This window comes from Agromyces sp. NPDC055520 (assembly GCF_053619715.1).
Genome location: NZ_JBSHJY010000028.1, coordinates 1 through 41875, shown reverse-complemented (window position 1 = coordinate 41875; position 41875 = coordinate 1). Strand labels below are relative to the sequence as shown.

The 41875-nt window shown below is 70.1% G+C and carries 42 protein-coding genes and 1 pseudogene; 27 read left to right on the top strand and 16 right to left on the bottom strand.

Translation table 11 applies throughout. From position 1 onward, the window contains the following. Positions 1-171: 171 nt before the first annotated feature. Positions 172-1650 carry an aspartate ammonia-lyase gene (locus ACWGST_RS12045; RefSeq protein ID WP_452046901.1) on the top strand — a complete coding sequence of 493 codons (1479 nt, stop codon included), beginning with the start codon at positions 172-174 and terminating at the stop codon, positions 1648-1650. A gap of 105 nt (positions 1651-1755) precedes the next feature. Here ACWGST_RS12045 and ACWGST_RS12040 read toward each other — a convergent pair whose 3' ends face one another. The 3 genes from ACWGST_RS12040 to ACWGST_RS12030 all read right to left on the bottom strand — a co-directional run bounded on the left by ACWGST_RS12040 (position 1756) and on the right by ACWGST_RS12030 (position 4379). Then, positions 1756-2631, bottom strand: a complete 876-nt coding sequence (locus ACWGST_RS12040) for a fumarylacetoacetate hydrolase family protein (protein WP_452046900.1) — start codon at positions 2629-2631, stop codon at positions 1756-1758. 122 nt (positions 2632-2753) lie between these two features. Next, the gene (locus ACWGST_RS12035; protein ID WP_452046899.1) at positions 2754-3512 is read right to left on the bottom strand and encodes an SDR family NAD(P)-dependent oxidoreductase; all 759 of its coding nucleotides are present in this window, start codon (positions 3510-3512) and stop codon (positions 2754-2756) included. 18 nt (positions 3513-3530) lie between these two features. Beyond that, complete coding sequence (locus ACWGST_RS12030) at positions 3531-4379, bottom strand: fumarylacetoacetate hydrolase family protein (RefSeq protein WP_452046898.1); 849 nt, start codon at positions 4377-4379, stop codon at positions 3531-3533. 145 nt (positions 4380-4524) lie between these two features. Here ACWGST_RS12030 and ACWGST_RS12025 point away from each other — a divergent pair, with 145 nt between their 5' ends. The 6 genes from ACWGST_RS12025 to ACWGST_RS12000 all read left to right on the top strand — a co-directional run bounded on the left by ACWGST_RS12025 (position 4525) and on the right by ACWGST_RS12000 (position 11043). After that, positions 4525-5832 carry an L-fuconate dehydratase gene (locus tag ACWGST_RS12025; RefSeq protein WP_452046897.1) on the top strand — a complete coding sequence of 436 codons (1308 nt, stop codon included), beginning with the start codon at positions 4525-4527 and terminating at the stop codon, positions 5830-5832. Next, positions 5829-6824 carry an aldo/keto reductase gene (locus ACWGST_RS12020; RefSeq protein ID WP_452046896.1) on the top strand — a complete coding sequence of 332 codons (996 nt, stop codon included), beginning with the start codon at positions 5829-5831 and terminating at the stop codon, positions 6822-6824. The genes ACWGST_RS12025 and ACWGST_RS12020 overlap by 4 nt, the downstream gene beginning before the upstream one ends. Positions 6825-6935: 111 nt before the next feature. Beyond that, on the top strand, positions 6936-7376 hold the full coding sequence (locus ACWGST_RS12015) for an RbsD/FucU family protein (protein WP_452046895.1): 441 nt from the start codon (positions 6936-6938) through the stop codon (positions 7374-7376). Further along, positions 7373-8908 (top strand): sugar ABC transporter ATP-binding protein, encoded by a 1536-nt coding sequence (locus ACWGST_RS12010; protein ID WP_452046894.1) that lies wholly within the window; start codon positions 7373-7375, stop codon positions 8906-8908. Before ACWGST_RS12015 ends, ACWGST_RS12010 begins: the two co-directional genes overlap by 4 nt. Further along, positions 8905-9933 (top strand): ABC transporter permease, encoded by a 1029-nt coding sequence (locus ACWGST_RS12005; protein ID WP_452046893.1) that lies wholly within the window; start codon positions 8905-8907, stop codon positions 9931-9933. Before ACWGST_RS12010 ends, ACWGST_RS12005 begins: the two co-directional genes overlap by 4 nt. A gap of 123 nt (positions 9934-10056) precedes the next feature. After that, on the top strand, positions 10057-11043 hold the full coding sequence (locus ACWGST_RS12000) for a substrate-binding domain-containing protein (protein ID WP_452046892.1): 987 nt from the start codon (positions 10057-10059) through the stop codon (positions 11041-11043). 164 nt (positions 11044-11207) lie between these two features. Here the strand turns inward: ACWGST_RS12000 and ACWGST_RS11995 are convergent, their stop codons facing one another. From ACWGST_RS11995 to ACWGST_RS11985, 3 genes are read right to left on the bottom strand one after another with little or no spacing between them, the layout of a single operon-like run. After that, positions 11208-11879 carry a FadR/GntR family transcriptional regulator gene (locus tag ACWGST_RS11995; protein WP_452046891.1) on the bottom strand — a complete coding sequence of 224 codons (672 nt, stop codon included), beginning with the start codon at positions 11877-11879 and terminating at the stop codon, positions 11208-11210. A 31-nt stretch (positions 11880-11910) separates the two neighbouring features. After that, a complete protein-coding gene (locus ACWGST_RS11990) occupies positions 11911-13524 on the bottom strand; it encodes an AlkA N-terminal domain-containing protein (protein ID WP_452046890.1) in 1614 nt (537 codons plus the stop codon). Positions 13525-13582: 58 nt separating this feature from the next. Continuing rightward, positions 13583-14449 carry an amidohydrolase family protein gene (locus ACWGST_RS11985; protein ID WP_452046889.1) on the bottom strand — a complete coding sequence of 289 codons (867 nt, stop codon included), beginning with the start codon at positions 14447-14449 and terminating at the stop codon, positions 13583-13585. Positions 14450-14511: 62 nt separating this feature from the next. Between ACWGST_RS11985 and ACWGST_RS11980 the strand changes: the two genes are divergently transcribed. The 7 genes from ACWGST_RS11980 (at position 14512) to ACWGST_RS11950 (ending at position 22109) form a co-directional block, all read left to right on the top strand. Next, positions 14512-15951 (top strand): FAD-binding oxidoreductase, encoded by a 1440-nt coding sequence (locus tag ACWGST_RS11980; RefSeq protein WP_452046888.1) that lies wholly within the window; start codon positions 14512-14514, stop codon positions 15949-15951. Positions 15952-15960: 9 nt separating this feature from the next. Further along, the gene (locus tag ACWGST_RS11975; protein ID WP_452046887.1) at positions 15961-17130 is read left to right on the top strand and encodes a PrsW family intramembrane metalloprotease; all 1170 of its coding nucleotides are present in this window, start codon (positions 15961-15963) and stop codon (positions 17128-17130) included. A gap of 97 nt (positions 17131-17227) precedes the next feature. Next, entirely contained in the window at positions 17228-18517 is a 1290-nt protein-coding gene (locus tag ACWGST_RS11970) for a GAF domain-containing protein (protein WP_452046886.1), read from the top strand. A 155-nt stretch (positions 18518-18672) separates the two neighbouring features. Beyond that, complete coding sequence (gene exaC / locus ACWGST_RS11965) at positions 18673-20196, top strand: acetaldehyde dehydrogenase ExaC (RefSeq protein ID WP_452046885.1); 1524 nt, start codon at positions 18673-18675, stop codon at positions 20194-20196. 13 nt (positions 20197-20209) lie between these two features. Beyond that, positions 20210-20614, top strand: coding sequence for a DUF779 domain-containing protein (locus ACWGST_RS11960; RefSeq protein ID WP_452046884.1), 405 nt, complete (start codon positions 20210-20212; stop codon positions 20612-20614). A 258-nt stretch (positions 20615-20872) separates the two neighbouring features. Continuing rightward, a complete protein-coding gene (locus ACWGST_RS11955) occupies positions 20873-21244 on the top strand; it encodes an FKBP-type peptidyl-prolyl cis-trans isomerase (protein WP_056658140.1) in 372 nt (123 codons plus the stop codon). A gap of 109 nt (positions 21245-21353) precedes the next feature. Next, positions 21354-22109, top strand: coding sequence for a lysoplasmalogenase (locus tag ACWGST_RS11950; protein WP_452046883.1), 756 nt, complete (start codon positions 21354-21356; stop codon positions 22107-22109). A 22-nt stretch (positions 22110-22131) separates the two neighbouring features. Here the strand turns inward: ACWGST_RS11950 and ACWGST_RS11945 are convergent. Continuing rightward, a pseudogene (locus ACWGST_RS11945) lies at positions 22132-22281 on the bottom strand (protealysin inhibitor emfourin); the annotation flags it as partial. Between the two features lie 77 nt (positions 22282-22358). Then, on the bottom strand, positions 22359-23402 hold the full coding sequence (locus ACWGST_RS11940) for a M4 family metallopeptidase (RefSeq protein ID WP_452046882.1): 1044 nt from the start codon (positions 23400-23402) through the stop codon (positions 22359-22361). A 143-nt stretch (positions 23403-23545) separates the two neighbouring features. Between ACWGST_RS11940 and ACWGST_RS11935 the strand changes: the two genes are divergently transcribed. Further along, positions 23546-24436 carry a hypothetical protein gene (locus ACWGST_RS11935; RefSeq protein WP_452046881.1) on the top strand — a complete coding sequence of 297 codons (891 nt, stop codon included), beginning with the start codon at positions 23546-23548 and terminating at the stop codon, positions 24434-24436. A 40-nt stretch (positions 24437-24476) separates the two neighbouring features. Further along, entirely contained in the window at positions 24477-25343 is an 867-nt protein-coding gene (locus tag ACWGST_RS11930; protein ID WP_452046903.1) for a CPBP family intramembrane glutamic endopeptidase, read from the top strand. 7 nt (positions 25344-25350) lie between these two features. Here ACWGST_RS11930 and ACWGST_RS11925 read toward each other — a convergent pair whose 3' ends face one another. The 3 genes from ACWGST_RS11925 to ACWGST_RS11915 all read right to left on the bottom strand — a co-directional run bounded on the left by ACWGST_RS11925 (position 25351) and on the right by ACWGST_RS11915 (position 26555). After that, the gene (locus ACWGST_RS11925; protein WP_452046880.1) at positions 25351-25806 is read right to left on the bottom strand and encodes a CHRD domain-containing protein; all 456 of its coding nucleotides are present in this window, start codon (positions 25804-25806) and stop codon (positions 25351-25353) included. Between the two features lie 132 nt (positions 25807-25938). After that, positions 25939-26292: a DUF488 domain-containing protein gene (locus tag ACWGST_RS11920; protein ID WP_452046879.1), complete on the bottom strand. Its 354-nt coding sequence runs from the start codon at positions 26290-26292 to the stop codon at positions 25939-25941. Positions 26293-26360: 68 nt separating this feature from the next. Then, the gene (locus ACWGST_RS11915; protein WP_452046878.1) at positions 26361-26555 is read right to left on the bottom strand and encodes a hypothetical protein; all 195 of its coding nucleotides are present in this window, start codon (positions 26553-26555) and stop codon (positions 26361-26363) included. Between the two features lie 45 nt (positions 26556-26600). Between ACWGST_RS11915 and ACWGST_RS11910 the strand changes: the two genes are divergently transcribed. Both ACWGST_RS11910 and rpsO read left to right on the top strand, forming a co-directional pair. Beyond that, positions 26601-27593, top strand: a complete 993-nt coding sequence (locus tag ACWGST_RS11910; RefSeq protein ID WP_452046877.1) for an NAD(P)-dependent alcohol dehydrogenase — start codon at positions 26601-26603, stop codon at positions 27591-27593. 131 nt (positions 27594-27724) lie between these two features. Beyond that, positions 27725-27994 carry a 30S ribosomal protein S15 gene (gene rpsO, locus ACWGST_RS11905; RefSeq protein ID WP_344293628.1) on the top strand — a complete coding sequence of 90 codons (270 nt, stop codon included), beginning with the start codon at positions 27725-27727 and terminating at the stop codon, positions 27992-27994. A gap of 93 nt (positions 27995-28087) precedes the next feature. Here rpsO and ACWGST_RS11900 read toward each other — a convergent pair whose 3' ends face one another. Next, positions 28088-28633 carry a CGNR zinc finger domain-containing protein gene (locus tag ACWGST_RS11900; RefSeq protein WP_452046876.1) on the bottom strand — a complete coding sequence of 182 codons (546 nt, stop codon included), beginning with the start codon at positions 28631-28633 and terminating at the stop codon, positions 28088-28090. A gap of 104 nt (positions 28634-28737) precedes the next feature. Here ACWGST_RS11900 and ACWGST_RS11895 point away from each other — a divergent pair, with 104 nt between their 5' ends. Genes ACWGST_RS11895 through ACWGST_RS11880 form a run of 4 tightly spaced genes read left to right on the top strand, consistent with a single transcriptional unit; the run spans position 28738 to position 32572 of the window. Then, the gene (locus tag ACWGST_RS11895) at positions 28738-29751 is read left to right on the top strand and encodes an EamA family transporter (protein WP_452046875.1); all 1014 of its coding nucleotides are present in this window, start codon (positions 28738-28740) and stop codon (positions 29749-29751) included. A 31-nt stretch (positions 29752-29782) separates the two neighbouring features. Next, complete coding sequence (locus tag ACWGST_RS11890; protein ID WP_452046874.1) at positions 29783-30985, top strand: trans-sulfuration enzyme family protein; 1203 nt, start codon at positions 29783-29785, stop codon at positions 30983-30985. A gap of 26 nt (positions 30986-31011) precedes the next feature. After that, positions 31012-31899, top strand: a complete 888-nt coding sequence (locus tag ACWGST_RS11885) for an LLM class flavin-dependent oxidoreductase (RefSeq protein ID WP_452046873.1) — start codon at positions 31012-31014, stop codon at positions 31897-31899. Positions 31900-31957: 58 nt separating this feature from the next. Next, positions 31958-32572, top strand: coding sequence for a hypothetical protein (locus ACWGST_RS11880; protein WP_452046872.1), 615 nt, complete (start codon positions 31958-31960; stop codon positions 32570-32572). Between the two features lie 33 nt (positions 32573-32605). On the opposite strand, the gene ACWGST_RS11875 is transcribed toward ACWGST_RS11880, so the two are convergent. After that, entirely contained in the window at positions 32606-32983 is a 378-nt protein-coding gene (locus ACWGST_RS11875) for a thioredoxin family protein (protein WP_452046871.1), read from the bottom strand. 213 nt (positions 32984-33196) lie between these two features. Between ACWGST_RS11875 and ACWGST_RS11870 the strand changes: the two genes are divergently transcribed. Beyond that, positions 33197-34054 carry an alpha/beta fold hydrolase gene (locus ACWGST_RS11870; RefSeq protein ID WP_452046902.1) on the top strand — a complete coding sequence of 286 codons (858 nt, stop codon included), beginning with the start codon at positions 33197-33199 and terminating at the stop codon, positions 34052-34054. A gap of 25 nt (positions 34055-34079) precedes the next feature. Here ACWGST_RS11870 and ACWGST_RS11865 read toward each other — a convergent pair whose 3' ends face one another. Further along, complete coding sequence (locus ACWGST_RS11865; RefSeq protein ID WP_452046870.1) at positions 34080-34877, bottom strand: glycosyltransferase family 2 protein; 798 nt, start codon at positions 34875-34877, stop codon at positions 34080-34082. Between the two features lie 196 nt (positions 34878-35073). On the opposite strand from ACWGST_RS11865, the gene ACWGST_RS11860 reads away from it, so the two are divergent. From ACWGST_RS11860 to ACWGST_RS11850, 3 genes are all read left to right on the top strand, one after another. After that, positions 35074-36582 carry a M28 family metallopeptidase gene (locus ACWGST_RS11860; RefSeq protein WP_452046869.1) on the top strand — a complete coding sequence of 503 codons (1509 nt, stop codon included), beginning with the start codon at positions 35074-35076 and terminating at the stop codon, positions 36580-36582. A gap of 161 nt (positions 36583-36743) precedes the next feature. After that, positions 36744-37907 carry an LLM class flavin-dependent oxidoreductase gene (locus ACWGST_RS11855; RefSeq protein WP_452046868.1) on the top strand — a complete coding sequence of 388 codons (1164 nt, stop codon included), beginning with the start codon at positions 36744-36746 and terminating at the stop codon, positions 37905-37907. A gap of 1 nt (position 37908) precedes the next feature. After that, entirely contained in the window at positions 37909-38538 is a 630-nt protein-coding gene (locus ACWGST_RS11850; protein WP_452046867.1) for an FMN reductase, read from the top strand. 127 nt (positions 38539-38665) lie between these two features. On the opposite strand, the gene ACWGST_RS11845 is transcribed toward ACWGST_RS11850, so the two are convergent. Beyond that, positions 38666-38872 (bottom strand): dodecin family protein, encoded by a 207-nt coding sequence (locus tag ACWGST_RS11845; protein WP_452046866.1) that lies wholly within the window; start codon positions 38870-38872, stop codon positions 38666-38668. 103 nt (positions 38873-38975) lie between these two features. Further along, on the bottom strand, positions 38976-39167 hold the full coding sequence (locus tag ACWGST_RS11840; RefSeq protein WP_452046865.1) for a DUF5302 domain-containing protein: 192 nt from the start codon (positions 39165-39167) through the stop codon (positions 38976-38978). Positions 39168-39548: 381 nt separating this feature from the next. On the opposite strand from ACWGST_RS11840, the gene ACWGST_RS11835 reads away from it, so the two are divergent. Continuing rightward, positions 39549-41831 (top strand): polyribonucleotide nucleotidyltransferase, encoded by a 2283-nt coding sequence (locus ACWGST_RS11835; protein WP_452046864.1) that lies wholly within the window; start codon positions 39549-39551, stop codon positions 41829-41831. Positions 41832-41875: the final 44 nt, after the last annotated feature.

The window sequence follows — 41875 nt, the reverse complement described above, 5'->3', positions numbered from 1 at the left end:
GCGTTGGGGGCGCCCCGCCGCCGTTCTCGCATTCGTCGCGTGAGCGGCCCGGCGATAGGCTCGATTCGAACACGAGCGCGGCGATCCCGCGCGCAACCCCAGGCGATGGAGCCGGCAGCGGGGCGTCGAGATCCTCGACGTCCACTCGCGCACGACTCCGTGGAGGAAGAGATGCACGAGCCCGAGACCACTGACCGCACCAACGTCGAACCGACCCGAACCGAGACCGACTCGCTCGGCTCCGTCGAGGTGCCGGCCGACGCCTACTGGGGCGTGCACACGATGCGCGCGCTCGAGAACTTCCCGATCTCGAAGCGGCCCATCTCGGTCTATCCCGAACTCATCGTCGCCCTCGCCTCGGTCAAGCAGGCCGCCGCACGGGCCAACCGCGAGGTCGGCGTGCTCACCGAGCAGAAGGTCGAGTGGATCGACGCGGCCTGCCAGCGCATCATCGACGGCGAACACCACGACCAGTTCGTCGTCGGCGTCATCCAGGGCGGGGCGGGCACCTCGACGAACATGAACGCGAACGAGGTCATCGCCAACCTCGCGCTCGAGATCGCGGGCTACCCCAAGGGCCGCTACGACGTGCTGCACCCGATCGACGACGTCAACCGCAGCCAGTCGACGAACGACACGTATCCCACGGCGCTGAAGCTCGCGATGACGTTCTCGCTGACCACCATGCTGCGCGAGCTCGATCTGCTGCGCGTCTCGTTCGGGCGCAAGGGGCACGAGTTCCACGAGGTGTTGAAGGTCGGCCGCACGCAGATGCAGGACGCCGTGCCGATGACGCTCGGGCAGGAGTTCCACAGTTTCGCGACGACGCTCGGCGAAGACCACGAGCGGCTCTCCGAGACCATCAAGCTGCTCTCCGAGGTGAACCTCGGCGCGACCGCGATCGGCACCGGCATCACCGCGGACCCGGGCTATGCGGCCGCCGCGGTGCGCCACTTGAGCGCGATCACCGGGCTGCGCCTCGAGAGCGCTCCCGACCTCATCGAGGCCACGAGCGACACCGGCGTGTTCATGACCTTCTCGAGCGCGCTGAAGCGCAACGCGATGAAGCTCTCGAAGATCTGCAACGATCTGCGACTGCTCTCGTCGGGCCCGCAGGCGGGCTTCGGCGAGATCAACCTGCCGCCCAAGCAGGCCGGATCCTCGATCATGCCGGGCAAGGTGAACCCGGTCATCCCCGAAGCGGTCAGCCAGGTCGCGTACTCGGTCGCCGGCGCCGATGTCACGGTCATGATGGCCGCCGAGAGCGGCCAGTTGCAGCTGAACGCCTTCGAGCCGGTCATCGCCCACTCGCTGCTGCAGTCGATCACGTGGATGCGCCAGGCCTGCTGGACCCTGCGCGTCAACTGCGTCGACGGCATCACGGCGAACGTCGATCGGCTCGAGGCGATGGTGGCCTCGAGTGTGGGCGTCGTCACGGCGCTCATTCCCTTCATCGGGTACACCGAGGCGGCGACGATCGCCAAGCTCGCGCTCAAGACCGGCCGGCCGGTGGCCGACCTCGTCGTCGAGGCCGGGCTCATGAGCCGTGAGGCGGTCATGGCCCAGTTGCAGCCCGCGAAGCTCTCCGGCATCCGCCCGATCACGATGGCCATTCCGCTCATCGACCTGAAGGGCGAGCCGAGCGAGTAGCGCGAGCGGATGCCGCGGGGCCCGCGACTGCGGGGGCCCCGCGACCGCGCGGGACTCGCGTTCATGCAGGCCCGTTTGTGCGGCCGGCGCTCGCGGGGACTCGCGTCAGACGACCCGGCAGTGCGTCGTCAGCGACCCGATGCCCTCGATCGTGACCGTGACGGTCGAGCCGTCGTGCAGGAACACCGGTGGCTTGCGCGAGTAGCCGGCGCCGCCGGGGCTGCCGGTCGAGATGAGCGTGCCCGGGGGGATCGTGGCCGACCGCGAGAGCAGCGAGACGATCTCGGCGACGCTGCGCACCATCTCGTTCGTCGACGCGTCCTGCATGATGTGGCCGTCGAGGTTCGTGGTGAGCCAGAGGTTCTGCGGGTCGGGGATCTCGTCGGCCGTCACCACGACGGGGCCGGTGGGCGTGAAGCCGTCGAACGACTTGCAGCGCGACCACTGCGCTTCACTGAATTGGATGTCGCGTGCGGTGATGTCGTTGACCACGGTGTACCCCCACACGTGGTCGAGGGCGTCGCGCACGTGCACGCCGCGGGCCGGCCGCCCGATGATGACGCCGAGTTCGGCCTCGTAGTCGACCTGTGTGGTGAGGTCTTCGGGCCAGGTCGTCGTCGCGCCGTGCGCGGTGAGCGAGTTGGGCCAGAGCGAGAAGATCGTCATCGCGGTCTCGGCGCGCAGCTTCAGCTCTGAGGCGTGGGCGGCGTAGTTTGCACCGATCGCGATGACCTGGGCGGGCCGCAGCACGGCCGAGGAGTGCCGGAGTGCGGCGACCGGGGTGAGCTCGGCGCCGAGCGAGACCGCCGTGTCGACGACCTCGCGCACCTCGGCGAGGCCGTCGGGGCCGCGCTCGATCAGGTCTTGCAGGTCGCGCGGCGGCTGCTGCATGAACTCGTCGAGGAAGAGCGCGGACTCCGCGATCACCGCCGAGAGTCGAGGGGTCGTCTGGCCTTCGACTCTCAGGTGCGCGAACTTCACCTCTTCAGGCTAGCGGGCGGCGGGGCCGACCGGCTGTGCACGATGTACAACGATCCCGGCCTTCTGCGCCGCGTCGTCGACAATGCAGCCGTCTGCGGATTGAGGAGTGCGCGGGCGAGGGGTCAGCGTACGGCCGGGCGCAGACGCAGCTCTTGCATGCCGCCGTCGACCGCGAGTTCGACGCCCGTCGTCGACCCCGAGGCGGGGCTCGCGAGATAGGCGACGGCGCCCGCGACCTCGTCGGCCGAGACGAGCCGGCCGTGCGGCTGGCGTGCCTCGAGGGCGGCGCGCTCGGCGGCCGGGTCGTCGGCGGAGGCGAGCAGCCGGCCGATCCACGGGGTGTCGGCGGTGCCCGGGTTCACGGCGTTGACCCGGATGCCCTCGCGCAGGTGGTCGGCGGCCATGGCCCGGGTGAGCGCGGCGACCGCGCCCTTGCTCGCGCTGTACAGCGCCCGCTCGGGAAGCCCCGCCGTCGCCGCGATCGAGGCGGTGTTGACGATCGACGCGGCGGGGGAGGTGCGCAGGTGGGGCAGCGCTGCGCGGGCGACGCGCATCATGCCGAGCACGTTGATGTCGAAGACCCGGTGCCACTCCTCATCGGAGTTCGCCTCGATCGTGCCCTGCGCACCGATGCCGGCGTTGTTCACGACGATGTCGATGCGGCCGAACTCGGCGGCGACGCGCTCGACGCCCGCACGCACGCTCTCGTCGTCGGCCACGTCGACGGCGATCGCGAGGTCGGCGTGCGCCGCGGCATCCGGTTGCAGATCGAAGACGGCCACGCGCGCGCCGCCCTGCTGCAGGCGGGCGGCGATCGCGGCGCCGATGCCGGATGCCCCGCCGGTGACGATCGCGACGAGGTTGCTGAATTCCGTGCTCATGTGAAGATCCTCTCGGGGTCAGGCGGAGACGTACTGCTGGCGCTGGGCGCCGAGGCCCTCAATGTCGAGTTCGACGACGTCGCCTGCAGCGAGGTACGGGAAGCGGCCCGAGAGCGCGACGCCCTCGGGGGTGCCGGTGAGCACGAGGTCGCCGGGTTCGAGGGCGAGGTACTGGCTGAGCGTCCAGACGATCGTGCCGATGTCGAAGATGAGGTCGCTCGTGCGCGAGTCCTGACGCGGCTCGCCGTTGACGAAGCTGCGCAGGCGCACGTCGTCGGCGTCGACCTCGTCGCCCGTCACGAGCCACGGGCCGGTCGGGCAGAAGCCCGGAGCACTCTTGCCCTTCGACCACTGGCCGCCCGAGACGGCGATCTGCCAGTCGCGCTCGGAGAGGTCGTTGGCCGTCACGAAGCCGGCGATGCAGGCGCGGGCCGCGGCGGGGGAGTCGAGGTAGCTCGCACGACGACCGATGACGATGCCGAGCTCGACCTCCCAGTCGGTCTTCTCGCTGCCGCGGGGGATCGCGACGTCGTCGAACGGGCCGACGACGGTGTTCGGCGACTTCATGAACATGACGATCTGCTCGGGCGGCTCGGAGCCCGACTCCGCGGCGTGCGCGGCGTAGTTCATGCCGATGCAGTACACGGCCGACGGCCGCGCGATCGGAGCGCCGACACGGAGGCTCGCTGCGTCGGGAAGGTCGGGGAGAACGCCGGCCTCGAGTGCGGCGCGAGCGCGCTCGACACCGTCGCCGCCCAGGAAGGCGCCGTCGATGTCTGCCGTGATCGCGCGCAGGTCGAGCGTGCGGTCGCCGTCGATGACGACGGGGATCTCGGTGCCGACGTTGCCGAGGCGGGCGAATCTCATGCTGGTCCTCTCGATCGTGGCGCTGTGCGAACATCAGAAGTCTGAGTCTCGAGCAGGCCGGTTCTGGGAGATTCTCGCACATCCTGCCGCAGTTGACAGACAAGACATCGGATGTTTATGCTCGGGGTCGCCACGAAAGGACGTCATGAGCACCATCGTCAGTGTTGATACCCGGGACATCCGCTTCCCCACCTCCCTCGAACTCGACGGGTCGGACGCGATGAACCCCGACCCCGACTACTCGGCGGCCTACCTCGTGCTGCGCACGGACGCGGCCGACGGCCTCGAAGGGCACGGCTTCGTCTTCACGATCGGTCGTGGCAACGACGTCGAGGTCGCGGCGCTCGATGCGCTCCGCGGTCACCTGCTCGGGCACGACGTCGAGGCGCTGCTCGACGACATGGGCGCCGCCTGGCGCCTGCTCGCCCATGACTCGCAGCTGCGCTGGCTCGGCCCCGAGAAGGGCGTCATGCACATGGCGATCGGCGCGGTGATCAACGCACTCTGGGATCTCAAGGCCAAGCGCGCCGGCCTGCCGCTGTGGCGCCTGCTCGCCGAACTCGCGCCCGAGCAGCTCGTCGACCTCGTCGACTTCCGCTACCTCAGCGACGCGATCACTCCGGCTGAGGCGCTCGAGCTCTTCCGCGACGCCGCGCCGGGCCGGGCCGAGCGCACCGCGCACCTGCTCGAGGTCGGCTACCCGGCGTACACGACGACGCCCGGCTGGCTCGGCTACTCCGACGAGAAGCTCGACCGCCTCTGCCGCGAAGCCGTCGCCGACGGTTACCCCCAGATCAAGCTCAAGGTCGGCGCCGACCTCGCCGACGACATCCGTCGTCTCGGCATCGCCCGCGCCGCCGTGGGCGAGGGCTTCCCGATCGCGATCGACGCGAACCAGCGCTGGGACGTCGATGCGGCGATCGAATGGGTTCGCGCGCTCGCCGAGTTCGGCATCGAGTGGATCGAGGAGCCGACGAGCCCCGACGACATCCTCGGCCACGCCGCCATCGCGCGCGGCGTCGCACCGATCAAGGTCGCGACGGGCGAGCACGTGCAGAATCGCATCGTCTTCAAGCAACTGCTGCAGGCGCGTGGCATGGACGTCATGCAGATCGACGCCACCCGCGTCGGCGGCGTCAACGAGAACATCGCGAACCTGCTGCTCGCCGCGAAGTTCGGGGTGCCGGTCTGCCCGCACGCCGGTGGCGTGGGCCTCTGCGAGGCAGTGCAGCACCTGTCGATGTTCGACTACGTGGCACTCTCGGGCACGATGGACGGACGCATGATCGAATTCGTCGACCACCTGCACGAGCACTTCGTGACGCCCGCCGTCGTGCGCCGCGGCCGGTACGTCACACCGACCGCGCCGGGTGCGGGCACCGAGATGCACGCGGCATCCGTCGAGGCGTACACCTGGCGCGGCGCCCACGCGATCGACGGGGTGCGTGCATGACCCGTGACGTGACCTCCGCCGCGCGGCTCGGACCCCTCGGCTACGGCGCGGCGTCGATCGGCAACCTCTACCGCGAGGTGAGCGACGACGAGGCGCACGCCGCCCTCGCCGCGGCGTGGGACAGCGGAATCCGCTACTTCGACACCGCCCCGCACTACGGACTGGGCCTCAGCGAACGGCGCCTCGGCGCCTTCCTCGCCACCAAGCCGCGAGACGAGTTCGTGGTCTCGACGAAGGTCGGTCGCGTGCTCGACCCGAACCCCGCGTTCGACGGCGGCGACGACATGGACTTCGACTTCGCCGTGCCGAACGACCTGGTGCGGCGATTCGACCCCACCGAGGCGGGGGTGCGCACGAGCATCGAGCACTCGCTCGAACGTCTCGGCCTCGACCGAATCGACATCGCGTTCCTGCACGACCCCGACGTCTACGACCTCGATCGCGGCATCGACGAAGGCCTGCCGGCACTCGCCGGGCTCCGCGACGAGGGCGTCGTCGCCGCCGTGGGCATCGGCACCAACGACGCGGATGCCGCGGCGCGCGCCGTTGCCGAGGGCGACCTCGACCTCGTGATGATCGCCGGTCGCTACACCCTGCTCGAGCAGCCCGCGCTCGCCGAACTGCTGCCGCTCTGCGTGCACCGCGGTGTCGGCGTGGTCGCCGCGGCCGTCTACAACTCGGGTCTGCTCTCGACATCGACGCCGGGCGCGAGGGCACGCTACAACTACGGGGCGGTGCCGCCGGAGGTGCTCGCCCATGCGATGCGCCTCGCCGAGGTCTGCCGCGAGGTCGGGGTCGAGCTCCCCGTCGCGGCGATGCAGTTCCCGCTCCGGCACCCCGCTGTGCGGTCCGTCGTCGCGGGGTCGGCTCGCCCGGCGGAGATCGCCGAGAATGCCGCCCGCGCGCACGCCGCGATTCCCGATTCGCTGTGGACCCGGCTGCGCGAGGAAGGGCTCATCCCGCACGACACGTCGCCAGATGGCGGCCAGTAATCTGATGTCTATCCCAGTTCGACCGCATGAATGCAACAAATCTGTCTCAGAATCGATGAAACATCGGATGAGTAGTACACTCATCCCAGATCTCAAGGAAGAGAGGCGCACGTGCTGAGTGGTATCCATCCGATCCTCGGGGGCGAGTTGCTCGCCGCGCTCGATCGGCTCGGCCACGGAGACGAGCTCGTCGTCGCCGATGCGAACTTCCCGGCGCATCGCGTCGGTGCGGTCGTCGTCGAAGCGCCCGCACTCTCCGCCGCCGACGTCGTCGGCGCGATCCGCACCGTCGTGCCGCTCGACGGCTACCAGGGCGCCTCGGTGCTGCTCATGGCGGCAGAGGGCGGGCAGCGACTGCCCGTGCAGCACGAACTCGTCGCGGCTGCGGCGACCACGGCCGACCGCGTCGAAGAACTCGAGCGCTTCGCCTTCTACGAGCGCGCCCGCTCGGCGCAACTGATCGTGCGCAGCGGCGAACTCCGGCCGTACGGCAACGTGGTGCTCCGCAAGGGCGTCGTCAACGACTACACGCAGGCAGAGGCGGCACGATGAGCGACGCAGCAGTCACGACCGTTCCGCTCCTCGATCTCGAAGGGGTCAGCAAGGGCTTCCCCGGCGTGCAGGCGCTCGACGACGTGCGACTCGACCTCCGGCACGGCGAGGTGCTCGCCCTCGTCGGCGAGAACGGCGCCGGCAAATCGACGCTCATGAAGCTGCTCGCCGGCATCTACACGCCCGACGCGGGCACGTTCCGGCTGAACGGCGAAGAGCTCACGATCGAGGGCCCGCGCCACGCGCAAGAGCTCGGCATCTCGATCATCCACCAGGAGTTCAACCTGATGCCCGACCTGACGGTCGCGCAGAACATCTTCATCGGTCGCGAGCACCGCTCGGCCGGCCTGTTCCTCGACGAGCGCGCCCTCAACCGCCGCGCACAAGACCTCTTCGACCGGCTCGGGCTCGCGCTCGATCCGGCCGAGCCCGTCGAACGACTGACCGTGGCCCGCCAGCAGATGGTCGAGATCGCCAAGGCGCTCTCGTTCGACGCGAAGGTGCTCATCATGGACGAGCCGACCGCGGCGCTGAACGACACCGAGGTCGACGTGCTGTTCGAGCTCATCGAGCGGTTCCGCACGCCGGAGACCGGCGTGATCTACATCTCGCACCGCATGGAGGAGCTCGCACGCATCTCGGACCGCATCAGCGTGCTGCGCGACGGCCGTTACATCGGCACCCGGGTGACCGCCGAGACCGAGCCGAAAGAGATCATCGCCCTCATGGTGGGCCGTGAGATCGTCGGTGAGCAGCGCCCGCCGGCACTGACGGTGACCGGCGTGCCCGCCCTCTCGGTGCGCGGCCTCACCACCAAGCACCTGCTGCGCGATGTCGGCTTCGACGTGCACGCCGGTGAGATCCTCGGGTTCGCCGGCCTGATGGGCGCAGGGCGCACCGAGGTCGCCAGAGCCATCGTGGGCGCCGATCGCATCGAAGCCGGCGAGCTGCGCCTGCACGGGCGCCCGGTGAAGATCGCGAACCCCGCCGAGGCCGCCCGACTCGGCATCGGCTACCTCTCGGAAGACCGCAAGCAGCTCGGCGTGCTGCTCGAGCGCAGCGTTCGCGAGAACATCGTGCTCGCCTCGCTTCGCGACTACGTCTCGGGGCTCGGGTTCGTGAGCGGTTCGCGCATCGAGGCGACGGGCCGCGAGTACGTCGACAAGCTCCGCATCAAGACCCCCTCGACCGCGCAGCTCGTGAAGAACCTCTCGGGCGGCAACCAGCAGAAGGTCGTCATCGCGAAGTGGCTCGCGAAAGACTGCGAGGTGCTCATCTTCGACGAACCCACGCGCGGCATCGACGTCGGGGCCAAGGAGGAGATCTACGCCCTCTTGCGCCAGCTCGCCGATCAGGGCAAGGCGATCATCATGATCTCCTCCGAGTTGCCCGAGGTGCTCCGGCTCTCCGACCGGATCGCCGTCATGGCCGAGGGCCGCCTCACGGCGGTGCTCGACAACGCCGAGGCCACTCAAGAGAACCTCATGGACTACGCAACCCGATTCAGCAGCGAAGGAACGATCGCACGATGAGCCCGACGACGCAAACGTCAGCACCGACCCCGTCGACGACGGCCTTCGCCGCCGTCGAGAAGGGCGCACCCCGACTCGCGTGGCTGCGCGGTTCGCTGCAGCAGCTGCTCGCCTTCGCGAGCCTCATCGTGATCGTCGCGGTGTTCTCGTTCCTGAGTCCGCACTTCTTCACGGCGAACAACCTCGTGTCGATCCTCACAGCCGCCACGGTCACCGGCATCCTGGCGCTCGGCACGACCTTCGTGATCATCACCGGCGGCATCGACCTCTCGATCGGCACCGGCATGGTGCTCTGCGGGGTCATGGCCGGCGTGTTCCTCACCTACCTCGGCTGGCCGCTCTGGGCGGGCGTCGCGGCGACGATCCTGTTCGGCGGCCTCATCGGCTTCGTCAACGGCTTCAACGTCTCGGTGCTCGGCATCCCGTCGTTCATCGCGACGCTCGGCATGATGCTCATCGCCGCCGGACTCTCGCTCGTGATCTCGGGCACCAAGCCGATCTACTTCAACGACATCCCCGAGTTCCAGTCGATCATGAACCTGTCGCTGATCCCGGGCATGCGCTTCCCGCTCGGCGTCGCGATCTTCATCGTCATGATCGTCATCGCGGCCGTGCTGCTGTCGAAGACGATCGTGGGGCGCTACACCTTCTCGATCGGCTCGAACGAAGCGGCGACGGCACTCTCGGGCGTCAACGTGCGCCGCTGGAAGATCGTCATCTACACGCTCGCGGGGCTCTTCGTGGGTCTCGCCGGCGTCTTGAGCGCGTCGCGCCTCTCGTCGGCGCAGCCGACCGGCGGCATGGGGCTCGAGCTCGAGGCGATCGCGGCGGTGGTGATCGGCGGCACCTCGCTGCAGGGCGGCAAGGGCTCGATCATCGGCACCGTGATCGGTGCGCTCATCATGGCGGTGCTCACCAACGGCCTGCGCATCATCTCGGTGCCGCAGGAATGGCAGTCGGTCGCGGTCGGCATCGTCATCCTCGTCGCCGTGTATCTCGACATGCTGCGACGCCGGCGTTCCTGACCGACCGCATCATGCGCCCTGCCGGCGTGCCGGCGGCATCCAGCACGACCTCGTCCGAACCGCGAAACCGCAGCACCATCTGCACCATCTGCACCAACCAACACCCACACATCAAGGAGTGACATGTTCAAGAAGCGATCGATGGGCGTCATCGTCGGCGCCGTAGCCGCAGCCCTCGTGTTCTCGGGTTGCGCGAGCGACGGCGGCGGCTCCGGCTCCGACGGAGCCGACGGCGCCAAGCCGTACATCGCCCTCGTCTCGAAGGGCTTCCAGCACCAGTTCTGGCAGGCCGTGAAGTCGGGCGCCGAGCAGGCCGCCGAGGAGTTCGACGTCGAGATCACCTTCGAGGGCCCCGACACCGAGGCCGACGTCGACCAGCAGATCCAGCAGCTGCAGACCGCCCTCGACAAGAACCCCGCCGCGATCGGCTTCGCCGCGCTCGACAGCCAGGCTGCCGACCCGCTGCTGCAGCAGGCGAAGGACTCGAACATCCCCGTCATCGCGTTCGACTCCGGCGTCGACAGCGACATCCCGCTGACGACCGCTGCGACCGACAACCTCGCCGCGGCCGGCGAGGCCGCCAAGCACATGGCCGACGCGATCGGCCACGAGGGCAAGGTCGCCCTCGTCGTGCACGACCAGACCTCGGTCACCGGTCAGGAGCGTCGCGACGGCTTCGTCGACTACATGGAGGAGAACGAGCCGAACATCGAGATCGTCGACATCCAGTACGGCGGCGGCGACCAGGCGAAGTCGGCCGACCTCGCCAAGGCGATCATCGCGGCCAACCCCGACCTGAAGGGCATCTACGGCTCGAACGAGGGTTCGGCCATCGGCGTCGTGCAGGCCGTCAAGGAGCTCGGCATCGACCCGGCCACCCTCGCGGTCGTCGGCTTCGACTCGGGCAAGGCCCAGATGGACGCGATCCGCGACGGTCTCATGGTCGGCGCGATCACGCAGAACCCCGTCGGCATCGGCTACGAGACGGTGAAGGCGGCCGTCGAGGCGCTCGCCGGCAAGACCCTGCCGAAGACGATCGACACCGGCTACTACTGGTACGACGTGTCGAACATCGACGACGACGAGATCCAGGCCGTGCTCTACGAGTAAGCCGAGCGGATGTCGCGTGGGGCGCCGGTTTCGACCGGCGCCCCTTCGTCGTGCTCAGGGCGCAGGGCCCATGGCGCAGAGCGCAGGGCGCGGCTGCTCGCGGCGCGCTCGAGGGTGGCGCCCGCGGCGCGGCTTGCGCGCAGTGCGGGCCGCGCGCGGGTCGTTCAGAGTGCCGAGCGCAGCCACTGCTCGACGCCGCTCACGTGCACGACGGTGAGCGCGGCGGCGAGGTCGGGGTCGCCCGCCTCGATCGCGTCGAGGATCGCGTGGTGCTCGGCGAGGGTGCGCTCGACCGCGCTCTCCTGCGTGATGCCGCGCCAGATGCGCGCGCGCACGGTGTGGCTCGACAGCGAGTCGATGAGGCTCGCGAGGTAGGTGTTGCCCGCGGCGTCGGCGATGCCGCGGTGGAATTCGAGGTCGTGCTCGACGAGCGCTTCGACGCCCGCCGCGTGGTCGACGCTCTCGACGATCTCGCGCAGGCGTTCGACGTCGTCGGGATCGGCGTTGCGAGCGGCGAGCGAGGTCGCCGCGGGTTCGAGGATGCGCCGGACGGCGAAGATCTCGAGCACCGACTGGTCGTCGTGCAGGTCGACGACGAACGACATCGCCTCGAGCAGCAGGCGGGGTTCGAGACTCGTGACGTACGTGCCGTCGCCGCGGCGCACATCGAGCACGCGGATGACCTCGAGCGCCTTGACCGCCTCGCGGAGCGAGGAGCGCGAGAGACCGAGCCGTTCGCTCAGTTCCTTCTCGGGGGGCAGCCGGTCTCCGGGGGCGAGTTCGCCCGCGATGATCATTTCTTTGATGCGCAGAATCGCTTCGTCGGTGACGGCCATGCCGTGATCGTACCGCGTGCGAGCCGAGACATCAGATCTTTGCGCCGGCGGCGCGCCAGAGGTGCATCGAGGCATAGCTGCGCCAGGGTGCCCACCGCCGGCCGTAGGCGGCGAGCTCGCGCTCGGTCGCCGGCAGTCCGAGCCGCTCAGCGCCGTTCCGCAGTGCCAGGTCGCCGATGAGCAGCGTGTCGGGCGAGCGGGTCACCCGCATCGCGACGTAGCCCGCCGTCCACGGCCCGATGCCCGGAATCGCGAGGAGGTCGACCTGCAGTTGCCGGCGTTCGCACTCGGAGGCGACGACGAGTTCGCCCGATGCGAGTCGCGCCGCGACATCGACGATCGTGCGGATCCGTGCCGCAGGCCCGCGGAGCACCCCGTACCCGTGCTCGGCGATCGCCTCGGCGGTGGGGAAGAGGATCGACGGTGCGCCGTCGGCGTGCGGCGCGATGCGTTCGCCGAGCTCGGCGGAGAGCCGCGCGAGGGCGGTGCGCGCCGCCTTCACCGAGATCTGCTGCCCGATGAGCGCTCGGAAGACGAGTTCGTGCGGATCGAGGCATCCGGGCACTCGAATACCGGGTGTCTCGGCGACGGAGGCCGAGAGCGCCGGGTCGCTCGACAGCGCCTCGTCGATCGCCACGGCGTCGGCGTCGAGGTCGAAGAGCCGGCGCACCCGCGCCACGAGCGGCGGCAGGTCGGCGAGGGTCGCGAGGCGCGCCTCGACGTCGATCGCGGGTGCCGCGGTGTCGCCCGCGACGGCGAAGGCGATCGAGGCCGGGCCGCCCGGCAGGCGCAGGGTTCGTTCGTAGCGGTCGGCGGCGACCACCTCGACGCCGTCGAGGGCGCGGGCGGCGAGCCAGTCGAAGACGCCCGCAGCGTTGAACGGCGCTCGCGCGGGCAGCCGCAACCGGATCACGCTGCCCTCGACCGGCGCGTCGCCGGCCGGTGCCTGTCCGGGCGCCCCGCGGGCGGGCGCACCCTGGGCGGGCGCGCCGTGAACATGCGCACCGGCGCCGGCTCGCGGTTCGCGCTCTCGCACTCGGGCGACGGCGCGCAGTTCGAGCGGCGTGCGCTCGTAGACCTCGCGGATGGTGTCGTTGAACTGGCGGATGCTGCCGAACCCCGAGGCGAACGCGACGTCGGCGGCAGACAGGGTCGTCGAGGTGAGCAGCGACCGCGCGGTCTGCGCCCGGTGCGCCCGCGCGAGCGCCAGCGGGCCGGCGCCCAGCTCGCCCTTCAACACCCGGGTGACGTGCCGCGGGGTGTACGCGAGTCGGGCGGCGAGACCGGGCACACCCTCGCGTTCGACGACGCCGTCGGCGATGAGGCGCATGGCACGGGCGGCGAGGTCGTCGCGCAGATCCCACTCGGGGGAGCCGGGCACCGCGTCGGGCAGGCACCGCTTGCAGGCGCGCAGTCCGGCCTCGTGAGCGGCGGCCGCGGTGAGGTAGAAGCTCACGTTCGCGGCCTTCGGCGCGACCGCCGGGCAGCTCGGCCGGCAGTAGATGCCGGTCGAGTGCACCCCCGTGATGAACTGCCCGTCGAAGCGGGCGTCACGCGCCCGCATCGCCCGGTACCGTTCGGCGAAGACGGGGTCGTCGAGCGGATCGCCGCGCAGCCGGTCGGGGGCGGTCGAGGTGCTGGTCATACGACCAGCCTTGCACGACCCGCCGACATGGATCAGCGGAAAACGGACATGGGTGCGCTCACTCGGCCGACCCGTCGAGACCGTAGAACCGTGACCCGGTGCGGAACTCGAGTGCCGACCACTCATCGCCGGTGGCACCGGTCACACGCCGGAGCCGGTCGAGCCACGCCTTCAGGGTGCCGCCGACGCCGAGTTCGGCGCTGACCGGCCAATCGCTGCCGATCATGGCGCGGTCGACGCCGAACACTGCGACCGCGTGCGCGATGAACGCGTCGGCATTCACGTCGAACAGGGTTCGATCGCTCGCTTCGGCTGCGAGGCCCGAGAGCTTCACCCGAACGCGCGGCAGCTCGGCGAGTCGCTCGATCGCAGCACCCCAGGCTCGACCCGCCGCGCTGACGATGCCGTCGTCGACGGGAGGCTTGCCGAGATGATCGAGCACGACGTCGAGATCGGGAACGGCACCGAGCAGCGTCACGAGCTCGGGCAACTGGTCGTGGGTGACGCAGGCATCGAAGGTGAGCCCGCGTTCGGCCGTCAGGCGCAGACCCGCGACGAGTTCGGGGTCGGCGAAGTCCGACGCCCGCTCCGACTGCAACTGGTGTCGAACGCCGACCACCGGGCCGTTCGACGTGAGCACGTCGAGACGGGCGGCCAGATCGGGGGCCCGCAGATCGGCGGCGGCGACGATGCCCGCCAGCTCGGGCCACGCGTCGCCGAACCCGGCGACCCACTGCACCTCGTCGAGTGCGAACGCAGGGGCGCAGTCGGCCTCGACGAACACCATCCGTGCGGTCGCACCGTCGGCTCGGTCGATGTCGGCGGGCAGGAACGGCCGGTCGACGGTCGGCAGACCAGACAGCCACGGGTAGTCGAACCGGGTCGGATCCCAGACGTGGACGTGCGTGTCGAGCAATCGGGTCACGAGTCATCCACTTCAAGTCGGGCGCCGGGCGCCGAGGGTTCAGACAAGGCTAGCGTTGAAGGATGCCGCACGCCGTCGTCACCCGCTTGCAAGACGCCCTCGGCGCCGCCGTCACGACCGACGCCGCCGCGCTCGAGGCCACCCGCGAAGACCGCTCGGGATGGCGCAGCGAGACGCCGCCGATCGCGGTCGTGCACGCGGCATCCGTCGCCGACGTGCAGGCCGTGATGCGCATCGCCCACGCCGACGGCACCCCGGTCGTGCCGCGCGGCGCCGGCACCGGGCTCGCCGGGGGCGCCATCGCGAGCCCCGGCGCGATCGTGCTCGACGTGTCGCGCATGAACCGGGTGCTCGAGGTGTCGGAGGCCGACGAGCTCGCCGTCGTCGAGCCCGGTGTGCTGAACGGCGACCTGAACGACGCCCTCGCGGCTCGCGGACTCTGGTTCGCGCCCGACCCTGCGAGCCGTGCCATCTCGTCGATCGGCGGCAACATCGCCACCAATGCGGGCGGGCTGCTCTGCGCGAAGTACGGCGTCACCCGCGAGGCGGTGCTCGGCCTCGCGGTCGTGCTCGCCGACGGGCGCCTGCTGCGCACCGGCCACCGCACGGTGAAAGGCGTGACGGGGTACGACCTCACGGCGCTCTTCACGGGCTCCGAGGGCACGCTCGGTGTGATCGTCGAGGCGACGGTGCGGCTGCGCCCGATCACGCAGGGCGAGACGGTCACCGTCGCAGCCGTGCTTCCCGACGTCGAGGCGGGCGCCGCGGCATCCGCCGCCGTCACGGCCGCCCGGCTGCGACCGGCCGTGCTCGAACTCATCGACGCCGCCGCGCTCGCGCGCATCGCCGCCCACCTCGGAGCGGCCGAGCTCGCCGGAACCCCGCTCGAGTCGCTCGCGCCGTCGGAGACCTTTCTGCTCGCGCAGAGCGATGGCGCCGGCGCGGCCGAGGAGGCGGCCGAGATCGCGCGCCTGTTCGCCGAGGCGGGCGGCCGGGTGAGCCTGTCGACGGATGCCGCGATGGGCGAGCGCCTGCTCGACATCCGCCGGGCGATGCACCCGGCACTCGCCGCCTCGGGGCAGGTGCTCATCGAAGACGTGGCCGTGCCGCGCTCTCGGCTGCCCGAGATGTTCCGGGCGATCGAGGAGATCGGGCGTCGCCACGGTGTCGAGATCCCGACGGTCGCGCACGCGGGCGACGGCAACCTGCACCCGAACTTCGTGTTCACGGGCGACGAGGTGCCCGAGCACGTGTGGGCGGCCGCCGACGACATGTTCCGCACGGCGGTCGCGCTCGGCGGCACGCTCACGGGCGAGCACGGCGTCGGCATCCTGAAGCGGCGCTGGCTCGCCGACGAACTCGGCGACGACTCGTTCGAGCTGCAGCGCGGCATCAAGGCGCTCTTCGACCCGACGGGGATCCTGAACCCCGGGGTCATGTTCGCTGCGCCGTCGCGCCCCGAATCCTCGGCGGCCGCTCCCGCGCAGCCACCCGCTCGATAAGCTGCCCCGGTGACCTCCGTGGCCCCGCAGGCAGCCCCAGACCCCGCACCGAACCCATCGCCGGCGCCGCCGATCTGGAACACCTCGCCGAAGCCGCGCAGCGGCGGCCGGGTCTTCGCGGTGATCGGCATCGTCGTCGCCGGGGTCGTGGGCCTCCTGGTCATCGCCTACCTCGCGACCGGTCTCGGCGTGCCGACCGTCGCCGTCGGATCGCTGCTCGCCCTCGTGCCGCTCGCGCTCGTGCTGCTCGCCGTGCGCTGGGTCGACCGCTGGGAGCCCGAGCCGCGCTGGGCCCTCTGGTTCGCGTTCCTCTGGGGCGCCGCCGTGTCGGTGGCGATCGCGCTCGTCGTCGACCTCGGCGTGCAGCTCGCGCTGGAGTTCGCCGAGCCGGGCGGCGCACCCGACGAGGCGCTGCAGGCGGTCGTGCAGGCACCCTTCGTCGAAGAGCTCGCGAAGGGCATCGGCGTACTGCTCATCTACGCCTTCTCGCGGTCGCACTTCGACGGCCCGGTCGACGGCATCGTCTACGCTGCGACCGTCGCCGCGGGCTTCGCATTCACCGAGAACGTGCTCTACTTCGGCACTGCACTCGCCGAGGGCGGCGCGCAGACGCTCGGCGCCACGTTCGTGGTGCGCGGCCTCTTCTCGCCGTTCGCCCACGTGCTCTTCACGGTGTGCACCGGGCTCGCCATCGGCATCGGCGCACGACGCGGCGGGGGAGCGGGCGTCGTCGGGTGGTTCCTCGCCGGCCTGCTCGGTGCGGTCGCGCTGCATGCCCTCTGGAACGGTTCGCTCACCTTCGCGGTCGACGCCATCGGCCTCTACTTCACCGTGCAGGTGCCGATCTTCATCGCCGCCGTCGTGCTCACCGTGCTGCTGCGTCGCCAAGAGGTGCGGGTCACCCGGCGCCGCCTCGCCGAGTACGGTGCGGCCGGCTGGTTCAGCCCCGCAGAGGTCGAGATGCTCGCGACGCCCGCCGGCCGGCGGCAGGCGCGGGCCTGGGCGAAGGCCCAGACGCCCCCGCGCACCCGAGTCATGAAGCAGCTCATCACGGATGCCACGCACCTCGCGTTCACCCGTCAGCGCATCGCCACCGGGCTCGCGGGCGAGCGCACGCACGCCGACGAGCGGGCGCTCCTCGCGGCCGTCGTCGTCGACCGGCGGGTGCTGCTGAGCTGAGGGTGTGTTGAGCTGAGGGTTCTGTTGAGCTGAGGGTGCTCGTCGGCCGGGCGCGGTTATGCTGGTCGTATCCGGATTGACGGCGATCGGAGGCGGCATGCCCGAGCCGCGGCGGCGCGTTTCGGCATTCGCCGGCAACGACCTGCGCGACGCGTTGCAGCGTGCCCAAGACGACGTGATCACGATCGGATCGACCCCATTCACCCTTCGGCCGGTGGTACGCGACTCGTGGGAGCGGGCACTTCGCGGGGCGATCGATCCGGACCGTGCGCTGCCAGGCCTCGACCTCGGCGAAGACGCGTTCCACGGCTACCGGGCGAGGCACGCGCTCGCCCCCATGATGCCGATCATCCGACGGCTCCTCATCGAGGGGGCGGATGACGCGGGGCTGATCGTCGCCGTCGGTGACGAGCGCGGCCGTCTGCTGTGGGTCGAGGGCGATGCGGGCCTGCGCCGCCGTGCGGAGGACATGCTGTTCGTCGCGGGCGCCGACTGGTCGGAGTCGATGGTCGGCACGAGTGCGCCGGGCACCGCCGTCGAGCTCGACCGGGCCGTGCAGATCCGCGGCGCCGAGCACTTCAACCGTCTGGCGCACGCGTGGAGCTGCACCGCCGCCCCCGTGCACGATCCTGAGACGGGGGCGTTGCTCGGGGTGATCGACATCACGGGCACCGACCACGCGGTCGCGCCGCACACCCTCTCGCTCGTGTCAGCCACGGTCGCCGCCGTCGAGGCGCAGTTGCGCATCGCGAAGCTCGAGACCGCGGCGCGGGCTGCGACGCAGACCTCGACCCGCCGCTCGCGGGGCGCCCGCGAGCGGCCCGAACCTGCCGAGCTGACCGTGCTCGGCGAACACCGTCCGAGGTACAGCGGCCACGAGCTGAGTCCGCGGCACGCCGAGCTCCTCGCCCTGCTCGCGTGGCACCCGCGCGGCCTCGGCGCCGAGCGGCTCGCTGACCTGCTGTACGAGTCGGGCGCCTCGCCGGTGACCCTCCGCGCCGAGCTCGTGCGCCTGCGGCGAGTGCTCGAGATAGCGGGGCTGCCCAGCCTCGAGTCGCGCCCGTATCGGCTCGCCGAACCGCTCGCGGTCGACGCTGCGACGGTCATGCGGCTGATCGGGCAGGGCTCGCTGCGGCGGGCGTTCGAACGGTACCAGGGGCCGGTGCTCCCGGCCTCGATCGCGCCCGGAATCGTCGACATCCGCGAGGAGCTCGCCGGTCGTCTTCGCGAGTCGATGCTCGCCGACGCCGCTCCCGACCTGTTGCTCGCATACGCCGAGCGTGAGGCGCGGCACGATCCCGAGGTCTGGCGCGCCTGCCTCGCCGTGCTCCCGCCGCGTTCGCCGAAGCGGGCGTCGGTCGTGGCGCACCTCGAGCGGTTCGCCTGACGGCTCGCGGCGTTCGAGCCGAGCGGATGCCGTGGCATCCGCTCGTCGCAACGCGACTGCAACCTTGGGGCAACCACGCGGCAACCCTCGTCGACCTACCGTGATGTCGGCCCCGGATCCGGGGCATCCGACAATGACGTCACTGGAGGCACACGATGACCGTGTATGCCGCGCCCGGCACCGCCGGCGCACTGATCGAGTTCGCACCCCGATACGAGCACTTCATCGGCGGCGAGTGGGTGAAGCCCGTCGAGGGCGCGTACTTCGAGAACATCTCGCCAGTCAACGGCAGGGCGTTCACCGAGGTCGCCCGCGGCACCGCCGCCGACATCGAAGCCGCACTCGACGCGGCGCACAGGGCGGCACCCGCGTGGGGCCGCACGAGTGCCGCGCACCGCGCGGGCATCCTGAACGCGATCGCCGACCGTATCGACCAGCACCGCGAACGGCTCGCCGTCGCAGAGACCTGGGACAACGGCAAGTCGATCCGCGAGCCGCTGAACGCCGACCTGCCGCTCGCCGCCGATCACTTCCGCTATTTCGCGAGCCTGATCCGCGCGCAGGAGGGCAGCTTCACCCAGCTCGACGAAGACACCGTCGCCTACCACTTCCAGGAGCCGCTGGGCGTCGTCGGGCAGATCATCCCGTGGAACTTCCCACTGCTGATGGCGGTGTGGAAGCTCGGCCCCGCGCTCGCCGCAGGCAACGCCGTCGTGCTGAAGCCCGCCGAGCAGACCCCGACCTCGATCCTCGTGCTCATGGAGCTCATCGCCGACCTCGTTCCGCCGGGGGTCGTGAACGTCGTCAACGGGTTCGGCATCGAGGCCGGCAAGCCGCTCGCGACCTCGAACCGCATCCGCAAGATCGCGTTCACGGGCGAGACCACGACTGGTCGACTGATCATGCAATACGCCTCGAACAACATCATCCCCTCGACCGTCGAGCTCGGCGGCAAGAGCCCGAACATCGTCTTCGAGTCCGTCGCGGATCGCCGCGACTCGTTCTACGACAAGGCGCTCGAGGGCTTCAGCCTGTTCGCGTTCAACCAGGGCGAGGTCTGCACCTGCCCGAGTCGATCGCTCATCCAGAAATCGATCTACGACACCTTCCTCGACGACGCGATCGAGCGCACGAAGCTCGCGAAGCAGGGCAACCCGCTCGACACCGAGACGCAGGTCGGCGCGCAGGCGTCGAACGACCAGCTCGAGAAGATCCTCAGCTACATCGACATCGGCAAGCAGGAGGGGGCGAAACTGCTGCTCGGCGGCGAGCGGGCCGATCTCGGCGGCGATCTGAGCGGCGGCTACTACGTGCAGCCCACGATCTTCGAAGGCCAGAACCGCATGCGGCTCTTCCAGGAGGAGATCTTCGGCCCTGTCGTCGCCGTCACGAGCTTCACCGACTACGACGACGCCATCTCGATCGCCAACGACAGCCTCTACGGGCTGGGCGCCGGTGTCTGGAGTCGCAACGGCAACGAGGCCTATCGCGCCGGCCGCGACATCCAAGCCGGTCGGGTCTGGGTGAACAACTACCACGCGTACCCGGCGGGTGCCGCGTTCGGCGGCTACAAGTCGTCGGGCATCGGGCGGGAGAACAACAAGCTCGCGCTCGACCACTACCAGCAGACCAAGAACCTGCTCGTCAGCTACAACGAGAACCCGCTCGGGTTCTTCTGATCGGAACGAACCGATGTCCCTCGAGAGGATCGCCGGCCGTGTGGTCGCGTCGATCACGATCGCGGGGGAGGCGTCGCCGCGGGTTGAGCTCTCACCCGCGGCGGCCGACCTCCTCGATCGACTCTGGCTGAAGCACGGGCCCCTCATGTTCCATCAGTCGGGCGGGTGCTGCGACGGCAGCTCGCCGATGTGCTATCCCGCCGGGGAGTTCATCACGAGCGATGCCGACGTGCTGCTCGGCGAGCTCGCCTTCGACCCTGCTCTCGAACGCGTCGTGCCGTTCTGGATGTCGGCCGAGCAGTTCGCGTACTGGCGCCACACCCACCTCACCGTCGACGTCGTGCCCGGCCGAGGCAGCGGGTTCTCGGTGGAGGCGCCCGAGGGGGTGCGGTTCCTCATCAGGTCGCGCCTCATGTGACCGCACCGAACCGACCCCTGACCCCGCGACCCCATCAAACCCCCGCCACGGGGCGGCGAATGCCGCCTGCATCCGTTTCGACGTCGCCGCTCCCGCGACACGAAGAAACTCGCCGCCCTGTGGTGTGGCATGGCCGACATCTCTACGGGGCGACGAGTTCTCGAATTCCAGACTGCAACGTGTTCGCAGTCAGCGCAAGACCAAGGTGGACGGGTGTCCACGATTGCGACGACGCCGCGAACCTGTTCAACTTGACCCATGACCGATACCAACAGCAAGCCCGAGATCGACGCTCCCGAGGGGCCGGCCCCCGTCGAGCTGGTGATCGAAGACATCGTCGTCGGCGACGGCGCCGAGGCGCAGCCCGGCTCGACCGTCGACGTGCACTACCTGGGCGTCGAGTACGACAGCGGCGAGGAGTTCGACTCCTCGTGGGGTCGCGGCCAGTCCATCAACTTCCCGCTCCAGGCGCTCATCAGCGGCTGGCAAGAGGGCATCCCCGGCATGAAGGTCGGCGGCCGCCGCAAGCTCACCGTGCCCCCGCAGCAGGCCTACGGCCCCGCGGGCGGCGGCCACCAGCTCTCGGGCAAGACGCTCATCTTCGTGATCGACCTGCTCGGCGTGAGCTGAGCTCGATCACTCGTGCACGAAGGCCGTCGGCGGATGCCGGCGGCCCTCGCTCGTTCCGCCTCGGCTACCATTCGAGAGCCCGAAGTCCGATCTCCGAGAGGCGCGACCCGTGACCCGAATCCGTTCGCCCTTCATCGCGTTCGCCCCGTACCTCGTCGTTTCGGCCCTGCACCTCGTGCTGCAATACCTCGGCCCGGCGTGGAGCGTGACAGCGACGAAGGCCCTGCTGATGCCGTTGCTCGCACTCGCCGTCGTGCTCGTCGTGCGGCCGTTGCGGGCGCCGGCCCCGATGCTGCTGGCGGGCATCGCGTTCTCATGGGGCGGCGATGTGCTGCTCTCCTTCCCGGGCGACGGATGGTTCGTGGCCGGGCTCTGCTCGTTCCTGCTCGCGCACGTGGTCTACATCGTGCTCTTCCTGCGGATGCCGCGCGGCCGCCGTCACCCGCCGGCCTGGTCGTACCTCTACTGGGCGTGGATGATCGTCGTGCTCGGCCTGCTGCTGCCTCACGCCGGCGTGCTCGCCGCGCCGATCGTGCTCTACGCGGCGGCCATCGGCATGATGGCGGTGTGCGCCTCGCTGCACGGGAGGTGGATCGCGCTCGGCGGCGCGTTCTTCATCGTGTCGGACTCGGTGCTCGCGATCGGCAGGTTCTTGCCCGGCTACGAGTTCGCGCCCCACGATTTCGTGGTCATGTCGACCTATCTGGCGGCCCAGGGGCTCATCGCTTGGGGCGTCGTGGCGTCGATGGGCTCGGCGTCGATGGGCGCGGTGCCGCGGGGCTCGACGTCGATCGGTTCGGGCCGTGCCGCTCAGGATCCGTCGTCTTCTGCACCCGATCCACGAGCTGACGCCACGGCCCCGTGAGCTGACGCTCGGCGAGCGTCGCCTTGTGCGGCTCGCATCGGATGTCGTAGACGTAGCGATCGGGCTCGGGCGGCAACGGCGGCGGCTGGCCCCACGGGATCTCGTCGATGAGGATGTACCACTCGTCGGGGTCGGGCTGTTCGTCGACGCGAACTTCCCAGGTGAGCCTCATTCCCGCGAGACCACCGCTGCGGGACACGATGACGTCCATGTGGCGATGGTACTCCCGCGGTCGTGCGCAGCGGCCGGCTACTCGCGCGGCACCTCGATGCCGACGGCCGACCAGCCGTTCGCGACGGCCCGCTCTTCACGGCTGTCGCGCCCGTAGCGTTCGCGGGCCGCCCGCACGGTCTCGGCCGCGAACAGGGCGAAGTCGGCGCGCTCGGGCAGCCGCCCCGAGGTGAGCACGTCGTACCAGATGCGACCGACGTGCTCCCACGCGAAGCCGCCGAGCTCGACGGCCGCGAGGGCGAACGCCCGGTTCGGGATGCCCGAGTTCAGGTGCACCCCGCCGTTGTCGTCGTCGGTCTCGATGTAGTCGCGCATGTGGCCGGGCTGCGGGTCGCGCCCGAGCACGTCGTCGTCGTAGGCCGTGCCGGGCTCGAGCATCGAGCGCAGCGCCCGCCCCTGCACCTCGTCGGTGAAGACGCCCTCGCCGATGAGCCAGCTCGCCGCCTCGGCGTCTTGACCGAGCGCGTACTGTTCGACGAGCGCCCCGAAGGCGTCGGAGATGTGTTCGTTGAGCGCCCCCGACTGCCCCTGGTACCGCAGCTTCGCGGTGTGCTCGGTGACGCCGTGGGCGAGCTCGTGGCCGATGACGCTCAGCGAGCCGGTGAACCCCCGGAAGATCTCGCCGTCGCCGTCGCCGAACACCATGCGCTCGCCGTCCCAGAAGGCGTTGTCGTACTTGTCGCCGAAGTGCACGGTGGCCTCGAGCGGCATGCCGGCGCCATCGATCGAGTCGCGCCCGAAGACACGGTCGAACATGCGATGCGTGTCGCCGAGGCCGTCGTACGCGTCGTCGACGGATTCGTCGCCCGTGGCGCGCTCGCCCTCGCGGCGCACGAGGCGGCCCGGCAGCTTCTCTCGGCCCTCTGCGTCGGAGATGCGGCGGTCGGGTTTCGACGGGGCGTCGGGCAGCACGCTCGGCAGCTCGGGCAGCGGCCCGACGCCGAGTCGCGCCGGGGGCTCGCGCAGCAGGGCGCGACGGGCCGCCTCGGCCGCGAGGGGAAAGCGCGGCCCGGCGGTCTGGGCGATGCGGTCGAGCAGGTAGGGAGGCACGATCTGCTGCATGGATCGATGCTCGCACCTGCCGGCGACATCGGCCAGTACCGCGCCGATGAGACCAGTACCGCGCCGATGAGACCGGCACTGCGCCGACGAGACCGGCACGCGCCGACGAGGTGGCCGGTCGCGCGCGCCCGTAGGCTGGAACCGTGACCACCACCCCGCTTCTCGGCCTGCTGCTCGACGTCGACGGCCCCATCGCGAGCCCGGTGACGCGGTCGATCGCGATTCCGTCGATCGCCCGAGACCTCGCGGCGCTTGCGAACGCCGGCAACCCCGTCGTCTTCAACACGGGCCGCTCAGACGCGTTCATCGCCGAACAGGTCGTGCCGCCGCTGCTCGCCGCGGGTCTCGAGCCGGGCGCCCCCGTCTGGGCGATCTGCGAGAAGGGCGCGGTCTGGGCTGCGATCGGCACCGACGGTCTGGGCGAGGTGCACGTCGACCACGAGCTCGCAATACCGGTCGAGTTCTCCGACGCCATGCGCGACTACGTCGGCACCTTCTTCGACGACTTCGGGTTCTTCGACGAGACCAAGCGGGCGATGGTCTCGGTCGAGCAGCATGTGCACGTGGCATCCGACGCCTATCTCGCGGCGCAGTCGGGCGTCGACGACCACGCGCACGAGGTTCTCGCCGCGCACGGGTTCGGCACGGTTCGCGAAGGACATGAGCGACCGGATGCCGCGGGGCGGGTGCACTGGCGCATCGACCCGACGATCATCTCGACCGATGTGGAGTCGGTGCGCCTCGGCAAAGACCTCGGGGCGGCGCGCGCGGTCGAACTGCTCGAAGAGCGCGGCATCCGCCCGCTGCACTGGCGCACGATGGGCGACTCGCGCACCGACTATGCGATGTCGGAGTGGCTGGCCGACCGCGGCGAGTCGGTGCGGCATGTCGACGTGCGCCCGGCCGACGGCGTGCCCGCGACCCGCTACCCGGTGCTGACCGCGGGCGAGCTCATCCACGACGAGGCGGGCGCCGTGTTCCTCGCGAAGTGGGTCGACGCCGTGCGCCGCGGCACGCTCGGCGATGGCGAGTAGACGGAGCGTGGCCGATGTCGCCGACGAACGGATGCAGCGGATGAACGAGCACCGGGCGCCGGGCGCGGGCCCCGCGGCATCCACCGCCCTGCCGCAATTGCGAACGCACCCCATCGCGCTTGTGCCGGCGCTGCTCGTCTGCGGTGCCGCGGTCGCGCTCTTCGGGTTCATGGTGCCGATCGCCGGCTACGCGATGCTCGCGGCGGGCCTCGTCGCGGCTTGGATCTGCGACCGCTCGGGCCGCACCGAGCGGCTCGCCGCCGACCTCGCGCTCATCGCGATCGGCCAGGTCATCATCTCGACGGTCTCGCTCAAGGCCGACCTCAGTGACGAGGGAATGGTGCGCTTCGCGGTCGTGCTCGGGCTCGCCGTGCTCGTGCCCTACGTCATCTCGCGATACGTGTACCGCGAGCGCGTCATCCGCTTCCCGTGGCGCACCGGTCGCCGCTGGACTCGCACGCAGTGGCTCTACCTGATCTTCGTGACGCTCGCCGGCTGGCTGATCCTGCCGTTCTACTTCATCAGCTCGGGTGTCTACCAGAACTGGCCGACCGTGACCGAGCCCGACACGATCGCGCGCCTCTTCGTCGGGGTCGGCGCGGTCGGCACGTGGGACGAGCTCTTCTTCATCTGCACGGTGTTCACGTTGCTGCGCCGGCATTTTCCGGCGTGGCAGGCGAACCTGCTGCAGTCGATCGTGTTCGTGTCGTTCCTGTGGGAGCTCGGCTACCAGTCGTGGGGGCCGCTGCTCACGATCCCGTTCGCGCTGATCCAGGGGTACACGTTCAAGCTCACGAAGTCGCTCACGTACGTGTTCGTCGTGCACATGCTCTTCGACGCCGTGGTGTTCGCGGTCATCGTGTACGCGCACACGGGATGGCCGGCGATCTTCCTGCTGGCGCCGTAGGGCGCCGTTACTTCAATTGGCCGCGCGCCTCGCCGCCCGGGAACATCGGCGTGTGCACGTTGACGTAGTACGCCTTCGGGTTCGCCGTGATCGCGTCGAGCAACGTCGAGGCGGGCATCGTGCAGGCGGAGACCTCGAAGCTCGTCGAGTTCGGCACCGGGATCGGGATGACGACGGGGCCGGCGACGTTGCGCGGGCCGAGGTGCACGTGCGCCGCCACGGCGCCGGTGGTGAGGCCCGACACCTCGAGCGTGTAGCAGAATTCGCCGTCATCGATCGTGTAGGCGAAGAATCCCCGTGCCCCGCCGGTTGCGCCGGTCGTCTGCGCTTCCTGCTCGTTGTTGAGCGGGATCGCTGGTGTTCCCGGCGGCTTCGCCTGCGCGGCGCCCGCGCCGGCGAAGGTGAGTGCGGCGATGGCGGCCAAGGTGAGCGCTGCAGTGCGCGCTCGTCGAGTCGTGATCATGATGTCTGCTCACTTCCTGCGATCGGTTCGCAGGCTACGCCCGCCGTTTCGGCGCCGCAAGACGAGAACCACGGAGTCTGGTGGCGGAGCCGACGCCTCGGTCTCCGTCATTCGCCCCGGCGCTCAGACGGATCAGTCCTCGACGGCAGCCCCGTGATCGCGCAGCCACCCGAGCATCACCGCGACGTGGTTGACGCTCGGGTCGTGCGACGAGTACAAGAGCGTGACGTGGTCGTGCGCGCCGCCGAGAGCGAGGAGCTCGTCGGTGGCGGGATTGGCGTCGAGTTCGGCGACGTAGCGAGCCACGAACTCGTCGTGGCGCTCGGGGTTGTGGTGCCACTCTTTGCGCAGATCGGCCGAGGGAGCGATGTCTTTCAGCCAGAGGTCGAGGTCGGCACGCTCCTTCGAGACCCCGCGGGGCCACAATCGGTCGACCAGCACCCGGAAGCCGTCTGAAGGTTCGACCGCGTCGTAGATTCGCTTCATCGCGTAGGCCATACGGCCAGTGTGCCCTGTGAGCATCGAAAGGTCGAGGCACCGTGGCGCTGGCCGACTCAGCCCTTGGGGCCGCTCCGAAGGCCGACGACGACGAGGGCGACGCCGAGGAGCGCGATGATCGGCCCGAGGATCGCCCAGAACGTGGAGCCGGTCATGGCGCTGCCGCCGATGAGTCCGACACCCTGGAGCGTGAAGACCACGCCCATGATGGCGACGAGCGCACCGATCGCGACGAGAACTGGCTTTCGCATGCGTGCAGCTTCGCGCACCGGCGGCCGCGCCGCAAGCAAGGTGAGATGATGCTGCGCATGCGCGCGATCGTGCTCGACCGATACGGCCCGCCGGAACGGGTCATGCGATTGGCCGAGCTCGCCGAGCCGCGGCCGGCCGCCGGGGAAGTGGCGGTGCGCGTCGCCGCGGTCTCGCTCAACTCGTGGGACGTCGACCTTGCGACCGGTGCGACGCTCGTGCGTCTTGCGGCGCCGTTCCGCCCGAAACATCGGGTGATCGGTTCGGATGTCGCCGGCGTCGTCATCGCCGTCGGGTCGGGCGTGACCCGGCACCGCGTCGGCGAGGCCGTCTTCGGCGAGCTCTCGGCATCCGGCTGGGGCGGCTTCGCCGAGGTGGTCGTCGCGCGCGAGGATGCCCTCGTGCCGCGTCCGGCCGGGCTCGACGACTTGACGGCCGCCGCGCTGCCGCAGGCCGCGAGCATGGCGTGGCAGGCGCTCGGCGGCGCGGATGCCGTCGCCCCGAGCGGATCGACGGTCGGTTCGCTGCGCGGGCGTCGGGTGCTGATCGTCGGCGCCGGCGGCGGAGTGGGCACCTTCGCGATCCAGCTCGCCAAGCGCGGCGGGGCGCACCTGACCGCCGTCGAGCGGGCGATGTGGAAGCTCGACGCGCTCGACGGGCTCGGAGCCGATGTCGTGGCCACGGGCGTGGGCGACGCGCAGGAGCCGCGCGAGCCCTTCGACCTCGTGCTCGACGTGGTCGGGGCGCTGCCTCCGGCGCAGGCACGTGCGTTGCTCGCCGAGGGGGGTCGTGCGGTCTACATCGGCGGCAGCCCGCGCCGCATCGCCCAGGTGCTCGCGGCCGGTGCGCGGGCCGGTGGGCACGTCGGGCTGCTCGCCGCGGTGCCGAATCGCGACCTGCCCGATCTCGCGGCCCTCGCCGCATCCGGGGCACTGCGGGCGGTCATCGACGGCCCGCACCCGCTCGAGCAGGTGCCGAAGCAGCTCGCGCGCCTGAGATCGGGCGCTGTGCTCGGCAAGGCCGTGATCGAGGTCGGCTGAGCGAGCGGGGTCGGCCACGAGGCATCCGCTCTGGTAGAGTATTGAGGTTGCCGTCATGACGGCCGCGCACAAAGAGAGCCCAGGCATTCGGCCACGGGCAGCGCGCAACGAAGAGAGAGGGGATCCCATCTATGGCACTCGAAGCAGACGTCAAGAAGGCGATCATCGAAGAGTACGCGACGCACCCCGGTGACACTGGTTCCCCCGAGGTTCAGATCGCGCTTCTCACCAAGCGAATCAAAGACCTCACCGAGCACTTGAAAGAGCACAAGCACGACCACCACTCGCGTCGTGGCCTGCTCCTTCTCGTCGGTCAGCGTCGTCGTCTGCTCGGCTACCTCGCCGATGTCGACATCACGCGCTACCGCAAGCTCATCGAGCGTCTCGGCCTGCGCCGCTAAGCAGAGTCGTCTCTGCGGCTCTCGAAGAAACCGCGAACTTCTTGCGGAAGCCCCCCGCCACGTCTGTGGCCGGGGGCTTTCGTCATTCCCGGGCTATTCGATACGCGCCCGGCGCGCACGGGCGGCCATGCGGTTGCCGCAGCGCGTGCTGCAGAACCGGCGAGAGGCGTTCTTCGAGAGGTCGGCGTAGATGCCCTCGCAGTCGTCGGCCTCGCAGACGCGCAGGCGGTCCGTGCCGTCGGCGCGGATGACGTCGACGAACGCCATGGCCGCCTCGACGAGGATGCGCTCGGACAGCGGCGCGTCGCTGCTGGTCGCGTGCACGTGCCAGTCGAGGTCGTCGTGGCGCACGAGCCGGGGCAGGGCGCCGGATTCGTCGAGGATCGCGTTGACCTCGACGACGGCGTCGTCACGGTCGAGCCGCCAGAGGGCCCGCAGCCGGTCGCGTGCGGCGGCCACCTCGGCGACTTCGGCGGCGGTGCCGTCGCGCCGGCCCGAGTACCACCAGTCGTCGAGCACCGCGGCGAGCTGCGCGGGTGTCGAGAGTTCGTCGAGGCCCGATTCGGATGCCGCGGGCACGGTGTCGGCCAGTGCGGCGACGAAGCCCAGGGCCGCGATCGTGTCATCGGTGAAAATCATTTGACTCCTGACATCCGTTGGCAGTACTGTCACGAGCATAACGTCGTTCGGTCATGACATGGCCGGCGGCACGCACCACACCCGGCCGATTGAAGGAGACGCGGATGCGCGGTTCGAAGGGCATCCTCGGCATCGGGCTCGCCCTCGCGGCGGCGTTCGCCTTCGGCGCGGGCGGCGCGGTCGTCAAGCCGCTGCTCGAGTCGGGCTGGTCGCCGGGCGCCGCCGTGTTCGCGCGCATCGGCACGGCCGCGATCGTGCTCGTGGTGCCGGGGCTCATCGCTCTGCGGTTCGACCTGCGCCCACTGTGGCGCGCCCGGTGGACCGTGCTCGCCTACTCGCTCATCGCCGTCGTCGGCACCCAGGTCGCGTTCTACGCCTCGATCACGCTCATCCCCGTGAGCACGACCCTGCTCATCGAGTACCTCGCGCCGGTCGCCCTCGTGCTCGTCGCGTGGGCGCGTCAGCGTCGCGCGCCGCAGTTCGTCGTCATCGCGGGCTCGGTCTTCGCGATCGTGGGCCTCTGGCTCGTGATCGGCCCGGGCGGCGGCGGTCTCGACGTGGTCGGCCTGCTGCTCGCGGGGGTCGCGATGGTCGGCGTCTGCGTCTACTACGTGCTCGGCGAGCGGGCGGATGCCTCGGTGCCGCCGATCGCCCTCGCGGCGGCCGGCTTCGTGGTGGGCGCCATCGCACTGGGCGCCCTCGGACTCGTCGGCGTCGTGCCGTTCGCCGCGAGCTTCGTCGACGTGCCGTACCTCGGCACGATCGCGCCGTGGTGGGCGCCGGTGCTCACGGTCGGTCTCGTCTCGACGGCGTTCGCCTATGTCGCGGGCATCGCCGCGATCCGCATGCTCGGCACGCGGCTCTCGTCGTTCGTCGGACTCTCGGAGGTGATCTTCGCCGCGGTCGTCGCGTGGTTCATGCTCGGCGAGGCCATCTCGCCGTTGCAGGGGCTCGGCGGACTGCTCATCCTCGGCGGCATCGTGCTCGTGCGCTTCGAGCGACCTCGCGACGCGGCATCCGTCGCCCTCGACATCGACCTGGTGCCGGTGCCCGCGGAAGCCGGCACCGCACCCGCCGATCCCGGCCGTTCGTCGACGGCGCACCGCCATTCGCCGTAACACGACGCCCGGCGGGCGTAGCGTCGACGTCATGACCCGCGCCGACCTGACCGATCTCGCCGACTCGACCCAGGCGGTGCACGCCGGCAACGCCGTCGACGGCGGATCGGGAGCGATCCGCACGCCGATCGTCATGGCGAACTCGTACGCGCTGCCCGACGACCCGTCGACGATGAGCTGGTCGGGCACCGAGACGCCGATCTACACGCGCAACACGGGCGCGAACCAGATCGGACTGCAGCAGAAGCTCGCGATGCTCGAGCACGGCGAAGACTCGGTCGTGCTCGCGAGCGGCGTCGCGGCGCTGCACGCGGTCTTCTTCACCTTCTTGAAGTCGGGCGACCATGTGATCGTGTCGGATGTCTCGTACGAGGCGATCTACCGGTTGTTCACCGAGCTCCTGCCCGAGAAGTACGGCATCGAGGCCGACTTCGTCGACACGAGCGATCTCGACGCGGTGCGGGCGGCCGTGCGGCCGAACACGAGACTCGTGCACATCGAGGCGATCGCGAACCCGACGACCAAGGTGACGGATGTCGCGGCCGTCGCGCAGATCGCTCACGACGCGGGTGCGCTGCTGAGCGTCGATTCGACGTTCACGCCGCCGCCGTTCTTCCGCCCGCTCGACCTCGGTGCCGACTTCTCGGTGCACTCGCTCACGAAGTACATCAACGGCCACGGCGATGCCATGGGCGGCGCCGTCACCGGCCGCCGCGAGCTCGTGGCGAGGCTCAAGGCTGACGCCATGGTCGACGTCGGCGGCGTCATCAGCCCGTTCAACGCGTGGCTCATCATGCGCGGCTCGGTGACGCTGCCGCTGCGCCTGCGCCAGACCTTCGCGACCGCGCTGCGCGTCGCCGAGGCGCTCGACGCCGACCCGCGCATCGCCTTCGTCGCCTACCCGGGTCTCGCAGGGCACCCGCAGCACGACCTCGCCACGTCGCAGTTCGGCGGGGCGTTCGGCGGCATGATGTCGTTCGCGGTCGACGGCGGGCCCGAGGTGCAGAACGCCTTCGTCGCGGCGCTCGGCATCGTCACCTCGGCGGTCTCGCTCGGGCACGACGAGTCGCTCATCGTGCACGTCGGCACGACGGGGCCACGCGTGGCGTTCTATCCCGACGGGTTCAAGCGCTACGGGCACCTGCGCTTCTCGATCGGCCTCGAAGACGCCGACGACCTGATCGCCGACCTGCGGCAGGCGCTCGACGCCGTGGTGGGGCCGCTCGCGGGCTGACCCGGCCTCGCTCATAGACTCGGGTCATGCGATTCGGCGTCATCATCCTTCCGCAGTACGACTGGCCCGAGGCCGCCCGTCACTGGCGCAGCGCCGAAGCGCTGGGCTTCGACCACGCGTGGACGTACGACCACCTCTCGTGGCGGGGTCTCGCGGGCGAACGCTGGCACGCGACCGTGCCGACGCTCACGGCCGCCGCGATGGTCACCGAGCGCATCGGGCTCGGCACCTTCGTCGCGAGCCCCAACTACCGGCATCCCGTGCCGTTCGCGAAGGATGCCGCGACACTCGACCAGATCTCGGGCGGCCGACTGCTGCTCGGGGTGGGGTCGGGCGGCACGGGGTTCGACGCCTTCGTGCTCGGCCAGCCCGAGCTCACGCCGCGACAGCGCTTCGACCGCTTCGTGGAGTTCGCCGAGGCGCTCGACGTGCTGCTGCGTTTCGAGCGGCCGGGGTCAGACGGCATCTCGTTCGAGGGCGAGTGGTTCGCGGCATCCGGAGCCCGCATGGTCGGCGAGTCGGCGCGGCACCCGCGCACGACCCTGCACGTCGCCGCAGAGGGGCCCAAGTCGCTCGCCCTGGCGGCGCGCATCGGCGACGGTTGGGTGACGACCGGCGGCACCGTCGACGACACCGACGCCTGGTGGCGGCGCCTGGCCGAGCTGAGCGCGCGACTCGACGAGGAGTGCGCCGCACTCGGGCGAGACGTCTCGAGCCTCGACCGCATCCTCTCGCTCGACTCCGAGCCGCGCTACAGCCTCGAGAGCGCAGCCGCCTTCGAAGACGCCGTCGGGCGGGCGGCCGAACTCGGCTTCACCGACGTCGTCGCGCACTGGCCGCGAGAGCATGGCCTCTACGCGGGCGACGAGTCCGTGCTCGACGAGGTGGCCGCGCTGCTGCCCGGGCTGCGGTGACCGATCCGGTGCGAGTGAGCGTGAGCCGCGGCATCCTGCCCGCGATAGCCTGAAGCACATGGCCGCACCCCGTTCGAAGCCGCTGCTCGCGTGGGAGCTGTTCCCGTTCATCGTCGTGGTCGTGCTGTTGCTGATCACGGGGTTCGTGCGACCGGATGCCCCGCCGTGGCTGTTCTGGCCGTTCCTCGTGGTGCTCGTGGCGGCCATCGCCTGGCTCGTCGTCGGCGTCGTGCGCGGGTCGCAGCGCGCGAACCCCGACCGGTGGGGCGATCTCTCGACGCTCGACGGACTCGAACTCGTCGACGTGCCCCGCGTCGAGCGCGAGGTGCGCACGGTCGTGCCGGTCGCCGACACGCACCGGCATCAGGCCGCGATCGAGCTTGCGCGCCTGCACGGCGGCGCCGAACAGCAGGCCGTGCTCGTGCCGCGGGCGAGCCGATGGCTGTCGCGGCGCTATCGCATCGGCGTGCAACTCGTCGGCGGCGACCGGCCCCGCCATGCGGGGTTCCTCGCCCAGGCGGCCGATGACCGTTGGCGCGAGCTGCTCGACGGCCTGCGCGGGCAGGGCCGCTACGTGCGGGTGCCGGCACTCGTGACGGCTGCCTCACGGCCGTTCGGGGTCGAACTCGACCTCAGCGGGCTCGCCCGCCTCGAGGAGCCGGCCGCGGGGTGACGCGTTGGCGTCGGCGGCGGCGGGCGCTTCGACTCAGGCCGAGGCCTCTTCGGCCTCTTGCTCGGCGAGGTCGGCGCGCACCTGCTCCATGTCGAGGCCCTTCACCTGCGAGATCAGCTCGTCGAGCATGGGCCGAGGCAGGGCGCCGGCCTGGGCGAAGACGCCGATGCCGTCTTTGAAGGCCATGATCGTCGGAATCGACGTGATGTTCATGGCCGCCGCGAGCTGCTGCTGGTCTTCCGTGTCGACCTTGGCGAAGGTGATGTCGGGGTTCGCCTCGGCCGCAGCCTCGTAGTTCGGGGCGAACTGCAGGCACGGGCCGCACCAACCGGCCCAGAAGTCGACGAAGACGGTGCCGCCCTCGAGGATGGTCTTCTCGAAGGTGTCAAGGGTGAGCGCAACGGTAGCCATGCCGCCAGCCTACGTGCGCGGCCTGTACGCGCGCCCGGTGTTCGCTGTGCGCGAGGCGCGAGGCGCGAGGCGCGAGCGTCAGGCGCGGGCTATCGTGAAGTCGTGGTCGCATTCGGAGGCGCGCTCGGTTCATTCCGTCGGCGCGGCCCGGTCGCCGGCACGCCGCCGGAGCCCGAGGTCGCGCTCGACGAGGCGCAGCGTGCCGACGAGGCGATCCCCGATCTAGACTGGCGCGCCTTTCCCCAGGGCACCGTGCGTTCAGACTTCGCGGCGCCGAGCGGAGAACTCGCGCGCGTCGCGCTCGGCGCCGCCGCAGGCCCGCGCGTCGTGCTCGTGCCGGGCGCCACGGGGTCGAAAGAGGACTTCGTGCTCGTCATGCCGCTGCTCGCGGACGCGGGCTACCGGGTCGAGTCGTTCGACCTCGCCGGCCAGTACGAGTCGTGGCGCGCCGGTCCCTGGAACCTCGATCCTCCGCGGCAGCGCTACGACGAACGTCTCTTCCTCGACGACCTGCTCGCGGTGCTCGGCGACGGCGCGGCGCCTGCGCACGTGCTCGGCTACAGCTTCGCGGGCACGCTCGCCGAGCTCGCGCTGCTCGAGCGCCCCGAGCTCTTCGCGAGCCTCACCCTGATGAGCGCGCCGCCCGAGCCTGGTCAGAGCTTCCGCGGGGTCAAGCGCATCGGGGCGATCAGCTCGTTCACGACCCCGCGACAGGGTGCCGCGCTCATGCTGTGGGGCATCCGCAACAACCTCAACCGGGTGCCGCCGCGACGACTGCAGTTCGTACGCGAACGCTTCGCGCTGACCCGGCGCGACAGCGTCGACGACATGATCGCCCTCATGATGGCGACCCCCGACCGCCGGACCGAGCTCGCCGCCGTGGAGATTCCGAAGCTCGTGGCGGTGGGGGAGCACGATCTCTGGCCGCGGGAGCTGCACGAACGGTTCGCCCGCGAGATCGGCGCGCGCCTCGCGGTGTATCCCTCCGGTCACAGCCCGTGCGAGACGGCGCCGCATCAACTCGTGCGCGACTTGCTCGCCCTCTACGCGGAGACCGAATACACGCCGTAGCGCCGACGCCGAAGCGCTCGCGCGCCTATGCCGGAGCGCCGTCGGCGTCGGGTTCGGCCGACGGCGCGTCGCCCGTCTCGGCCTCCCAGACCCAGACCGGCGCGCGGCGCCGATCGGCGCGCCGCTGCAGTGGCGGCCACTCCCGGGACTCCACCGACATGGTGTGGAAGGCCATGCGAACCCGCCGGGCGAGCCCGCCGACGCTGTCGAACGGCCGTGCGGAGACGCCGACCACGAGCCGTCGGTCGCGCACGACCGTCATGCCGGGCTGCATCCACCACGAGAGGTCGAGATCGTCGTGCAGGTCGGCACGGTCGCGGTGCACGATGTCACGCAACTGCCGCCACGCATCGGCGCGCAGCACGTAGTTCGAACCGAAGATCGGGGGATGCCCGAGCAGCGGCCCGATCACCGTGAAGTAGCCGCCGATGTACAGGTTGCGGGCGATCCACCGCACGAGCGCGTTGCGGCCGTAGAAGGTGCCGCCGTTCGTCGCGACGGTGGGCCGGTCGGGCGCGGCCATGCGACGCTCGGCTTCGGCGAGCCAGCCGGGGAACGGCACCGAGTCGGCATCGAGCCGGGCGAGCAGATCACCGGATGCCGCGTCGAATCCGGCGGCCGTCGCCGGCCAGATACCGCGTCGTGGCTCGTGCACCACCCGCGCCCCCGCCGCGCGCGCGACCTCGGCGGTGTCGTCGGCCGACCCGTTGTCGACGACGACGACCTCGTCGGGGAGTCGCGTCTGAGCGGCGAGCGCGTCGAGGCACTCGACGAGGAAGTCCGCGTCGTCGAGGCTGGGGATGATGACCGAAATCGTACCCATCACGGCGAGTCTAGCCACCGCACGTGTCGTGTCACGCTCGAAAGCTGCGTCGTGCGGTCGATCCGCCACGAGGGCTGTTCGGCGGCCGAGACCACCCAATATGCTGGCCCACGACCGGGGGTCAATGGTGACGAACCGGCACGGAAGGGGAGACGATGTACCCACTGCAACACTTTCGAAACGCGCCCGCACGCTGGTGATCGCGACCGCGGCCATCGCCGGACTGGCGCTCGTGCCCGCAGGCGGCGCAGTCGCCGCGCCCGGCGGAGCAGGGTGCGAGAACCGCACCAACAACAAGGTGCAGAAGCTGCTCGAGTGCGTCGGTGCCGACGGCGCGATGGAGCACCTCGAGGCGCTGCAGGCGATCGCCGACGCCAACGGAGGCACTCGTGCCGCCGGCACTCCCGGCTACGAGGCGAGCGTCGAGTACGTGGTCGGCGAGCTCGAGGCCGCAGGCTGGCAGGTCTCGATCGACGAATTCGACTTCACCTTCGTCGGCCCGTCCGAGCTGCAGCAGCTCACGCCGATCGACGCGACCTACCCGACCGGTCCGTACACCGGCAGCGGTCCGGGTGACCTGAGCGCGCCCGTCTGGCCGGTCGACATCCAGCTCGGGCTCGGCAACGCCAGTACGAGCGGCTGCGAGGCGGCCGACTTCGCCGGCATGCCGGCGGGCTCCATCGCACTCATCCAGCGCGGCGCGTGCCCCTTCGGCGACAAGGCGCTGAATGCCGAGGCCGCAGGGGCGCTCGGTGTGATCATCTTCAACCAGGGCAACGCGGCCACCGATGACCGCATGGGCCTGATCGTCGGCACGCTCGGCGGGTCGGATGTCGTCGGCATCCCGGTCGTCGGCGCGAGCTACGAGCAGGGCGTCTCGCTCTCGCAGCCGAGCTCGACGGCCCGGGTGTTCGTGCCCGCGCCCGAGCAGCGCCCGCAGAAGAACATCATCGCCGAACTGCCCGGCGTCAACGACGACAACGTCGTCATGGCTGGAGCGCACCTCGACTCGGTGCAGGCGGGCCCGGGCATCAACGACAACGGCAGCGGATCCGCCGCCCTGCTCGACATCGCTCAGAGCATGTCGAAGGTGAAGCCGCAGAACACGGTGCGTCTCGCCTGGTGGGGCGCCGAGGAAGGCGGCCTGATCGGTTCCGAGGAGTATGTGGCGGGGCTCAGCGATGCAGAGAAGGAGCGCATCGCCCTCTACCTCAACTTCGACATGATCGCCTCGCCCAACTACATCTTCATGGTGTACGACGGCGACGAGTCGGGCTTCCCGGCACCCGTCGTGGTTCCCGAGGGATCCGTGCAGATCGAGGACCTCTTCGAGAGCTACTTCACGAGCGTCGGTCAGCCCTACGACGATGCCGAGTTCAGCGGGCGCAGCGACTACGACGCCTTCATCCGCAACGGCATCCCGGCGGGTGGCCCGTTCACCGGCGCCGAGGTCATCAAGACCGCTGAGCAGCAGGCGATCTGGGGCGGCGTGGCCGACGAGTCGTACGACCCGTGCTACCACGAGGCGTGCGACGACCTCGACAACGTGAACCTCGAGGCGCTCGGCGTGAACGCCGACGCGATCGCGCTCGCCGTGCTCGCGTACTCCTATTCCACGGAGTCGGTCAACGGCGTGGTCGGCGCGAACGTGCCCGGCGGGCTCAACCTGCCGGCACCGGCCGGGCCGCGCGGCACCGTGAGCTGAGTCGCAGCGAACGGCGGAGGCGGGGGTGCCGGTGGCGCCCCCGCCTTCGGCGTCAAGAGGTGTGCGCGATCGGGAATAGTGTGCGGGAGACATCCGTTCTGATATCTGTATGCAAATGTATGCAATACCGATCATCACGACAGAACCGCTCAGGAGCGCACATGCAGTTCGGAATCTTCACCGTCAGCGACATCACGCAAGACCCGACGACGGGCCGAACGCCGAGCGAGCATGAGCGCATCACCGATGTGCTGACCATCGCTCAGCATGCCGAAGAGGTCGGCCTCGACGTCTTCGCGCTCGGCGAGCACCACAACCCGCCCTTCTTCTCGTCGTCACCGACCACGACCCTCGCCTACATCGCGGCGAAGACGTCGAAGATCCAGCTGACGACCTCGACGACGCTCATCACGACGAACGACCCCGTGAAGATCGCCGAAGACTTCGCGATGCTCCAGCACGTGGCCGACGGCCGGGTCGACCTCATGCTCGGCCGCGGCAACACGGGCCCCGTGTACCCGTGGTTCGGCAAGGACATCCGCCAGGGCATCAACCTCGCCATCGAGAACTACGCGCTGCTGCACCGCCTGTGGCGCGAGGACTTCGTCGACTGGGAGGGCCAGTTCCGCACGCCGCTGCAGGGCTTCCAGTCCACGCCGCGCCCGCTCGACGACGTGCCCCCGTTCGTCTGGCACGGCTCGATCCGCAGCCCTGAGATCGCCGAACAGGCCGCGCATTACGGCGACGGCTTCTTCGCGAACCACATCTTCTGGCCCGCCTCGCACACCCAGCGCATGATCGCGCTGTATCGCCAGCGTTTCGAGCACTACGGCCACGGCACGGCGGAGCAGGCGATCGTCGGACTCGGCGGCCAGGTGTTCATGCGCAAGAACTCGCAGGACGCCGTGCGCGAGTTCCGCCCCTACTTCGACAACGCGCCCGTCTACGGTCACGGCCCGAGCCTCGAGGAGTTCACCTCGCAGACCCCGCTCACCGTCGGCAGCCCGCAGGAGGTCATCGACAAGACGCTCGGCTTCCGCGACTACGTGGGCGACTACCAGCGCCAGCTCTTCCTCATGGACCACGCCGGCCTGCCCCTGAAGACCGTGCTGGAGCAGCTCGACCTGCTCGGATCGGAGGTCGTGCCGGTGCTGCGCCGCGAGTTCGCGAAGAACCGCCCCGAGACGGTTCCGGATGCCCCGACCCACGACTCGCTCGTCAGTGCACGAAACGCTGCGCGCATCGAGGGCGCCGCGAACGCCGGTGAGCGCATCGAGGCGCCGAAGGGCGCCGCATTCGGCGCTGCCGCCGTGAAGGGAGCGTGACATGACCACCCGCACCCTCGCCGTCGTCTCGGCCGGTCTCAGCCAACCCTCGTCGACGCGCATGCTCGCCGACAAGCTCAGCGACGCCACCGTCGCGAAGCTCGCCGCGGAGGGCATCGACACGACCGTCGAGACCTTCGAGCTCCGCGATGTCGCGACGGACATCATGAACCACATGCTGACGGGTTTCGCGAGCCCGAAGCTCGAGCCGGTCATCGAGGCGGTGACCGGCGCCGACGGGCTCATCGCCGTCACGCCGATCTTCACGACGAGCTACTCGGGGCTCTTCAAGTCGTTCTTCGACGTGATCGACAGTGGCGCGCTCGATGGTCTGCCCGTCGTGATCGGCGCGACCGCCGGCACCCCGCGGCATTCGCTCGCGCTCGACTACGCGCTGCGGCCGATGTTCACCTACCTGCACGCCGTCGTCGCACCGACGGGCGTGTTCGCCGCCACCGGCGACTGGGGCGAGTCGGCCGACAGCGTCAAGACGCTGCCGGCGCGCATCGAACGGGCGTCGAGGGAACTCGCCGCGCTCGTCGCCGCGAGCGACCGGTCGGCGACCGTTCGCGACCCGTTCGCGCTCGACCGCCCCTTCGGCCACCTCATCGGCGGCCTCACGGGGGAGTAGACGGGCCGCCCGCCGGCAGCCACCCTCATTCCGCCGAGTGTTGACGTTGCGCGCCGATTGATGTCGCCGCGAACCGCTACCGACCCCTGAGCGTCAACACTCGGCGGACGAGCGGGCGCCGCTGGCCTCAATCGTCGAGCACGAAGGTCACTTCGAGCGTGACCGACCAGGCGGTGACTGCACCGTCGGCGACCTCGACCTTCTGCTCCTTCACCCAGGCCCCGGTGACGTTGCGCAGCGTCTCCGACGCCCTGGCGACGCCCGCGGCGACCGCGTCGTCGAAGCCCGTCTCCGAGCGGACGGTGATGGTGGTGACACGTGCGACGGATGACATGGCATTCCCCCTCGAATGATGTACGTGCGTACGAGACCCATCTTGCGCCACGGGCGAGCGGAAAGCGAGGGTCTGCGACCACCGCGGGGGGAGTGAGTGCCGATCAGCCGCTCTTGCGGCGGAACTCGCGCTTGTGGTCGGCCGGACCCTGTGTGTGCTGCGCCGCGCCGCCACCGTCGAGGTGGGCTTCGCCCGAGCGCTTCTTCGCCGCGGTGTTCTTGCGATCGAGGGCCTCGCGGAACTTGCGCTTCGCCTCGTCGGACGGGCCCTGGCTGGTCTGCTCGTCGGAACTCATGCGTTCGAGTCTGTCACGGATCCACGACGCACCGGCACGGATCCACGACAGACCGGCACGGATGCTGCACGCTCGCGCACGACGGGAGCGTGCCGGGCATGCCCGCCACGCGACATCCACGGTTCGCGGGCTGTTCACACGGCGAAAAACGGACGCTCTGCTAACATGGCAGCAGGTTGCCCGTGCGCTTCGTGCGGGCGATCGCTTGGAGCAGGCCGGCAGGAAGCTGGTCCCCTGTGGTGGATTACCAAACCGGGTTTGGTGGACTTCTACTGGTGGCCAGCGTGAACGCAAGACCTTGCGATTCGTATTGCCTGTTCCTGCTCCTCTGGATGAGTCGCGCCCACACGGGGTGCGACGGTAAACAAAGGAGACGACCTCTTGGAAGGTCCTGAAATCACGTTCGCCGAAGCCGTCATCGACAATGGCAAGTTCGGCACCCGCACGATCCGCTTCGAAACCGGCCGACTCGCGCAGCAGGCGCAGGGTTCCGCCGTCGCCTACATCGACGAAGAGACCATGCTGCTCTCGGCGACCTCGGTCTCGAAGCAGCCGAAAGAACACTTCGACTTCTTCCCGCTCACGATCGACGTCGAAGAGCGCATGTACGCCGCCGGTCGCATCCCGGGTTCGTTCTTCCGTCGTGAGGGCCGCCCCTCGACCGAGGCGATCCTCACCTGCCGTCTGATCGACCGGCCCCTCCGCCCCTCGTTCGTCGAGGGCCTCCGCAACGAGGTGCAGGTCGTCGTCACCGTGCTCGCGATCGAGCCCGACGAGTTCTACGACGTGCTCGCCATCAATGCCGCGTCGCTCTCGACCCAGCTCTCGGGCCTGCCGTTCTCGGGCCCGGTCGGCGGCGTGCGCGTCGCCCTCATCGACGGCCAGTGGGTCGCGTTCCCGAAGTACTCGCAGATCGAAGAGGCCGTGTTCAGCATGGTCGTCGCCGGTCGCGTGGTCACCGAGGCCGACGGCTCGCAAGACGTCGCGATCATGATGATCGAGGCCGAGGCGACCGACAACGCGTGGAACCTCATCCAGGCCGGTGGCATCAAGCCCGACGAGGCCGTCATCGCGCAGGGCATCGAAGCGTCGAAGTCCTTCATCAAGCAGCTCGTCGAGGCGCAGCAGTCGGTCGCCAAGACCGCCGCGAAGCCGACTGCCGACTACCCCACGTTCCCGCCGTACCAGGCCGAGGTCAAGGCGGCCGTCGAGGCGTTCGCGAGCGCCGAGCTCAAGGACGTCTACAAGATCGCCGGCAAGGTCGAGCGTCAAGACGCCGACGACGCACTCAAGGCTCGCGTCAAGGAGCACGTCGCGGCCAAGGTCGAAGCGGGCGAGCTGCCCGAGTCGGCCAACGCCGAGGTCTCCGCGGCCTACAAGTCGGTCACCAAGAAGGTCATGCGCACGCGCGTGCTCGAAGAGGGTGTGCGCATCGACGGCCGCGGGCTCGCCGACATCCGCCCGCTCGACGCCGAGGTGCAGGTCGTTCCCCGCGTTCACGGCTCGGCCATCTTCCAGCGCGGCGAGACCCAGATCATGGGCATCACGACGCTGAACATGCTGAAGCTCGAGCAGTCGATCGACTCACTGAGCCCGGTCACCAAGAAGCGCTACATGCACAACTACAACTTCCCGCCCTACTCGACCGGTGAGACCGGTCGCGTCGGGTCGCCGAAGCGTCGCGAGATCGGGCACGGCGCACTCGCCGAGCGCGCGCTCGTGCCGGTGCTGCCCACGCGCGAGGAGTTCCCCTACGCGATCCGACAGGTGTCCGAGGCACTCGGCTCCAACGGCTCGACGTCGATGGGCTCGGTCTGCGCCTCGACCCTCGCGCTCCTGAACGCGGGCGTGCCGCTGCGCGCACCCGTCGCCGGCATCGCGATGGGCCTCATCTCCGACACGGTGAACGGCGAGACCCGCTACGCGGCGCTCACCGACATCCTCGGTGCCGAAGACGCGCTCGGCGACATGGACTTCAAGGTCGCCGGCACGAGCGAGTTCGTCACCGCGATCCAGCTCGACACGAAGCTCGACGGCATCCCCGCCTCGGTGCTCGCCGGCGCGCTGACGCAGGCGAAGGACGCCCGCACGACGATCCTCGCTGTGCTGAACGCCGCCATCGACGGCCCCGACGAGATGGCCCCGACCGCGCCCCGCGTGATCTCGGTGCAGATCCCCGTCGACAAGATCGGCGAGCTGATCGGCCCGAAGGGCAAGACGATCAACGCCATTCAAGACGAGACCGGCGCCGACATCTCCATCGAGGAGGACGGCACCGTCTACATCGGCGCGACCGACGGCCCCTCGGCCGAGGCCGCCCGCGCCCAGGTCAACGCGATCGCGAACCCGACGAACCCCGAGGTCGGCGAGCAGTTCCTCGGAACCGTCGTCAAGATCGCGGCGTTCGGCGCGTTCGTCTCGCTGCTCCCGGGTAAAGACGGCCTGCTCCACATCAGCGAGGTGCGCAAGCTCGCCGGTGGCAAGCGCGTCGAGAACGTCGAAGACGTGCTCGGCGTCGGCCAGAAGGTCCTCGTCGAGATCACGAAGATCGACGACCGCGGCAAGCTCTCGCTCGCCCCGGTGCTGGCCGACGACGCCGACACCAACGGTCGCGAGACCGCAGGCACGCACGCCGAAGAGCCCGCAGAGGGCGTCGACGCGTAAGTCGCAGTCGTAGCACAGCGGATGCCCCGTGGCCGATCGATCGG

Bases quoted from the DNA above. Each gene is read 5' to 3' on its own strand.
- ACWGST_RS11855 (WP_452046868.1), top strand. From the start codon at position 36,744: ATGCAGTTCGGAATCTTCACCGTCAGCGACATCACGCAAGACCCGACG.
- ACWGST_RS11920 (WP_452046879.1), bottom strand. From the start codon at position 26,292: ATGAAGCGAATCTACGACGCGGTCGAACCTTCAGACGGCTTCCGGGTG.
- ACWGST_RS11910 (WP_452046877.1), top strand. From the start codon at position 26,601: ATGATGCTGCGCATGCGCGCGATCGTGCTCGACCGATACGGCCCGCCG.
- ACWGST_RS11895 (WP_452046875.1), top strand. From the start codon at position 28,738: ATGCGCGGTTCGAAGGGCATCCTCGGCATCGGGCTCGCCCTCGCGGCG.
- ACWGST_RS11840 (WP_452046865.1), bottom strand. From the start codon at position 39,167: ATGAGTTCCGACGAGCAGACCAGCCAGGGCCCGTCCGACGAGGCGAAG.
- ACWGST_RS12020 (WP_452046896.1), top strand. From the start codon at position 5,829: ATGACCCGTGACGTGACCTCCGCCGCGCGGCTCGGACCCCTCGGCTAC.
- ACWGST_RS11885 (WP_452046873.1), top strand. From the start codon at position 31,012: ATGCGATTCGGCGTCATCATCCTTCCGCAGTACGACTGGCCCGAGGCC.
- ACWGST_RS11925 (WP_452046880.1), bottom strand. From the start codon at position 25,806: ATGATCACGACTCGACGAGCGCGCACTGCAGCGCTCACCTTGGCCGCC.
- ACWGST_RS12000 (WP_452046892.1), top strand. From the start codon at position 10,057: ATGTTCAAGAAGCGATCGATGGGCGTCATCGTCGGCGCCGTAGCCGCA.
- ACWGST_RS12045 (WP_452046901.1), top strand. From the start codon at position 172: ATGCACGAGCCCGAGACCACTGACCGCACCAACGTCGAACCGACCCGA.
- ACWGST_RS11995 (WP_452046891.1), bottom strand. From the start codon at position 11,879: ATGGCCGTCACCGACGAAGCGATTCTGCGCATCAAAGAAATGATCATC.
- ACWGST_RS11940 (WP_452046882.1), bottom strand. From the start codon at position 23,402: ATGCAGCAGATCGTGCCTCCCTACCTGCTCGACCGCATCGCCCAGACC.
- ACWGST_RS11850 (WP_452046867.1), top strand. From the start codon at position 37,909: ATGACCACCCGCACCCTCGCCGTCGTCTCGGCCGGTCTCAGCCAACCC.
- exaC (WP_452046885.1), top strand. From the start codon at position 18,673: ATGACCGTGTATGCCGCGCCCGGCACCGCCGGCGCACTGATCGAGTTC.
- ACWGST_RS12035 (WP_452046899.1), bottom strand. From the start codon at position 3,512: ATGAGCACGGAATTCAGCAACCTCGTCGCGATCGTCACCGGCGGGGCA.
- ACWGST_RS12030 (WP_452046898.1), bottom strand. From the start codon at position 4,379: ATGAGATTCGCCCGCCTCGGCAACGTCGGCACCGAGATCCCCGTCGTC.
- ACWGST_RS11960 (WP_452046884.1), top strand. From the start codon at position 20,210: ATGTCCCTCGAGAGGATCGCCGGCCGTGTGGTCGCGTCGATCACGATC.
- ACWGST_RS11980 (WP_452046888.1), top strand. From the start codon at position 14,512: ATGCCGCACGCCGTCGTCACCCGCTTGCAAGACGCCCTCGGCGCCGCC.
- ACWGST_RS11890 (WP_452046874.1), top strand. From the start codon at position 29,783: ATGACCCGCGCCGACCTGACCGATCTCGCCGACTCGACCCAGGCGGTG.
- ACWGST_RS11930 (WP_452046903.1), top strand. From the start codon at position 24,477: ATGAACGAGCACCGGGCGCCGGGCGCGGGCCCCGCGGCATCCACCGCC.
- ACWGST_RS11845 (WP_452046866.1), bottom strand. From the start codon at position 38,872: ATGTCATCCGTCGCACGTGTCACCACCATCACCGTCCGCTCGGAGACG.
- ACWGST_RS11900 (WP_452046876.1), bottom strand. From the start codon at position 28,633: ATGATTTTCACCGATGACACGATCGCGGCCCTGGGCTTCGTCGCCGCA.
- ACWGST_RS11955 (WP_056658140.1), top strand. From the start codon at position 20,873: ATGACCGATACCAACAGCAAGCCCGAGATCGACGCTCCCGAGGGGCCG.
- ACWGST_RS11875 (WP_452046871.1), bottom strand. From the start codon at position 32,983: ATGGCTACCGTTGCGCTCACCCTTGACACCTTCGAGAAGACCATCCTC.
- ACWGST_RS12010 (WP_452046894.1), top strand. From the start codon at position 7,373: ATGAGCGACGCAGCAGTCACGACCGTTCCGCTCCTCGATCTCGAAGGG.
- ACWGST_RS11990 (WP_452046890.1), bottom strand. From the start codon at position 13,524: ATGACCAGCACCTCGACCGCCCCCGACCGGCTGCGCGGCGATCCGCTC.
- ACWGST_RS11970 (WP_452046886.1), top strand. From the start codon at position 17,228: ATGCCCGAGCCGCGGCGGCGCGTTTCGGCATTCGCCGGCAACGACCTG.
- rpsO (WP_344293628.1), top strand. From the start codon at position 27,725: ATGGCACTCGAAGCAGACGTCAAGAAGGCGATCATCGAAGAGTACGCG.
- ACWGST_RS12005 (WP_452046893.1), top strand. From the start codon at position 8,905: ATGAGCCCGACGACGCAAACGTCAGCACCGACCCCGTCGACGACGGCC.
- ACWGST_RS11915 (WP_452046878.1), bottom strand. From the start codon at position 26,555: ATGCGAAAGCCAGTTCTCGTCGCGATCGGTGCGCTCGTCGCCATCATG.
- ACWGST_RS11865 (WP_452046870.1), bottom strand. From the start codon at position 34,877: ATGGGTACGATTTCGGTCATCATCCCCAGCCTCGACGACGCGGACTTC.
- ACWGST_RS11880 (WP_452046872.1), top strand. From the start codon at position 31,958: ATGGCCGCACCCCGTTCGAAGCCGCTGCTCGCGTGGGAGCTGTTCCCG.
- ACWGST_RS12025 (WP_452046897.1), top strand. From the start codon at position 4,525: ATGAGCACCATCGTCAGTGTTGATACCCGGGACATCCGCTTCCCCACC.